A 57,311-nucleotide genomic window follows, 5' to 3' on the forward strand; every position below is an offset into this window, starting at 1 on the left:
GGCTATCGGCTGGTGCGGGTGATGCCGGTCGATCAGTTCCTGTGGTCGCGGCATGTGGAACTGGCGGCAGAATTCCGGCTTGACCCTGCGGCCGCATCGGCCCGCATCCAGACCGGACGCGACCGGGTGCGCGACGATCCGCATGCCCCGCCGCGCGGGCGCAGGCCTGGGGCTGCATCCGGCAACCGTCCGGCAGGACCGGCCAGCGGACCTGCGGGCAAAGCAAGAGGAACGCGATGAATTTCCACAGCGATCACGTCGTCGGCGCCCACCCCAGGATCATGGAGGCGGTGGTTGCCGCCAATCGCGGGGCGGTGCCGTCTTATGGCAATGATCCGGTGTCGGCGGCGCTGGTCGAAGACCTGTCGGTGCTGTTCGGCCGCGAGGTTCATGTCTTCATGACACCCACCGGCACGGCGGCCAATGCCCTGTCGCTGGCCGGGCTCACCCCGCGCTGGGGCAGCATCTATGCCCATGCCGAGGCGCATGTCGAACTGGATGAATGCGCGGCGCCCGAATTCTATACCGGCGGCGCCAAGCTGGCGCTGGTGCCGGGCGACCATGGCCGGATGGATCTGGATCTGCTGGAAGCCCGGCTTCAGGCAGCACCCCGCGGCTTCGTTCACGCGGCGCAGCCGGCGGTGATCACGCTGACCCAGGCGACCGAGGCCGGCACGGTCTACAGCCCCGATCAGGTGCGGCGCGCCGGTGCCATCGCCGCCGCGCAGGGCATGCGGCTGCATATGGATGGCGCGCGGTTCGCCAATGCCTGCGTGCATCTGGGCGTGGCGCCGGCCGAGATCACCTGGGATGCGGGGGTGGACATCCTCAGCTTCGGATCAGCCAAGAACGGCACCATGGGCGCCGAGGCGGTGGTGGTGTTCGATCCGGAACTGGCCGAGGCGATGGCCTATCTGCGCAAGCGCGCCGGATTGCTGATCCCCAAGATGCGGTTCCTGGCGGCCCAGTTCCGCGCTTATCTGGCGGGCGATCTGTGGCTGGCGCTGGCGGGGCATGCCAATGCCATGGCCACCCGGCTGGCCCATGGGCTGCAATCGCTGCCGGGGGTGAGCCTGGCCCATCCGGTCGAGGCGAACGAGCTGTTCGTCGATCTGCCCGAGGCGGCGGTTGCCTCGCTTGAGGCGGCCGGTGCCGGTTTCTATCGCTGGGCCGATCCGGAACCCGGCATGGTGCGGGTGCGGCTGGTGACATCCTGGGCGACCGATCCGGCCGAGGTCGACCGTTTTCTCGACCATGCCTCGATCGCCGCGGCCGCGGCCAGACATGGAGAGGGCCGGCGCTGAGGCCGGGGATGTCCTGTTTTCAGAGGCTTGGTGGCCGGCTTTCAAGCCCCTGAAATCTTCGTCATCCGATCTTCATTTTTTCGCTTGCGCAGCCGGTCGGGCTCTTGTAGATATCCGCCCACACCGATGACGCCCCCATCGTCTAGCGGTCCAGGACGCCGCCCTCTCACGGCGGAAACAGGGGTTCGATTCCCCTTGGGGGTACCAATCCTCAGGTGTCATCAGCGAAACGCCGCGCGGATCTTATGATCCAGCGCGGCGTTTCGCGTTTAGACCTGCGGCTGGTCTTGTCGTCATCTTGGGCAGGACAGCGGGTGCCGGGCGAAGACCCGAGCGGAACCGGCTTCGGGCACAGATCACAGTGCTTTGCCTTGTCTGCATCGCAGCCCGGTCCTATCGTGCGCACTCTGGCCCGCAATTGACGACGCATGAGGAGACAGCGCGGTGAGCGACAATCTCTACGCCCGCATCCGGGCACGGTTTCCGGCCGATCTTGCCCGGCCGATGCTGTACCGTCCCGATGGCAGCATGCTGACCTATGGCGATGCCGACCGGATTTCGGGTCAGGTGGCCGGGCTTCTGGATGCGCTGGGTGTGGGCGTGGGCGACCGGGTGGCCGTGCAGGTCGACAAGTCGCCGATGGCGCTGATGCTGTATCTGGGCTGCCTGCGGCGGGGCGCGGTCTATCTGCCGCTCAACACCGCCTATAAGCCGGCCGAGCTGGACTATTTCATCGACAATGCCGAGCCGCGGCTGGTGGTGTGCCGGCCCGAAGCCGAGGCGGCGGTGCGCGCGATCATCGGTCAGCGCGATATCGCGGTCGGCACGCTGGATGGCAGCGGCGATGGTGCCTTTGCCGACCGGGTTCGCGCCCAGCCGGGCGGGTTCGCGCCGGCGGCGCGCACGGGCGACGATCTGGCGGCGATCCTGTATTCGTCGGGCACCACCGGCCGCCCCAAGGGCGTGATGCTGTCGGGCGACAATCTGTGGAGCAACGCCGAAACCCTGGTCGATGCCTGGGGCTTCACCGACCGCGACGTGCTGCTGCACATGCTGCCGATCTTCCATACCCATGGCCTGTTCGTGGCCACGCATTGCGTGCTGCTGGCGGGGGCGGCCATGCTGTTCGAGCCGAAATTCGATGCGGCACGGGCGCTGGCGCTGATGCCGCGCGCCAGCGTGATGATGGGGGTGCCGACCTTCTATGTCCGCCTGCTGGCCGAGACCGGGCTGACGCGGGAGGCGACCCGCCATATGCGGCTGTTCGTCTCGGGCTCGGCACCGCTGCTGCCCGAGACGTTCCAGCGCTTCGAGGCCGTCACCGGCCATCGGATCCTTGAACGCTATGGCATGACTGAGACCAATATGAACACCTCGAACCCGCTGGATGGCGAACGCCGGCTGGGCACGGTGGGCCGGCCGCTGCCGGGGGTGGATCTGCGCGTCACCGGCGAGGATGGCCAGCCGGTGACGGCCGGCGCCGCCGGCATGATCGAGCTGCGCGGCCCAAACGTGTTCAAGGGCTATTGGCGGATGCCCGACAAGACCGCCGAGGATTTCACCGCCGACGGCTTCTTCCAGAGCGGCGATATCGGCCAGATCGACGGCGATGGCTATGTCTCGATCGTCGGCCGGGCCAAGGATCTGGTGATTTCGGGCGGGTTCAACGTCTATCCGAAGGAAGTCGAACTGGTCATCGACCGCATCCCGGGCGTGGCCGAAACGGCGGTGATCGGTGTGCCCCACGCCGATTTCGGCGAGGCGGTGGTGGCGATCGTGGTCCGCGAGCCGGGCGCCGATACCCCGGACGAGGCGGCCGTGCTGGCGGCGACGCATGAGGCGCTGGCCAATTTCAAACAGCCGAAGCGGGTGCTGTTCGCGGCCGATCTGCCCCGCAATGCGATGGGCAAGGTGCAGAAGAACCTGCTGCGCGATGCCCATCGCGACCTGTTCAAGGCCTGACCTACCGCGCCGAACAGCTTGCATCGCGGGGCGAAGCGGCGCATCAACCGGTTATGAAGGCCATCCGTGGTCCAGCCATATGTCAGCCAGAAAGGCACCGACGCCATGCGCATCGACGTGATTTCCGACACCGTCTGCCCCTGGTGCTTCATCGGCAAGCGCCGGCTGGAGGCGGCCCTTGAGATGTTCGCCGACCGCCCCGACGCGGTGCCGGTGGATGTGCGCTGGCACCCGTTCCAGTTGAACCCGGCGATGCCGCGCGAGGGCGCCGATCGGGCCGGCTATCTGGCCGCCAAATTCGGCGGGCCGGAGCGGGCGGCGCAGATCTATGGCCGCATCCGCGCGGCCGGTGCCGAGGTGGGCCTGGACCTGGACCCCGAACGCGCCAAAGTGATGCCCAACACGCTGGACAGTCACCGACTGCTGCACCGCATGCAGATGCGCGACGAGACCCTGAGCGATGGCGCCGGGCGCGGTGACCGCACCGCCGAGGCATTGTTCCGCGCCTTTTTCGGCCAGGGCCGCGATATCGGCGATCCGGCGGTTCTGGCCGAGATCGCCCGCGCGGTCGATCCGGCCGATAGCGGTGCCGCCGCCTATCTGGCAACGGATGAGGACCGCGACATGCTGGCGGCGGCCGATGCCCATGCCCGCGAGATCGGCATCGATGGCGTGCCCTGCTTCATCATCGATGGCCGCTGGGCGGTGATGGGGGCGCAGGCGCCGGAGCAGATGCTGGCGGCCCTGGTGCGGGCGGCAACGAACACCACGGCTGGTGGCGTCGACGACAGCGGCGACGACGCCATGTCGGAAGACGGCCAGAGCTGCTGACGCCGGACCCCGCGCACGCCATGACCACCGATCAGACCGGCCACGACCGGCGGACCGCCGGCCTGCGGCTGAAGGCGCCCCTGCTGCTGCTGTTGTTCGGCACCGTGATGGGCAGCGCCTATGCCCTGGCCCGTTTCACCACCGAGGCCGGCGTGCCGCCGCTGTCCTTCGTGTTCTGGCAATGCTTCGGCGGCTTCGTCGGCGTGTCGCTGACGGTCGCGCTGGCGCGCCGGCCGGTGGTTCTGGGGCGCCGGGCGCTGGGCTTCTATCTGGGCAACGGGCTGCTGGGGCTGACCCTGCCCTATATCGCGTCGATGCTGGCGGTGCCGCATATCGGCGCCGGCCTGCCGGCCGTGCTGATGGCCTTGTCGGCGGTGTTCACCTATCTGTTCGCGGTGCTGCTGGGCATGGAGCGGTTCCGCGCGCTGCGTGCGGCGGGGCTGGTGGCGGGGGTGGCCGGTGCGGCGCTGATCGTGATCGGCGGTCGCGGCATCGATGTCGGACCGGGGGGCGCCACCGGCATCGGTCTGGTGTTGTGGACGCTTGTGGCAACCCTGGCGCCGATGTGCACCGCCGGTGGCAACATCTTTCGCGCCCGGTTCTGGCCGGCGGGCATCGATGCCGCGGTGATGTCGGCGGGCATGCTGTTCATGGCATCGGTGACGCTGCTGCCGCTGGTTCTGATCGACGGCCTGGCCATCCCCGGCATCGGCGTGGCGGCGGGGCTGCCGGGCTGGATCCTGATCGGTCAGGGCGCGCTGACCGCCATCGCCTATCTGGCCTTCTTCGAATTGCAGCGGATCGCGGGGGTGATCTATTTCGCCCAGGTCGGCTTCATCATGACCGGCACCGGACTGGTCTGGGGCGTTCTGGTGTTCGGCGAACGCTATGGCGGCGTGGTCTGGCTGGGCGTGGGCCTGCTGGCGGCGGGCCTGCTGTTCTATAATCTGGGCCTGCGGCGGATCGCGGCCCGGGGTCGCTGATCCGCGGGCCTCAGCCGAGCGGGGCCATCAACCAAGCAGGGTCAGGGCCAGCGACACGGTTGCCACGGAACCGATCGTCGACAGCAGGATGGCGGCCGAGATCCGGCTGGTGTCCATCCGGTACTGATCGGCCAGCACGAACACCGACACCGCGATCGGCAGCGACGCCTCCAGCACCAGAACCTTGATCAGCAACGGATCCAGCCCCAGCAGCGGGCCGGCCAGCAGCAGCACCAGCAACGGATGGACCACGATCTTGAGCAGGGCCAGCGCGCCGACCTCGCTGATGCCCCGGCTGAGTGAGCAGCCGGCAAGATTGGCGCCCAGCGCGAACAGCGCGCAAGGCGCCGCCGCAAGCCCGACCAGCGTGCCATAGGCGGCCACCGGCTTGGGCAGCTCCAGGCCCGATGCGCCGAACAGGGCGCCGGCGATGATGGTCAGAATCAGCGGGTTGAACAGCAGGCCGCGACCGATCTTGACCAGAGCGCGTTTCAGGCCGCCGCCGGCTGCCCGTTCGCCTTCGATCAGCAGGACGCTCAACCCCATCATCAGCACGTGATCGAGCACGATGATGGTCATGGCTGGTGCTGCGGCATCGGGGCCGAAGGCGAAGATCACCAGCGGCAGGCCCATATAGCCGACATTCGAAAAGGTGGCCGCCAGCCCGCGGATGCCGGCCACGGCGCCGCCGCCGCCGAACAGCGCCCGGCCACCCAGGCTGGACAGGGCATAGACGATCAGCCCCGCGCCGTAATAGGCGGCGATCAGTTTCGGATCGAGCAACTGGCCGAGCGGGACATCCGCCACCTTCACGAACAGCAGCGGCGGCAGCGCCACCCAATAGGTGAACCGGTTCAGCCCGGCCAGCCCGGCCGCATCGATGAACCGTCGGCGGCCGACGAACCAGCCGGTCAGGATCACCGCGAAGAACGGCAGGCAAACGTCGATCAGGATCTGCATGCGGATGGACTCTGCCGGTGGCGGGGAGGAGAGGGGCGACGACTGGCGGGGCGATCCTGACCGGCGTCGAACGACTTGGCAAGCCCACCCACGCCGTGCGCGCGCCTGGCCGCCATGCACTCGCCGTGCAAGCGACTTGACAGGCCGGGCCCTGAGACCGGATAGTTGATCCAGGTTGAATGATCCTGGCGCCGGATCGATCGGGCCGTTCCGCGATGGGGGATTGCGGGCCGGTTTGCGCTTCCGGCACCTCTGGTGGTCCGTCTTCTGTACCGAGACGCGGGTTCGCGCATGGCCCGCTATCGGCCTTCCGTTCACGAGCACCTTTAACGGGCGGGCTTTGGCCCGCCCATTTTTTTGAATCGGGGCAGGGGGCGGCTTCGGCCCGCCGGCTTTTCTGGCATGCCTGCCGGCATCGGGGGGCGGGCATGCGCGCGCCGCGTCTCGCATGACGCCTGCGCCTGCGATATAGTGCGCGCCGCCGGTGGTGCGCCGCCGGCATCTCCAACTCTTGCAGGAGCGGCCCATCCCATGAGCGGCAAGCCCACCGTATTCATCGACGGCGAGGCCGGCACCACCGGTCTGCAGATCCGTGCGCGGCTTGAGGGGCGTGACGATCTCACGCTGGTCTCGATCGCCCCGGACCGTCGCAAGGATCCGGAGGAACGGCGACGGCTGCTGAACGAGGTGGATGTGGCGGTGCTGTGCCTGCCCGATGCCGCCGCGATCGAAAGCGTGTCGCTGATCCGCAATCCGGCCGTGAAGGTGCTGGACGCATCCACCGCGCACCGCACCGCACCGGATTGGGTGTATGGTTTTCCGGAATTGCTGCCGGCGCAGCGCGCTGCGGTCGCGGCCGCCAGCCGCGTCTCGAACCCCGGCTGCTACCCGACCGGCTTCACGGCCCTGGTGCGGCCGCTGGTCGATACGGGGCTGATCGCCGCCGATGCGGCCCTGACGGTGAACGCGGTCTCGGGCTTCTCGGGCGGTGGCCGGCAGATGGTCGAGGATTATGAGGCGGCGTCTCCCGTTGGCCGCGAGGCCGCCTATCCCTATGGCGATTATGCCCTGACCCTGGAACACAAGCACCTGCCCGAAATGGCGGTCTATGGCGGGCTGGATCAGTCGCCGCTGTTCGTTCCGGCGGTCGGTCATTTCAAGTGCGGCATGCTGGTGCATGTGCCGCTGACCGCATCGCTGTTGAAGCCCGGCACGACCGCGGCCGATGTTCATGCGGTGCTGGCCGCGCGTTATGCGGGCGAGGGCTTTGTCGGTGTCGCACCGCAGGATGGTGGCGATTTGTTGCGTGACGGCAAGTTCCTCGACCCCCGCGCCCTGAACGGCACCAACCGGATCGAGCTGTTCGTGTTCGGCCACCAGAGCCGTGGTCAGATCCTTCTGGCGGCACGGCTCGACAACCTGGGCAAGGGGGCCTCGGGCGCCGCGGTGCAGAACCTCAACCTGATGCTGGGCCTGCCTGAGACGGCGGGCCTGGAGACGCCGTTGCCGTTGACCGACACGATCATGACCTGAGATGCAGATCCCGATCAGGTGGGCCGCCTGATCGGGATTTTCTTTGACGGACGCAAGCCCGACCGCCCAGCCGCCAGGCCAGTCACCAGGACCACGATGGCGGGGGTGCATGACCGGTGATCCCGGTTATTTGAGCGACGTGCGGAAACGGCCGAGCGAGATGGCGAACAACACCGATCCGATCGCCATCAGCGACAGGAATTGCGGCCAGACCGTGCCGAGCCCGGCGCCGCGATAGAGGATCGATTGCGCCAGCATCACGAAATGGGTGTTGGGTGCTGCCAGCATCACAGTCTGAACGATATCGGGCATGCTCTCACGCGGGGTGGTGCCGCCTGACAAGATCTGGAGCGGCAGCAGCACCAGCATCAGCAACAGGCCGAATTGCGGCATGGACCCCGCCATAGTGGCTAGGAAGATGCCGAGCGACGTTGTGGCGAACAGGTGCAGGGCGGCCCCGGCCAGGAACAGGATGAGCGAACCTTCGATCGGCACCGCCAGCAGCCCCTGGACCACGAAGACCAGGGCAAAAGCCGAGGCCGCGAGAACCACCATCCCCATCGACCAGACCTTGCTGATCATGATTTCCGAGGGCGTCACCGGCATGACCAGCAGATGCTCGATCGTGCCGTGCTCGCGCTCGCGGATCAAGGCGGTGCCGGTCAGCACGATCGACAGCATGGTGACGTTGTCGATGACGCTCATGATGGCGCCGAACCAGCTTTTGTTGAGTTCAGGATTGAACCGTGCCCGCAATGCCAGATCGACCGGCGGTGTCGCATTCCCACGATAGCGCTGAAGAAATTCGGTGATTTCGGCCGACAGGATGGTTTGGATATAGCCGGCGCCATTGAAGGCCTGGGTCATGCGCGTGGCATCGACGTTGAGCTGGATCACCGGTGCCTTGCCAGCCAGAAGGTCGGCCTGGAATTCTGGTGGAATATCAATCGCGAAGGTGTCGGAGCCCGCATCCATCCGACGGTCCATCTCAGGCGGGGTGATCGGGGTGGGTGTGGTGAAGTAGGGGGGATAGAAGGCGCCGGCGAGCCGGGCGGACAGCGGTGAGACATCCTCATCGACGATCGCGATCGCCGCCCGGTTCAGGGTCTCGGGCATGGCGGTCGCCGATGTGTAGATGGCAAGGGTGAAGGCATAGACGATCAGCACCAGAAGCATCGGATCGCGCAGCAGGCCGCGCAACTCCTTGACGCCCAGATGGAAGATGGTGGCGACATGCATTGTCCTACCTCGCCTGCTTCTTCAGCAGCAGGACACAGAGCCCTGTCAGCACTGGGATCGCGAGGGCAAGTGGCATGAGGGATGCTTGAAGATCGCCAAAGCCCAGCGCCTTTGAAAAGGTGCCACGGGCAATGGTGATGAAATGGGCGGTGGGATAGACCTGCCCGATCAGCGCGCCGATGCCTTCCAGCGACGATACCGGATCGGTCATGCCTGAAAACTGCACGGCGGGCAGGATGGTCAGCACCGATGTTCCGAAGATCGCCGCGATCTGGCTGCGCATGAAGGTCGAGATCAGAAGCCCGATACCGGTGGCCGCGGTGACGTAGAGCAGGGCGCCTGCGGCCAGGGTCCAGAAGCTGCCGGTCAGGGGCACGCCGAAGATGAAGACGGCGAGCCCGGTCAGCAGCATGAAGTTGACCATCGCCAGCCCGATATAGGGCAGTTGCTTGCCGATCAGGAATTCGAACCGGGTGACCGGGGTCACGTACATGTTGACGATGGAGCCCAGTTCCTTCTCGCGCACGACGCTCAACGCCATCAGCATGGCGGGGATCATCATCAGCAGCAGCGGGATCACCGCCGGCACCATCGCGACGAGGCTGGCGACATCGGGGTTGTATCGGAAACGGGTTTCGATGCTGAAGGCGTCGGCCGTGGCGACGCCGCGCTCTCGGGCACGTGCTGCCAGCCAATGGGCATGCATGCCCTGGACATAGCCCCGGATGGTCTCGGCGCGTTGAGGCATGGCGCCGTCGAACCAGGCGCCGATCTCCACCGGCCGGCCACGGGCGACATCGCGCCCGAACCCTTGGGGGATCTCGATCGCGAGCGAAAGCGTTCCCGCCCGCATCCGCCGGTCCAGATCGGCATGATCCAGGATCGGCGCCTGCTCGATGAAATAGCGCGACCCGGCGATATCCCGGACATAGCTGCGGCTGGTGGTGGTCTGATCGCGATCGAGCACCGCGAAGGTCAGATTCTCGACATCCATGTTGATGCCATAGCCGATGATGAACATCAGCAGCATGCTGCCGACCAAGGCGAGCGTGGCGCGGATCGGATCCCGGCGCAGTTCCAGACTTTCACGGCGGGTGTAGCTGAACATGCGGCGCGGATCGAAGACGCGCCGCAGCCGGGATGGCGCCGGCGCGTCGGCGGCCCCCGCCGCGCCATCTCCGATCGTCCCGGCGATGGTCGCGTCCGCCGCGTCGTCCGTTGCCGCCCCGGCGCCGGCGTCTTCCAGGACGGCAACGAACGCCTCTTCCAGCGTGGCCGTGTTACGCATGCGCCGGATGTCCGCCGGCCGGTCGCTGACGAGAACCCGGCCGGCATGCATCAGCGAGATGCGGTCGCAGCGCTCGGCCTCGTTCATGAAGTGGGTCGAGATGAAGATCGTCACCCCGTCCTGCCGCGCCAGATCGACCAGGATCTGCCAGAAGCCGTCGCGCGCCACCGGATCGACGCCCGATGTCGGCTCGTCCAGGATCAGGATATCCGGGGCATGGATCATCGCCACCGCCAGCGACAGCCGCTGGCGTATACCCAGCGGCAGGCCCCCGGGCAGTGTTTCCATCACCGCATCCAGATCGAAGCGGGCCGCCATCTCGCTGACCCGCGCCGGAATGCCGTGCGGGTCCAGGCGGAACAGACGGGCGTGCAGTTCCAGATTCTGGCGGACGGTGAGTTCGGAATAGAGCGAAAAGGCCTGCGACATATAGCCGACCCTGCGGCGGATCTCGATGTCGCGCGGGTCGATATCGGCGCCGAACAGCCGTGCCCGGCCTTCCGTCGCCGGCAGCAGGCCGGCCAGCATCTTCATAGTCGTGGTCTTGCCGCAGCCATTCGATCCCAGAAAGCCGAAGATCTCACCACGGGGGATGCGGAAACTGACATGGTCGACAGCGGTGAAATCACCGAAACGCATCGTCAGCCCCTCGGCCTCGATCGCCATCTCGCCTTGGCCGGCCGCAGTTTGCGGCGGGATGTCGACTGGTCGGTAATCCTGGCGGACAGCCTCGGGCAGCAGCGCGATGAAGGCTGCGTCGAGCGTGTCGGCACCGGTTCGTTCCAGCAGCGCCGCGGGTGTGCCCGTTGCCAGCACACGGCCTCCATCCATCGCCACCAGCCAGTCGAAACGCGCGGCCTCCTCCATATAGGCGGTGGCGACGATCACGCTCATCCCCGGCCGTTCAGAGCGGATGCGGTCGATCAGATCCCAGAACTGACGGCGCGACAGCGGGTCGACGCCGGTGGTCGGCTCGTCCAGGATCAGCAGATCCGGGTCGTGGATCAGGGCACAGCAGAGCCCCAGCTTCTGCTTCATGCCCCCCGACAGCTTGCCGGCCGGCCGGTCGGCGAAGGGCGACAGGCCGGTGCTCTTCAGCAGCCGGCCGATGCGCCGGTCCCGCTCGGCCCGGTCATGGCCGAACAACCGGCCGAAAAAATCGACATTCTCGAACACGCTGAGCGTGGCATAGAGATTGCTGCCCAGCCCCTGGGGCATATAGGCGATGCGCGGGCAGGTTCTGCGCCGATGCCCGGCGTCGGCGATGTCACCACCCAGCACCTCCACCCGGCCCGACGGCACCGCGCGCCCGCCCGAGGTCAGCGCGAGCAGGCTGGACTTGCCGACACCATCAGGCCCGATCACGCCGACCATGCATCCCGACGGCACCTCCAGACACACGTCATCCAGTGCCCGCACCCGGCCAAAGGAGAGCGAAACCCGGTCGAGCCGGACGACGATCGGCTCCATGATCACTGCACCAGCGTGCCGCCGAGCGCCTTCGGCCAATCGGCATCAGGTGCTAGGCGGACATAGGCCATGCCCGGCAGACCGGTCTTTACCTGCCGGATGTATTTTTCAAGCAGGTCCGGTGCGATCCGTGCCCGGACCCGGAACATCAGCTTCTGCCGCTCGATCGCGGTCTCGACCGTTTTCGGGGTGAACTGGGCGACATCGGACACGAACGAGATTTCGGCCGGAATCACATATTGCGGTGCCGCATCCAGCACCAGCCGCACCTCGGTGCCCAATGCCACCTGTCCGACCTCGGATGTCGGCAGGAAGAAGGTCATGTAGACATCGGCCAGATCGACCATGTTGAGCACGTGGCCGCCGGCGGACAGAACCTCGCCCGGCTGGGCAACCCGGAACTGGATCCGACCGTCGCGCGGCGCCTTCAGCTCGGCATCGGCGATATCCGCGTCGATCCGCTCAAGCGTCGCGGCCGCGGCCTCCACCCCGGCTTCGGCATCGACGATGCCCGAGCGCGCGGCACCGATCGCCGCGTCGGCGGCGGCGGATTGCGCCCGTGCGGCAGCCACCGCCGCCACCATGCCCTGCAGCTTCGCCCGGTCGTCATCAAGAATCTGGTCCGAGACGCTGCCGCGTCGCGACAGCATTTCGGTGCGGCCCAGACGCTTGGCCGCAGCGTCACGTTCGGCGTTGCGCTGGGCGATCAGCGCTTCGGCCGCGGTCTTCTCGGCCTCGCGCTGAGTGACCAGGCTGCGGGCGGTCTCGACACCGATCCGCGCCCTCTGCAACTGGGCATCGGCCTCGCGGCGCTGGGCCATCAACTGGTCGGTGTCCATCAGGGCCACCGGTTGGCCGGCGACGACGAAATCGCCCTCACGCACCATGATATCCCGGATGCGGCCGGCAATGCGGGTCGAGATATCGATCTCCACCGCCTCGATCCGGCCATTGCCGGCGGCGATGCCGTCGGGCAGGCCCTCGGGCTGGAGCTGTGTCCAGGCGTACCAGCCGGCGGCGGCTGCCACCAGCCCGATCGCCACCAGGACGATCCGTGATCGCTTGGGCATGAACCTTCTCGCTTCTTTCGACGTCAGCGTGAAAAGAGGACAGATATCAGCTTCGGAGACCATGGTGCATGTCGCGCCATCGGAAATCACTGATCTTAGCCGGGTGCGACTATATGCCCCCCTCGCCAGCCCATTGGCCGCGGGGTTCGGGGCCGGCCGCGCCGATCTTCGGCGAACACGAAGACGGCTGTTCCGCCCGGGCGGAACAGCCGTCAGTTCTGTCGCGCCGGAACCGATCGGGCGCCCTGATCCGGGACCAGGGATCATAGGGGCGTGGATCGGTCGCCGACCGGGCAAGCGGCCCTGGACGGGCTGGCTCAGGTGCCGGTATCGGGGGACGATCCCGTCTTCGGGCCGGTTGCCGGTGCACGATCGACACCACGCAGCGTATTGTCCGGTGAATTCCGCGTCAATTCGTATAACGGCACGATGGTTTTATCGCAGGATATACGCTTGAGCCGCGCAGCCGTGCCTGAGCCGCGCAGCCGTGCCTGACCGGCAGGATCGGCTCAGAAACTGGGCGGGGTGCAGGCCGAGACGATCTCGGCCTCGTCGTCGCCGACATTGCGGAAGCGATGGGGCAGGCGGCTGTCGAAGTAATAGCCATCGCCGGCTTCCAGCACCGAGGTTTCGCCGCCGACGGTCAGCTCGATCCGGCCGCGCACCACGATGCCGCCTTCTTCCGAGTCGTGGCGCAGCATCTGCTTGCCGGTATCGGCGCCGGGGGCGTAACGCTCATGCAGGATCTGCATCCGCCGGCGGCTGAGATTCTCGCCGATCTGGGCATAGGCCACGTCGCCACGCGCGATCAGCGTCAGTTCGTTGGCGCGATAGAAGGCGCGCTGCGGCGCCGTCAGGTCCAGCGCGAAGAATTCCGACAGCGAAATCGGAATGCCTTCCAGCACCTTTCTCAACGATCCGACCGACGGGCTCACCTTGTCCTGCTCGATCAGCGAGATCGTGGCATTGGTGACCCCGGCGCGTTTGGCAAGCTCGCGCTGCGACAGGCCATAGATCTGACGGATGGTCTTGAGCCTGATGCCCAGATCGGTGCTCATCGGGCGGCCTCCGGCTGGTGTGTGTTTAATATATTTGACATTCTGTGCATCTCGCGACGCAATATCAACATGTTGTGCGTGGTGTGGAAATCACTTTGTCGAGTTTAATTGCCGGTGATAGGCTTGCATGCAGAACGACGACAGCAGGGGGCGGCCAGTGCGGCTGCCCGGTCGCGTTTTGCATAATTGCCGAGTGACAGGGAGCGACGCGGTCATGGCGCGCATCATGGTTCCGAACGATCTGGACGCGCATTGGATGCCGTTCACCGCCAACCGCCAGTTCAAGGCCAATCCGCGCCTGCTGGTCGGGGCGAAGGGCATGTACTACACCAGCCATGACGGCCGCGAGGTGCTCGACGGCTGCGCCGGCCTGTGGTGCGTGAATGCCGGCCATGGCCGCGACCGGATTTCGGAAGCCGTCGCCCGGCAGATCTCCGAGATGGATTATTCGCCATCCTTCCAGATGGGCCATCCGAAGGCGTTCGAGCTCGCGACCCGCCTGGTCGAACTGGCACCCGCCGGCATCGATCACGTGTTCTATTGCAATTCCGGCTCGGAAGCGGTGGACACCGCGCTGAAGATGGCGCTGGCCTATCACCGCATCCGGGGCGATGCCAGCCGCACCCGCCTGATCGGCCGCGAGCGCGGCTATCATGGCGTGGGCTTCGGCGGCATCTCGGTCGGCGGCATCGTGTCGAACCGCAAGCATTTCGGCACCATGCTGGGCGGCGTCGACCATCTGCGCCACACCCATGACCTGGATCGCAATGCCTTCTCGTGGGGCCAGCCCGAGCATGGCGCCGAGCTTGCCGATGATCTGGAGCGTCTGGTCGCGCTGCATGACGCATCGACCATCGCCGCCGTGATCGTCGAGCCGATCGCCGGATCGACCGGCGTGCTGATCCCGCCAAAGGGCTATCTGCAGCGCCTGCGCGAGATCTGCGACCGCCACGGCATTCTGCTGATCTTCGACGAGGTCATCTGCGGCTTCGGTCGGACCGGCCGGAATTTCGGCGCCGACAGCTTCGGCGTCACCCCCGATATGATGACCACCGCAAAGGGCATCACCAACGGCGCGGTGCCGATGGGGGCCGTGTTCGCCAAGAAGGAAATCTACGACGCCTTCATGACCGGGCCGGAACACCTGATCGAGTTCTTCCACGGCTATACCTATTCGGGCCATCCGCTGGCCTGTGCCGCGGCGCTCGCCACCCTCGACATCTATGCCGAGGAGACGCTGTTCGACCGCGCGGCGGCGATGGCCGACTATTTCGGCAAGGCGGCGCATGCGCTGCGCGATCTGCCGAACGTCATCGACATCCGCAATTACGGCATGGTCGCGGCGGTGGAACTGTCGTCGCGCGCCGGCGAGCCGACCAAGCGGGCCTATGAGGTGTTCGTGCGCGCCTATGAGCAGGGCGTGCTGCTGCGCTATACCGGCGACATCATCGCCATCTCGCCGCCGCTGATCATCAACGAGGCCGAGATCGACCGCTTGTTCGAGGTGCTGTCCGAGGCGATCAAGACCGTGGCATGACCATCAGACACCGCCCGGCACCCGCCGGGCGGTGACGACCGACGACTGCCGGTGTCACCCGATACTGCCTGTGATTGCGGTCCGTCCGCATGCGGGACACGCCCAAGCCGACACAGTGCGGCGGCCAAAGTGCGGCGGTATGAAAATCGGGGACACCGGCGGGCTTTTCCTGGGGAGGAAACCACCATGCGTCTGGGCGTGCCCAAAGAAATCAAGACCGACGAGCACCGTGTGGGCCTGACACCCGCCGCCGTGCGCGAGTTGGCCCGCCATGGCCACAGCGTGCTGGTGGAGCGGGGGGCCGGTATCGGTGCCGGTCTGGACGATGCCGCCTATGAACAGGCCGGCGCCCGGCTGGTGGCCGATGCCGATGCGGTATTCGCCGGGGCGGAGATGATCGTCAAGGTCAAGGAGCCGCAGCCCGAGGAATGCCGGCGCCTGCGGCCGGGCCAGATTCTGTTCACCTATCTTCATCTGGCCCCGGACCCTGAACAGACCCGGCTGCTGCTGGCCAGCGGCGCCACCGCCATCGCCTATGAAACCGTCACCGATGCCGCCGGCCGCCTGCCGTTGCTGGCGCCGATGAGCGAGGTCGCCGGGCGGATGTCGGTGCAGGCCGCGGCCCATGCGCTTGAGAAGGCGCAGGGTGGCCGCGGCATGCTGCTGGGCGGCGTGCCCGGTGTGCGGCCGGCGCGGGTGGTGGTTCTGGGCGGCGGGGTGGTCGGCACCAATGCCGCCCGGCTGGCCATCGGACTTGGCGCCGAGGTGGTGGTGATCGACCGGTCGCTGAACCGGCTGAAGGAGCTTGATGCGCTGTACGGGCCGGCGATGCGCACGCTCTATGCCACCACCGAAACCATCGAAGAGGCGGTGGTCACGGCCGATGCGGTGATCGGGGCGGTGCTGGTGCCGGGTGCGGCCGCGCCACGGCTGATCGACCGGGCACTGCTTGGCCGGATGCAGCCGGGTGCCGTGCTGGTCGATGTGGCGATCGACCAGGGCGGCTGCTTCGAGACCTCGCGTGCCACCACCCATCGCGCGCCGACCTATGAGGTCGACGGCATCGTGCATTACTGCGTCGCCAATATGCCGGGCGGCGTTGCCCGCACCTCCACCTTCGCCCTGACCAACGCCACCCTGCCATTCGTGCTGGCGCTGGCCGACAAGGGCGTGGCGCGGGCGCTGGGCGATGATCCGCATCTGTTGAATGGTCTGAACATCCATGCCGGACAGTTGACCATCGAAGCCGTGGCCGAGGTTCAGAACCTGACCGCCGTCACCCCCGCCGACGCGCTGCGGCATGTCGCCTGACGGTGCGGTTCAGGCATCTCCCGCCTGGACCCGGCCACAACGGCCCGACGCCCGCCGGTGAAAACCGGCGGGCGTCGGTGTTTCGCACCCCGGAAAGGCTCAGGTCAGAGAGGCCGAGCGGGCCGGGCCGCGCGCCAGCCTGAAGGCCGCGATCACGCCGACGAGCCCGATCGGCAGGAAGGCCGCGAACACCCAGAACCCCACGCGGGCGGCGGTTTCCGGATCGGGCAGCGCCCCGCCATGACCGCCACCCAGGCCTGAGAGGTTGGCGGCGATGCCGGCCGCCGCCGCACCCAGCGCATAGCCCAGGATCTGCATGGTCGGCACGGCCGATGAGGCGCTCTCTCGCGCGTCATCTGGCACCGCGCCGACGATGCGGCGGACGATGAATGCCCAGCACATGCCGAAGCCCGCGCCCTGCGCCGCCGCAAACGGGATCACCATCCACAGTGACCCATGCGGGATGACGATGGCGAAACCGGCAATGCCGCCCAGGATGACCACGGCGCCTGCACGGATCAGCCAGCGTTCGGCGCGGGGGCCGGCACCCGACAGCAGCACCGAGGCGATCGTCCAGGCAACCGCCTCGATCGCGACCAGGAAGCCCGCCGTCAGGGCATCGGTGCCGTGCAGCACCACGAACAGGATCGGGCCATAGACCGTGAACGGCACGGTCCCGGCCGACAGGGTCAGCACCATCATCAGCCCCATGCCCTGGCGATGGCGCAGGTTCAGCGCTGCCGGCGGGAACAGACCCCGGCCCAGCGGCTGGCGGCCGTCGACGCGGAAGAACACGGCCAGCAACGCCACACCGGCCAGCCCCAGAAGGGCCGCGGTGGTGATGGCGCCCGACACGCCCGCCGCCGCCACCGCCAGCACGGCGATGATCAGCAGCGCCAGCCGGCCGAACGGCACGCGGGCCGCCGGCATGCCATGCGCATCGCCGCGTTCCGCCGCATCCATGGCGGCAATGCCCACCCGGTTCAGCAGCAGCCCGCCGGCCACGGCCACCACCAGTGCCTGCGCACCGAAGGCCCAGAACGCGCCGCGCCAGAGGCCGGCATCGGCGAACAGCCCGCCGATCATCGGCCCGGCCAGGGCGGATGCGCCCCACAGGCCCGACATGATCGCATAGAGCCTTGGCCACAGTCGGGGTTCATAAAGTCTGGCCACCGAGACATGCGCCAGCGCCACCAGCGTGCCACCACCCACCCCCTGGACCAGCCGGCCAGCCAGCAAGGTGCCCATATCGGGGGCAAGGGCGCTGATCACGCAGCCCACCGCGAAGGCCGCCGCAGCCAGGGTCGTCGCCCGGCCCAGCCCGGCCGCCCGCACCGCCAGCCCGGTGCAGGCGCCGGCCACGATCGAGCCCAGTTCGTATAGCGCCAGCGCCCAGTTGACCCAGGCGATGCCGCCGATTTCGGCAGTCACCGCCGGCATCACCGTGGTGGTCAGCAGGCTGTCGGCCGCGTGCAGCCAGATCCCCAGGCACAGCACCATGAAGGCGCCGAACCGCCCGCCCCGGCGGATTTCCGCCCAATCGCCACCCGTGGTGGTCATGCCGGCCTCCTTTATAAAAAGCGATAGCCTGTTTAATTAGGTTTCGGTGGTTTAAACAAGGTATATTTTGTTAAATAGCAATCGGTCAGTGAGCATGGCCCATTCCGCGACGACCTCCGGCTGACGCGGGAGGGGGCTGCATGGAAGGTGAAGAACTGTCGGTGTCCAACAGGATGACGCCGCCCTATGTCATGTCCGGCCTGTGCCGGCAGAAGACCGGGCCGGCAGCCTGGTTCCCATATCAAAGATGTTGTCCATGCCCCTCGCGTCGTCACCCCATCACAACCTTTGGCTCTATACACGGCTTGATCGCGCATGGTTGCGGCGTTCCTATGTCGCCAAGATCATGGCGGTCAGTTTCGTCGGCGTGCATGTGCCGCTGATTTGCCTTGCCGCCTATCTTCTGGCGGCGTCACCACTCAGTCTGGAGGCGGTGATGCCGATCGCCCTGACCGTGCTGATCGCGACCCTGGCCGGGACGGCGGGCACGCTGGCGGCGCTGTATCTGCTGTTGAATCCGGTGCGCGCGGCCTCGGCCGCCATCCACGACTATATCCACAACCGGCACGTCGCGGCATTGCCGACCGGGTTCACCGACGAGGCCGGCCGGTTGATGGCGGATCTTCAGGAGGGGATCACCCGGCTGGACGGGGCGCTGGATGCGACGGGCGCCGAACGCCACCGGCTGATCGAGGAACGCGAGGCGCATTTCGAGATGCTCTCGAAGATGAGCCATGAATTGCGCACGCCCCTGAACGCCATTCTGGGCTTCGCCGAGGTGATCCAGACCGAGATGATGGGGCCGGTCGGCGCGCCCGCCTATTCGGAGTATGCGGGCTTTATCCGCAAGAGTGGCGCCGACCTGCTGCACATGGTCGAAGGGCTGTTGCAGATGGGTGACGCGAAGACCGGTGCCGCCCGCCAGGCCGTCACGGCGGTCAACCTGGATGACATGCTGATCGAGGTGGTGAACCTGCAGCGGCTGCATGCCGACCGAAGGCATGTCGGCATCGATCTGCATCGTGGCAATCGACCGGTCGTGGTGCACGAGGATCCGCGCGCCCTGAAGCAGTTGCTGATGTTCACCCTGAGTGGCGTGATTGCCGGCACCCAGGCCGGCGGCCTGGTTGCAGTGGCCCTGCGCCTGACGGATGATGGAGGAACAGGGGTGTCGGTGACGGCGCCCGGGGCATTCTCGCCGGCCGACCTGCCGCGCGTCATCACCCGTGTGGTCGATGCCTCGGGCGGCGGGTTTGCGGCGGCGCCCGCCGGGACGGATGATTTCGGTCATGTGTCGGTCCAGGGCTTCACATTCGCCGTCGCCCATGCCATTGCCTCGGCGGAGCATATCGCCATGGATGTGCGGCCACTGGACGGACAGCGGGCGGTGACGCTGACCTTCACCGCGGCCACGGCCGATAGTTGAGATCCGCCACCTGACAAGGACGACATGACCGATAGCGACGATCGCCTGCTCACCCGGATCAAGACACTGGCGCCCGTGACCGCGGCGGACCTCGCCGCCGCTCTTGGCGTGACGGCGCAGGCGGTGCGCGAGAAGCTGGCGCGGCTTGTGGATGACGGGCTGGTCGTCTTCGAGGACCGGGTTGAAGGTGTCGGCCGGCCGCGCCGCTTCTGGCGGCTGACGGCGGCCGGCCACGCCCATTTCCCAGACGGCCATGCCCGGCTGGCGGTGGACCTTCTGGAGGGCGTGCGCGCGATCATGGGGGAGGCGGGGATCGACCAGTTGATCGCCGGTCGCGAGGCCGCCCAGCGCCGCAGCTATGCGGCGGCGATGGCGGCGGCCGGCGATGATGGCGCGGCACGGCTGCGGGCGCTGGCGGCCACGCGCAGCACGGAAGGCTATATGGCCGAGGTCACGGCCGATCCCGACATGCCCGGCGGTTTCGTGCTGACCGAGCATCACTGCCCGATCTGTGCCGCCGCCACCATCTGTCAAGGGCTTTGCCGATCGGAACTGGCGCTGTTCCGCGAGGCCCTGGGGCCGGACGCGATGGTGGAGCGCATCGCCCACCAGCCATCGGGCGATGCGCGCTGCGCCTATCGGGTGTGGTTCAGAACCGGTCGATCGTAAGCCCGTCGATGTCGATATCAGGCTGGCGGCCCGATATCAGATCGGCGACCACCCGCGCTGATCCGGCGGCCATCGTCCAGCCCAGCGTGCCATGACCGGTGTTGAGATACAGGTTGCGGAAACGCGTGGGGCCCAGAACAGGCACGCCATCGGGGCTGGCGGGCCTGAGCCCGCACCAGAATTCAGCGCGGCTGGTGTCACCGATGTCGGGAAACAGCGTCTCGACCGCTGTCAGGATGGCACGGGAGCGGACCGGGTTCATCGACAGGTCATAGCCGGCGAGTTCCGCCGTGCCGGCGGCGCGCAGCCGGTTGCCCAACCGGCTGAACACGATCCGCCGGGCGTTGTCGGTGATGCTGCCGCGCAGCGCTGTGTTGCGTCCGTCGACCGGCACGGTGACGGAATAGCCCTTCAGCGGGTAGACCGGCAGGCGGATGCCGATCTGGCGCAGCAGCAGGGGGGTATAGCTGCCAAGAGCCGCCACCACCGCGTCTGCCTTGAGGCTGGTGCCGTCCGACAGGCGCACGGCGGTCACCCGGTCGCCATTCGTGTCCAGCGCCAGCACGCCGGTGCCATAGCGATAGAGAACGCCCATCTCCCGCGTGCGGGCGGCAAGGCGGGTGGTGAACAGATGCGCATCGCCGCTTTCGTCGGCGGGGCTGAGCACGCCGCCGGCCAGGCTGTCGCGGATGGCCGCCAGCGCCGGTTCATGGGCGACGCAGCCATCGGCGCCAAGGATGGTCTGTGGACAATCCAGGTCCCGCGCCAGATGGCGGGCGTGATCGGCGGCGCGGTTGAAGCCGGCATTGTCCTGATAGATATGCAGGATGCCGCGGGTTTGCTCATCATAGGAGAAGGCGTCGTCCCGCCCGCCCTCGTCTTGACGGATCTGTTGCAGCGTTTCCAGCGAATAGCGGCCGATGCGCCAGGCGCGTTCGGTGTTGCGGCGGGTGGGCGCCGCGCGGCAATTGGCCAGGAAGCGCAGGCCGAAGGCCCAGAGCTTCGGATCGGCGCGCCAGCGGATGATGACCGGCGCATCCTCGCGGAACAGCCATCGGGGCAGCAGCTTCAGGGTTTCGGGGTTCGCCCAGGGTTCGCAATGGCTGGGGCTGACTTGGCCGCCATTGGCGAAGCTGGTCTCAAGCCCCGATCCGGGCTGACGGTCGATGACCGTGACCTCGTGGCCCTGGCGCGCCAGAAAATAGGCGGTGGTGGTGCCGATGACACCACTGCCGAGAACGACGACCTGCACGGCAACCTGTCTCCGGATGGCGGGGTGGGTGAGTGATCGCATCGGCTCTGCGACCCCGCGCCGCCTTGTCCGGCGTGGGTGCGGCGAGATATAAGCCCCTGACGGCCGCGAACCAAGCGTTGCGCGCCGATCGGAACATGATGCGGACCGGGCGGCGCCATGCGCGCCGCCACTTGCAACATTGGAAGGGACGACGCCCATGCTGCGCACGATCTGGATCATCGGTGCGCTGAGCGCCCTGCTGGCGGTTGCCGCCGGTGCCTTCGCCACCCACGGGCTGCAACAGCTGGGGGACGTGCATGGCGCCGATATCGTGCGCACCGGCGCGCTGTACGGGCTGGTTCACGGGCTGGTGCTGCTGGTGCTGGGCATGGCGCACAGTCTGGCGGTGAAAGGCGTGCTGCCCTTCGGACAGAAGCGGCTGCTGGCCGGCGCCGGCGCCATCGCGCTTGGCGCCGTGCTGTTTCCGGGCAGTCTTTATCTTTATGTCGCAACCGGATGGCGGCCGCTGGTGTTCGTGACGCCGGTGGGCGGCACGGCGTTTCTGATCGGCTGGGTGTTCATCGGCCTGTCGGTGTTTCGCGCCCGCGCCAGGGTTTGACGGCGCCGTTGCCGGGGGATCGGCCCCGCCGCGACCCATGCGGACGCATCGACTTTCAGGCGTGCGCCGGCATGTTGGATACAACTTTCACGCGGTCGAACATCGCTTGAAATTATGCTTTATGGTTTAATGGCTTGAACCCGCCGGTCGCGATGCTACCCTCTGGCCAGAGATGAGGCTTTTCACGGGATCTTCATGGCCATGGACCAGACCACGCAGCCGGCCAAATTCACGGGCACCGACAGCTATGTCGCGACCGAGGATCTGATGATGGCGGTGAATGCCGCCCTGACCTTGGGACGACCACTGCTGATCAAGGGCGAGCCCGGGACCGGCAAGACCATGTTGGCGGAAGAAGTGGCGCGCGCCCTGGGCCGGCCACTGCATCAGTGGCATGTGAAGTCGACCAGCAAGGCCCAGCAGGGGCTTTACGAATATGACGCGGTGTCGCGGCTGCGCGACAGCCAGCTTGGCGATGACAAGGTCAAGAGCGTCGACAACTACATCATCCGCGGCGCGCTGTGGGATGCCTTCGCCAGCGAAGAGCCGACCGTGGTTCTGATCGACGAGATCGACAAGGCGGATATCGAATTCCCCAACGACCTGCTCCGCGAGCTGGACCGGATGGAATTCTATGTCTACGAGACCCGGGCGACGGTGCGCGCCATTCACCGGCCGCTGGTGATCATCACGTCCAACAATGAAAAGGAACTGCCCGACGCCTTCCTGCGCCGGTGCTTCTTCCATTTCATCGCCTTCCCCGATGCCGACACCATGCGGTCGATCGTGGATGTGCATTATCCGGGCATCAAGCAGGCGCTGGTGCGTGAGGCGCTGGAGATGTTCTTCGGTGTCCGCGAGATGCCGGGCCTGAAGAAGAAGCCCTCGACCTCGGAACTGCTCGACTGGCTGAAGCTGCTGCTGGCCGAGGATCTGGACGCCGAGACCCTGCGCGAGGCCAAGGACAAGGCCCTGCCGCCGCTGTATGGCGCCCTGATCAAGAACGAACAGGATGTGTCGCTGGCCCAGCGGCTGGTGTTCATGGCCAAGCGTCGCGCGGAAGGCCCCGGTCGCGGCTGACTTCTTGGCGATCCGCGGCCGGCCAAGGGCTGCGGATCGCTGCCGATGAACACTGATGATACCGGCCCTGACATGCTGCGCGCGCCGGCGGGGGAACCGCCCGCCGCGCCCCGCATGCCGGGTTCCAACCGCTGGTGAAGGTTGCGCGCTGATGCTGATCGACTTCTTCTTCAAGCTTCGCGAGGCGAAGCTGCCCGTGACGATCAAGGAATATCTGGTCCTGATCGAGGGCATGCAGGCGGGACTGGCCCAGTTCTCGCCCGAAGAATTCTATTACCTCGCGCGCACCTCGCTGGTGAAGAACGAGAAGCATTTCGATCGGTTCGATCAGGTCTTCGGCGCCTATTTCAACGGCGCCCAGGCCCATTTCGCGGCGATCGAGGGCGCCATTCCCGAGGAATGGCTGCGCAAGCTGGCCGAAAAGCACCTGACGCCCGAAGAGATGGCCGAGATCGAGGCACTGGGCGGTTGGGAAAAGCTGATGGAGACGCTGAAACAGCGTCTTGAGGAACAGAAAGGCCGTCATCAGGGCGGCAACAAATGGATCGGCACGGCCGGCACCAGCCCGTTCGGCGCCTATGGCTATAATCCGGAAGGTGTGCGCATCGGTCAGGACCGGTCGCGCAACCGCCGCGCGGTGAAGGTCTGGGACCAGCGCGCCTTCAAGAATTACGACGACGATGTCGAGCTTGGCACCCGCAACATCAAGGTGGCCCTGAAACGGCTGCGCGCCTTCGTGCGCGAAGGCTCGGATCTGGAACTGGACCTGCCTGACACGATCCGCTCCACCGCCCGCAATGCCGGCTATCTCGACATCAAGCTGGTGCCCGAGAAGCGGAACAAGGTGAAGGTGCTGCTGTTCCTCGATGTCGGCGGATCGATGGATGATCACGTCAAGCTGTGCGAAGAGCTGTTCAGCGCCGCCCGCACCGAATTGAAGCATCTGGAATATTATTACTTCCACAATTTCATCTATGAAAATGTGTGGAAGGACAATTACCGGCGCTTCTCGGAGCGGACGCCCACGCTCGACGTTCTGAACAAGTTCGGCCCCGACTATAAGGTGATCTTCGTGGGCGATGCCACGATGAGCGCCTATGAGATCGTGATGCCCGGCGGTTCGGTCGAGCACTGGAACGAGGAATCCGGTCAGGTCTGGATGCGCCGGTTCATCGATCATTTCCCCAAGATCGTCTGGCTGAACCCCGAGCCGAAGCAGCGCTGGCGCTATACAGAAAGCGTCAAGATCACCCAGAAGCTGATGGAGGAGCGGATGTATCCGCTGACCCTGCGCGGTCTGGACGAGGCGTTGCGCTATCTGAGCCGTTGAACCATCGGCCATGAGCGGCTCCGAGCCGGCAGACGATGCCGGGGCGGCATGAGGTGTTGCGTCATGCGGTTGTTTCTGTTGCAGGAAGCCGCTGTTTGCCGCTAATCTGTTGCTAACGGTTCGCACCCATGACGAACCGATATCGTGCCATGTTCTTGGATTGCGTGACGGCCCTCAAGGGCCGCAGGTGGTCGTTTGACTCCAACCGGTTGATCGGGTGGTGGCACGATGGTGTCGAATACATCGGACCGGGGGCCGGAACGGCTCCCAAGGCAACGGGTGGTGCCGTCGGCGTTGAGACATCCGCCGACGGCACCTCTGCCTTCATCTTTCCAGGCGACACGTCTTCCGCTTTCGGCATCGGCATCGGCCGCGGCCGCGGCCAATCTGTCTGCGGCCGCGCGTGCGGCATCGGACAGGCTGGCCTCGATGCGATCGGCAACGGCGCTTGCCGGTGCGGCGTTCTCGGCATCGGCACTGCTGTCGGAGATGGAGCCGGTTCCCGGGGCGGAGACGGATCACGACCTGTTCACCGACAGCCTGCGCGACTTGCGCAGCGCGCTCGCGGCGCTGTTCGCCCTGCTGGGCATGACGCCTGAAGAGGCGCGCGGTGCCGCCGACAAGGCGGTGGCGGGCGAAGACCTGCCCGACGGCCGAAGCGGTGCGTTCGGCACGGCATCGGCCGCGGCCAGGGGGCCTTCGGCCTTCGGCCTGGGCGGGCTGGATGTGCCCGACGGTGCCGCCCGCACGCTGGGCAAGGCCTTGAGCAAGGGCGCCCGGGCGCTGCACTGGGAAATGATCGCCCTGCTGCTGCGGCTGGGGATGGAGCCGGCGGCCGCACGGGTCGCGGCCTCGCGGCTGCTGGCTGGTGTTGCCGCATCCGGTGGCGGTGGCGACAGTCTGGCGCCGTCGCTGATTCTGGCCGACATCCGCCGGGGCGTTGCGCCGTCCGCGGGCACGGTCGGGCTGGCGCTGGCCGTGAAGTCGCTGAGCCTGGAGCGCGACGACACCCATGTCCGGCTGCATCTGGACCAACTGGTTCTGCGTGGCTTTCCGCTGGCATCCGATGGTGTCCGCCTTGTCCGGGGCGATGCCACCGGCCGACGCCTGACCGCCGATCTGGTGATTCCGACCGGCGTATTGCTGCCACCCGATCCGGTCACGGATGCGGCGGCTATTCGGCAGCCAGTGCGATGACCGGGTCCATACGCGCGGCTTTGCGGGCCGGCAGATAGCCGAAGACGACCCCGGTCAGGAAGGCGCAGCCGAAGGCAAGCAGGGCAGGTGCCGGGGTGATCAGCACGTCGAAGCCCGCGCGGGCGAGCAGAAGCGCCGCCGCCAGCCCGACACCGATGCCGACGACGCCGCCGATGCCGCAGACGACCACCGCTTCGACATTGAACTGCATCAGGATGCTGCGCATCCGCGCACCGGTCGCCATGCGGATGCCGATCTCGCGGGTGCGTTCGGTTACCGAGACCAGCATGATGTTCATAACCCCGATGCCGCCGACCAGCAGCGAAATCGCCGCGACCGAGCCCAGCAGCAGGGCGAAGCTGCGCTGGCTGTCGCTCATCGCCGCCTGAACCGCGGCGGTGTCGCGGATCTGGAAGTTGCGGACGCGGTGCCGGTCCAGCAACAGGCTGTCGATCTGGCGCGCGACCGGGGCGACCTGATCGGCGCTCTCGACCCGGACCGTGACCGAACTGACATGCGACCGGCCCAGGATGCGCAGAAAGCCGGTCGACAAGGGCATCAGCACCACATCGTCCTGATCGCTGCCGCTTTGTGTCGCCCCTTTCGCGGCCAGGACGCCGATCACCTCGAAGGGGATGTTCCTGACCAGGACATAGCCGCCGATCGGGTCGCTTCCGTCGGGGAACAGATTGCGGGCGACGGTATCGCCCAGCACCAGCACAGACCGGTAGTCGTAGACGTCGGCGGCGCTGATGAAATGGCCGCGCGCCATCTGCCAGTTCCTGACCAGCAGCGCATCCGGCCACACGCCCTGAGCCATGGTGGTGTAGTCGATGCCGCCGACCCTGAGCGTGGTGCGCAGATTGCGTTCGGGGGCGGTGGCGACGATTCCGTCGATCTGCCGGATTGCCTGCACGTCCTCGACCGTCAGCGAGGTGATGTCGCCAACCGCCCTGACGCCCGGCGCGCCGCCCCGCACCGTCAGCAGATTGGTGCCCATGGCGGCGATCCGCTCCAGCGTCACCGCCCGGCTGCCATCGCCGATCGCGAGCATGGCGATGACCGAAGCCACCCCGATCACCACCCCCAGCAGGGTGAGCAGCGAGCGGAACAGGTTGACCCGCAGGGCGTGCAGTGCCATCCGCACCGCCGCGCCGATATCGGTGATGCCCAACGATCGCCTGCGCTGCGCTGCCGGAGCGGTGGCGGGTGACGGATGGGCTGGTGGTGGACAGGTGGCCGATGGTGGACAGGTGACCGGTGCATCGGCGCCGCTGTCTGCGACGATGCGGCCATCGCGCATCCTGATCTGGCGACTGGCATGGGCCGCGACCGCCGCATCGTGGGTGATCAGGATGACGGTGCGGCCCTCGCGGTTGAGATCCTTCAGCAAGGCCAGCACCTCGGCGCCGCTTGCCTCGTCGAGCGCGCCCGTCGGCTCGTCGGCCAGGATGATCTCGGCATCATTGACCAGCGCCCGGGCGATCGAGACCCGCTGCTGCTGACCGCCCGACATCTGGTTCGGCCGATGTCCGGCACGGGCGCCGAGCCCCAGACGGTCGAGCAGGGCGGCGGCAGTGCGGTGACGGTCGCGCGCGGCACACCCCGCATAGACCGCCGGCATCTCGACATTTTCGCGCGCGGTCAGGCCGGGGAGCAGATTATAGCGCTGGAAGACGAAGCCGAAGCGACGGTTGCGCAGGCGGGCGAGCGCGTCGCCATCCAGCCTCGACACGTCCTGGCCGTCGACCAGATAGCGCCCGCCGTCCGGCCGGTCGAGACAGCCAAGGATGTTCATGAGCGTGGTCTTGCCCGATCCGGACGCGCCCATGATCGCGACCATCTCGCCAGCCTGAATGGTCAATGACACGCCGGTCAATGCCGTGACGCCGCCGGCGCCGCCGAAATGGCGCGAGACGGTGTCGAGCACCAGCAGAGGCGCGGAGGCGGGCCGATGGGCGATCATGGCGCCGGCGCGGCCGCGCGTGCCATGGCGGCAGCAGGCGGGCGCCCGCCACTGCGCCAACTGCCGACGGTGCCCGGCGCGCCCCCCGTGGCAGGCTCTGGCCCGATCCCCACGGCATCGCCCGGCTGAAGCCCCGCCAGCACCTGGGCATGGCCGCGATCGACCAGCCCGATCCGCACCGGCCGGGTTTCGGTCCGCCCGTCGGGCAGCCGGAGCGCGACCACCCGGCCATCGGCCCCGTCATGCAGCGCCGCCAGTGGCACCAGAGGCACATCGATCGCCTGATCCAGAATGAAGAACACCTGTGCGGTCATCGCGGTCATCAGCGCGCCGTCGGGGTTGGCGATGTCGATCAGCACGTCGTAGAGCACCACGTCGTTCAAGGTCTGCGGGGTCGGCAGGACCTGGCGCACCCGGCTTTCCCACACCCGGTCGGGCATGCCGAGGGTGGAGAACCGCACCGGCTGACCGGTCCGGATGCGCACGACATCGGCCTCGGTCACCTGCGCGCGCACAGTCATGGTGGCCAGATCGGCAATGCGCAGGATGATCGGCGAGGTCTGATTGGCGTTCAGGGTCTGGCCGACCACAGAGGTCTGCGAGACCACGGTGCCCGAGATCGGCGCCAGGATGCGGGTATAGCCAAGATTGGCCTGGTCGCCGTCGAGGGTGGAGCGGGCCTCGCTCACCTGGGCGAGCAGGGCATCGACCTTGGCGGTGGCGATCCGCAGATCGGCGGCGCTGGTGTCGGCCTCGTCGCGACTGAGCGCATTCGACCGGAACAGCCGCCGGGCGCGGTCGTCGCGCAGCCGTGCCAGATCCCGCTCGGCCCGGGCCTGAGCAAGCTGGGCCTCAAGATTGCGCAGCTTCGCCTCGTCGCCACGCACCCGTGTTTCATAGATCGCCGGGTCGATTTCGGCCAGCAGCGCGCCTTCGGCAACCATGTCGCCGATCGCCACATACACGCGGTCCAATTGCCCTGAGACCTGGGTACCGACATCGACGAAGGTTCGTGGTTCCAGCAGACCCAGCGCCGTTACCCTGTGCTCGATGCTGCCGGTGGTCACCAGCCTGACATCGGCATCGGCGTCGGTGGTGGCGTTGGCCGGCATGCCCCGATCGGCCCACATCCAGCCGCCGGCGCCGATCGCGGCCAGAACGGCCAGAATGGCGGCGATGCGCATGCCCCGGTAGCGATTGGGTGATACGGGCGATGATGTCATGCGATCCTGGTCTGGAACAATGCGCGGGGTGGCGATGTGATGCCGATGGCGTCTGGAAGGCGGTGCGAGTGAAATCCTACGCGGCGGTGCGAGACGACGCCATCATTGATCCGTGGGCGCGGTGGCAGTTGAATGGAGCCACACCGGCCGCGCCGGAAACCCCTCATCCAAGGATGTCGCCGTCATGGGCAAGAAGGATCGCAAGCAGGCCAAGGCGGAGCGCAAGGCCAAGGCCGCCGAATGGCGGGCCGAGGCACCAGAGGCCGTGGCCGAACTTCTGCCCGGCGAGGACACCGACCGGGCGCTGAAGCGCCTGCAGGATCAGCTTGTCATGCTTCAGCATGCCTATGTCATCCATGGCCATCGCGGCATCGTGGTGCTGGAGGGCTGGGATGCCGCCGGCAAGGGCGGGCTGATCCGGCGGGTCGGCTGGTGCCTTGATCCGCGCCATCTGCGGGTGCATTCGATCGGCGCCCCCAATCAGGCGGAAAAGCGCCAGCACTGGATGCAGCGCTTCTGGACCCGGGTGCCGGAAAACGGCCGGATGGCGATCTTCGACCGGTCCTGGTACGGCCGGGTGCTGGTGGAACGGATCGAGGGCTTTGCCAGCGAAACCGAATGGCGGCGCGCCTATGACGAGATCCGTGCCTTCGAGACGACCCTGCTGGACGAAGGCATCCATATCGTCAAGTTGCTGCTCGACATCACGCCGGAGGTGCAACTGGACCGGCTTCAGGCCCGGTACGACAATCCCGAGAAGCGCTGGAAGCTGACAGAAGACGATCTGCGTAACCGCGCGCGCTGGCGCGATTACGAGGAGGCCTATGGCGAGATGGTCGAGCGCACCTCGCTCGACCGCGCGCCCTGGCAGCGGATCAATGCCAATGATAAGGACACCGCCCGCATCGCTGCCTTCGAAGCGATCATCCGTGGCCTGGGGGATGGCGTCGACGTCAGCGAGCCGGTGGTGCCGCCGCTGATCCGGGCGTTCTTCGGCGATCCGTCCTGAGCCCGCGCCGGGTTCGCGGGGAGGGTGATTGATGCCTGATATCGCCATGCCGACGCCCTATCTGGATCTGGCAAGCGCGCTCGCCATCGGCGCGCTGATCGGCTTCGAGCGCGAGAAGCACAAGGCCGATCAGCATCTGCGCGGCGCCATGGGACTGCGCAGCTTCATCATCGCGGCGCTGGCCGGTGCCGCCGGTGCGCTCGTCACCACGGCGCTGGACAGCCCCTGGCCGCTGGTCGCGGTGCTGATCGGCGTGGCCGCCGTGGTCGTGGCCTCGCATGTCGAGGCGGCGGTCCATGATCCGCGCAAGCTGGGCGCCACCACCGAACTCGCCGCTATCGCCACCACGGCCCTGGCGGCACTGGCGGTGCTTGGCCATCGCGACATGGCGGTGCCGCTGGCGGTTGCCTGTGCGGCGGCGCTGGCGTTCAAGGCGCCGCTGAAGCGGATGGTGGCCGGCTTTGGTCGGGACGACATCCACGGCATGATGAAGCTGCTGATCGCCAGCTTCATCGTGCTGCCATTGCTCCCCGACCGCGCCCTGGACCCTTGGGACGCGATCAATCCCTATCGGTTGTGGCTGCTTGTCATCCTGATCACCGCGCTCAGCCTGGTCGGCTATGTCGCGGTCCGGCGTTATGGCGCCCGCACGGGAACCCTGATGACCGCGCTGGCCGGCGCGCTGGTGTCGTCGACGGCGGTGACACTGTCGCTGGCCCGTCACGCCCGCACCGGTGATATCGCCACCCGTCGCGCGGCGGCCGGCGGCATCCTGGCCGGATGGACCGTGATGGCATTGCGGGTCGCGGTGCTGCTCGCGGCCGTGAATTCCACGATCCTGCTGCTGCTGTGGCCGGTTCTTGCGGCCCTGATCGCCCCGTCCCTGGCCGGCGCGCTGTGGCTGCTGGTGCTGCGGCAGGTGCCGTCCGTGGCGCCGGTGGTGCCGGCTGAAGGCGACGGCGCCCCGCCCGCTGATCAGGCGCCGGCGCCGGCGGCGCCGGCGGCAGGGGTGCGGACATCGGTCGACAACCCGTTCAGCCTGGGCCCCGCCATCCGCTTCGCGGTTCTGATGGCGGCAATCATGCTGGTCTCGGCCCTGGCGGAACGGTATCTGGCGCCGACGGCGCTGGTGGCCGTGGGGGCATTGTCGGGGCTGGCCGACGTCGATGCGATCACCGTGTCGATGGCCGAACGCAGCATCGGCGATGCCAGCCGCATCGACCTTGCGGCGGCGGCGATCATGGCTGCCGCCGTGGTCAATACGGCGGTCAAATATGGCCTGGCGCTCACCGCCGGTGGCCGCGGTCTGGCATGGCTGCTGGCCCCGGCGACGGCCGTTTCGCTACTGGCGGCGATTGTCGCGGCGGTTCTGCGGCTCTGATCAGCCAGCGCCGGTCAGGTTTATCACTCCTCGCGCGCGGCGCCCTCGATGCTGTGCAGCAGCGGTTCGATCAGGTAATCGAGGGCGGTGCGTTCCCGCAACGGCACCATCACTTCCGCCGGCATGCCGGCGGTCAGCGTCGCATCGGGCAGACGGGCCAGTTCTGACGGTGGCACCTCGACGCGCAGATCGTAATAGCCGGCACCTGTGCGTTCGTCCGTCAGCCGGTCGGCGGATACTTGCGACACGCTGCCATCCAGCACCGGCGTGGTCCGATAGGGATAGGCTGTCAGCCGCACCTCGGCCTTCATGCCATGGCGCACGTCATCGACCTGATCGGGACGCAACTGGGCACGAACGATCAGTGGCGCGTCGCTGGGCACGATCTCCATGATGGTCTCGCCCGCGCGGATCACGCCACCGACGGTGAAGGCGGTCAGCCCCACGACCGCGCCCGATGCCGGAGCCTTCACATCGGTGCGGCCCAACTGGGCGCGCACCGCTTCCAGGCGCGGGGTCAGGTCGAACAACTGTTCCTGGGTCTGGCGCAGTTGCTCCGCCACCTCGGTCTGACGCTCGCGCTCGATCTGGTCGATCTGAAGCCGGGCCTCGCCGATGGCCTGGGCCGCACGCGCGGCATTGGCCTCGTTCTCGCCCCGCTCGCCATCCAGGGATGCCGCGGCACGTTCCAGGGCCAGCAGCCGGGTTCTCGGCGTCAGTCCCTTTTCGTACAGCGACCGGGTGCCCTTCAACTCGTCGCGGATCAGCGCAAGCTGGCGGCGATTGGCGTCGGCCTGGGCCGTGAAGCCGGAAATCTGGGCTTCGAGCTGAACGATGCGCTGGCTCAGGATATCCACCTGATTGCCGCGCGAACGGGTGCGGGTCGCGAACACCCGTTCCTGGCCATGCACCAACTGGTCGATCTCGCCGTCCTGGCCCAGCCGGGCCACGATGTCGGGCGGAAACATGATCGCCTCCAGCCCGTCGCGCTCCGCCACCAGCCGTGCCTCCAGGATGGTCAGGGCATCGGTCTGCTTCGACAGCACGCTTTCCTGGGCACGCAATTCGGTGCTGTCCAGACGTAACAGCATCTGCCCGGCGGAGACCCGGTCGCCTTCGCGCACCGGCAGTTCGGCGACGATGCCGCCATCGCGGTGCTGCACCGCCTGGCGGTTGCCTTCCACGATCACCACGCCGGGGGCGATGGCGGCGCTGTTCAGCGGCGCCATCGCCGCCCAGCCTCCCAGCACGCCAAAGAACAGCACGCCCACGATGATGCCGGTGCGCATCGGCCGTCCGGCGCCGTCATCGACCCGTCCCGGCGCGCCGGTGGGGCGGGCGGCGGCGCCTGCCGGTGCCGATTGCATGCTCATGCGTCGCCTCCGCGCCGATCGCCGGGATCATGGCCCCCGTCCCTGCGATTGTTGTCGGTACCGCCATTGCCACGCGGCGTCGGCCGCCCCTGTGGCTGCGGCGCATTGGGATGGGGGGCATTGGGATGGGTCGGCGCCGGCGGGCGCCCGCCCTCGGCGCGGGGCGTGCTCAACGCCTTCACCACCTCGGCCGTCGGTCCATACATGTGAACCCGGCCTTCGCGCAGCACCAGCAACCGGTCCGACAGGCCCAGAATGCCGGTGCGGTGCGCCACGATCAACACGGTGCGGCCTTCGGTCCGCAGATGCTTCAGCGCGATGACCAGCGCCTGCTCGCCATCATTGTCCAGGCTGGAATTCGGTTCGTCGAGCGCGATGATCGCGGGGTCGCCATAGAGCGCGCGGGCAAAGCCGATCCGCTGACGCTGGCCGCCCGACAGGCCGATGCCGCCATCGCCGACCCGGGTATCATAGCCCTGCGGCAGGGCCAGGATCATGTCGTGGGCACCGGCGCGTTCGGCCGCCTGGATGACCAGGGCATCGTCGGCATCGCCGAAGCGGGCGATGTTGTCGCGCACGGAACCCGCCAGCAGCACGACATCCTGCGGCAGATAACCGATCGCCGGCCCCAGCCGTTCCCGCGGCCAGCGCGCCGCGTCGGCTCCATCCAGCCGCACCGATCCCGACAGCGGCACCCACAAGCCGATCATCAGCCTGAGCAGGGTCGATTTGCCTGCCGCCGATGGCCCCAGTATGCCGATGGTTTCACCGGCGCGCACATCCAGGTCGACCCCACCGATCGCCGGCCGTTCGGCGCCGGCCATGCGGAACACCACGCGGTCCAGGGTGATGGCGCCCTTCGGGCGAGGCAATTCGGTCTGCCCGGGCCGCGGCGGCGGGGTGGCGGCAAGGGCGGTCTTCACCCGGCCATAGGCCTCACGCGCCGAGGTCATCTGCCGCCACATGCCGACGATCTGTTCGATCGGCGCCAGTGCCCGCCCGATGAGGATCGAGCCTGCGAACATCGCCCCGGGTGTGACCTCGCGTTCGATGGCGAGCCAGGCGCCGATTGCCAGCACCAGGATCTGCAACGACAGCCGCACGCCCTTGGTCGCGGCCGACCAGAAGGCGCCGCGTTCGGCCGACCGGGCATGTCCGGCCAGACCTTCCATCCGAGCGTCGTGCCAGCGGCCGATAAGCGCCGGCGCCAGGCCCATCGCCTCGATCGGCTCGGCCTCGCGGATCAGGGCATCACCGGCCGCATGGGCGCGCAACTGCGCCTGCCCGGCGGCGGCGGCGGCTTTGCGCATGCTGTATTCGCCGGCGATCGCCAGCGTCAGCAACAGCACCGATCCACCCAGGGCCAGCATGCCCAACCAGGGATGGATGATCCACATGATCGCCACATAGACCGGCATCCAGGGCAGATCGAACATCGCCCCCGGCGCCGGCCCCGACAGGAACATCCGCAGGGTTTCAAGATCGCGCAAGGGCTGTGCCGCCGGCGGCTGGCCGGGCAGGGCGGACTGGCGGATCAGCCGCGCGAGTAACGGCCCCGCCAGCACCCGGTCGACGCGCAGGCCCGCGCGGCTCATCAGAATGCCGCGCACCCGGTCGAGCGATGCCATGGTCAGCAGGGCCACCAGCGCTATGACGGTCACGAACATCAGGGTTTCGCCGCTACCGCTGGACAGCACCCGGTCATAGACCTGCAGCATGTATAGCGACGGGGTCAGATACAGCAGGTTCACCCCGGCGCTGAACACCGCCGTTGCCCCGAGATGCCGACGAATGGCGGCGCGCGCCCGGGCGATCAGGCGGGCGCCATCGACGTCGTCGCCGGGAACCGGCGCCACCGGCCGTATGGCGGATGGCCGGGCCATGGCGGGGATATCGGGTGGGCTGACGGTCATCGGGCCAGAGATCCGGCGGCTGTTGACTGATGTGTATCAGGGCGCACAGGCAGGCCGCATGTCGGCGCGGACGACCATCATATATCAAGCGATATGACGCGTGTGTAACCGCCTATCAATATCGACGATCAGGGCACATGTCATCCGGCTTCCGGTTGCATGGCAAAGAACGCAGCGCCATGCAGGGGCAAGGCCAGGCCCGTGGTTGTCACGACCGGGCGCGGCGCTGCTTGAAAAACACCGGGGCGAACATGATGACATAGATGACGCGCATCACATGGAACACCGCGACCACGGCGGCATCCAGGCCCAACGACAGCGCGATCAACCCCATTTCGGTGAACCCGCCTGGCACCAGGCTGAGCAGCATCGCCAGCCTGGGCGCACCGGTCACCGCGGTGAATACCGGCGTGAACAGAATTGCCGTCACCAGCATCATCAGCGCCGAAATGACCGCCAGAATGACGATCCGGGCCAGTTTGCGCATCGACAGCCCGGCAAAGCGGGCGCCCATCATGGCGCCGGCCAGCAACTGGGCAAGGGCGATCGCCGCGGCCGGCAGTTGCAGGGTCACCAACCCCGACAGATGCAGGGCGCCCGAGACCAGCAGCGAACCGATGAAGGTGGCGCCTGGAATGCCGGCGCGGCTGGCCAGCCGATAGCCCAGGATGCCGCCGGCCACCAGCATGACATAGCTCGCGATCATGCCCGCCATGCCGCCGCCGGCCCAGATGGCGATCAGCCCGTCCTGTGTCGCGTGCCGCGGGGTGATCGTGGCGGCGACGCCGTAGCCTTCGACATAGGCGAGGTATAGCGGCACGGTGAACACCACCGCATAGATCCGCACCGCATGGGTCAGCGCCACGGTCGCGATGTCCGCGTGGTGGTCTTCGGCCACGCGGGTCATCTCGTTGATGCCACCGGGCATGGCGGCGAAGAAGGCGGTCGCCCGGTCGACGCGGCCGAAGGCGATCATCAGCCAGTAGCCCATCGAGAACAGCAGCAGGATATAGGCGGCCAATGCCGCCAGCCCCAGCGGCCAGCCGGCGGCATGGGCGAAGACGTCCGGGCTGAAGCTGCCGCCCAGCACCATGCCGAGCGCGACCACGGTCCAGTTCCGCAGCCGCCGGTTGGCGATCAGCGGCGCCCCCAGAATGCCGGTGAGCGCGGTCAGGCTCATGGCACCCAGCATCCAGGCCAGCGGCAGATGCCACCAGGCGAACAGCCCGCCACCGGCGGCACCGATCAGCAGGGTCAGACACAGACGCGCGGCGTTGTGCCGGTCGGTGCCACCGGTTGTCATCATGGACGGCGGCTGTGGCTGATGTCGATCGGCGGACACGGGGGGGATGGTCCTTGCAAACGCGATGATTGAAGTGGCAGGCTGGTCGCATATGGTATACCAAAGCCGTGCCGGCCTGCCTATCCACCGGTGCCGTCAAGGCTGCGCAGACGATGCTTGCGCGCCGCAGGCCCGCGCGGGAGAGTAGGGCCAGAACCAGGATGACCCGCAGGATCGGGCGACGCCGCAGGCCAACGACCGGCTGGCGGCCAACGCCGGGCCGGATTGCCTTTGAGGAAACGCTGAACCTGATGTCGGTGCTGTTGCTGACCCACCCGGCCTGTCTCGATCACGAGACAGGATCGTGGCACCCGGAATCGCCTGCGCGCCTGCGCGCCGTTCTGAAGGCGCTGGAGGCGCCGGAATTCAGCCGTCTGGTGCGCGAGGACGCGCCAGCCGCGACAGAAGAGACGCTGTCTCTGGCCCATGACCCGGCCTATGTCCGCGCCGTGCTGGCGGCGATCCCGGCCCAGGGTGCGGAGGCGGTGCATCTGGATGCCGATACTGTGGTGTCGCCCGGATCGGGCGAGGCGGCGCTGCGGGCGGCCGGGGCGGTGGTGGCCGCGGTCGACGCGGTGATGACCGGGCGCTTCGACCGGGCGTTCTGCGCGATCCGCCCACCCGGCCATCATGCCGAACCGGGCCGGCCGATGGGGTTCTGCCTGTTCAACAACGTGGCGGTGGGCGCGCTGCATGCCCGTGCCGCCCATAAGGTGAACAGGATCGCGGTGGTGGATTTCGATGTCCATCACGGCAACGGCACCCAGGCGATGTTCCAGAACGACCCTGACCTGTTCTATGGCTCGATCCATCAGGCGCCGTTCTATCCCGGCACCGGCAAGATGTCGGAGCGCGGGGTCGCCGGCAACATCCTGAACATTCCCTTCGGCGCCGGATCGGGCGGCATCATGGTGCGGCGCGCCTTTGTCGAGCGGTTGATCCCCGCGCTGGACGAATTCATGCCCGATCTGCTGCTGGTCTCGGCCGGGTTCGACGCGCATCACCGCGATCCGGTGGGCGGCATGGACCTGGGCACCGAGGATTTCGCCTGGATGACCAAGGAGCTGATCGAGGTCGCCCGTCGCCATTCCGGCGGCCGGATCATCTCCACATTGGAAGGCGGCTATGACCTGCGGGCGCTGGCCGATGCCGCGGCGTCGCATGTCCATGTCCTGATGACGGCGCCATAGCGGCAGGCAGCGGCCGGGAAGCCGGCCTTGCCGCGGCGATGTGGGCCGGCTTACACTCCCGGCCTCATTCCGTCACGCCCATCACTCCTTCACGCCTATGGAGATGCCGACATCATGGCTGCCGACGAGACCCTGCCGCCCGAGATCGCCGGCCTCAGTTTCGAGGATGCGCTCAAGGAACTGGAGCAGATCGTGCGCAAGCTCGAAAGCGGCGAAGCCCGTCTGGAAGAGGCGATCGAGGATTACGAGCGCGGGGCCCTGCTCAGGCGTCATTGCGAGCGCAAGCTGGCTGAGGCCAAGGCCAAGGTGGAACGCATCGTGCTGGGTGGCGACGGCCGCCCGACCGGGCTCGATCCGGTCGACCTGCCGTGACGACGCCGGTTGATGACGGGCCAGGCGCCATGAATGGCAGCGGACCGCTTCCGGGCGACGATCAGGCGGGTCTGCTGCCGATTTTCGATGCGCGCGCGCGCGCGGCGCTCGCCGCCCGCCTGGAGACGGTGTCGGCCGGTGTCGAGACGGCCATGGACCGCTTGCTGCCCCCCCAAGGGGGCGGCGCCTCGCCACGACTGACCGAGGCGCTGCGCTATGCGGTGTTCGCCGGTGGCAAGCGGCTGCGGCCGTTTCTGATCGCAGCCTCAGGGCAGTTGTTCGACGTGCCCGCGGACCGGTCGTTCCGCGCCGGGGCCGCGGTGGAGTTCCTGCACACCTATTCTCTGGTCCATGACGACCTGCCGGCCATGGATGACGATGACCTGCGTCGCGGCCGGCCGACCACCCACAAGCAGTATGACGAGGCGACCGCCATTCTGGTCGGCGATGCGCTGCTGACGCTGGCCTTCCAGGTGCTGGCCGAACCCGCCACCCATCCCGATGGCGATGTGCGGGCCGATCTGGTGCTGGCGCTGGCGGAAGCCGGCGGTGCCGGCGGTATGGTCGGCGGCCAGATGCTCGATATCGAGGCCGAGGCCGCGGGCGGCATGACCGAGCTTGGCGCCATCGGCCGGATGCAGCGGCTGAAGACCGGCGCTTTGATCGAATTCAGTTGCCGGGCCGGTGCCATTCTGGGCGGTGCCGGCATGGAGGCCCGCACGGCGCTGCGCGATTATGCCCGGGCCCTGGGTCTTGCCTATCAGATTGCCGATGACCTGATCGACGCCACCGGCGATGCGACGGCGGCCGGCAAGGCGGTCGGCAAGGATGCCGCGCGCGGCAAGGCCACCTTCGTGGCGCTGATGGGCGTCGACGGCGCCCGGGCCGAGGCCGCGCGGCTGATGGATATGGCGATTGCGGCACTTGGTGCGTTCGATGATCGCGCGGATGATCTGCGCCGTCTGGCGATCCATGTGGTGACCCGCGACCGGTGACGGCAATCGCCGGCGCCGCATCGCCCGGCCCGTCTCTGTCATTGCTCACATCTGCCATCGAATGCGTCTGAGTCGCAGAATTCAGCCACGTCTGGTGGTATGGGGACCAGACGGTGGCAGCGCCGCTTGATGCTGTGCAAGCTTAGCGGGCAAGGCTATATTGGCCGGATTTCCGACCGGTGGGCGGGTTTGACGGTTACATTGCCGTGACGCCCGCGCCATATCTTTCGGATCGAATGTGCATTTCGGCCTGAAACCGCAGGCAGGGGTGTTGCGTACAGAGACCAAGACCCCTATGAAACGGGGCCGTCATCCTGAAGACTTTCGCCGTGAGCGAGGAGAGGCTGCCAGTGTCCGATCGCCCGTCCACCCCGCTGCTGGACACCGTGCAGGTGCCGGCGGATCTGCGCGGTCTGACCCGCGACCAGCTTCGCCAGCTTGCCGATGAACTGCGCGCGGAAACCATCTCGGCGGTCTCCGTGACCGGCGGCCATCTGGGCGCGGGGCTTGGCGTCGTCGAGTTGAGTGTCGCGATCCATCATGTGTTCGACACACCCCGTGACCGGCTGATCTGGGATGTTGGCCACCAGTGCTATCCCCACAAGATCCTGACCGGCCGGCGCGAGCGGATCCGCACCCTGCGCCAGCGAGACGGCCTGTCGGGCTTCACCAAGCGGGATGAAAGCGACTACGACCCGTTCGGAGCCGCCCACAGCTCGACCTCGATTTCGGCGGGGCTGGGCATGGCGGTGGCCAGTCGACTGAAGGGCGAGGCCGACCGGCGGGTGATCGCGGTGATCGGCGACGGCGCGATGAGCGCCGGCATGGCTTATGAGGCGATGAACAACGCCGGCGCCATGCCCGACCGGCTGATCGTGATCCTGAACGACAACGACATGTCGATCGCCCCACCGACCGGCGCGATGAGCGCCTATCTGTCGCGGCTGATCTCGTCGCGGTCCTATCGGTCGTTGCGCGACATCGCCAAGCACATGGCCCGGGCCTTCCCCAAGCCCCTGGAAAAAGCCGCGAAACGCGCCGAGGAATTCGCCCGCGGTCTGGTGACCGGCGGCACGCTGTTCGAAGAACTGGGCTTCTATTACGTCGGCCCGATCGATGGCCACAACCTGGACCATCTGTTGCCGGTGTTGCTGAATGTCCGCGACGCCCAGCAGGACGGCCCGGTGCTGATCCATATCGTCACCCAGAAGGGCAAGGGCTATCCGCCGGCCGAGAAGGCGGCGGACAAGTATCATGGCGTAGCGAAGTTCGATGTCGTCACCGGCGCCCAGGTCAAGCCCGCCGCCGGCGCGCCCAGCTATACCAATGTGTTCGCCGACGCGCTGATCGCCGAGGCGGAGCATGACGACCGCATCCTGGCGGTGACGGCGGCGATGCCGACCGGCACCGGACTCGACCGGTTCAGCCGGCGGTTCCCTGACAAGGTGTTCGACGTCGGCATCGCCGAACAGCACGCCGTCACCTTCGCGGCCGGCCTTGCCGCCGAGGGCATGAAGCCGTTCGCCACCATCTATTCCACCTTCCTGCAGCGCGCCTATGATCAGGTGGTGCATGACGTGGCGATCCAGCGTCTGCCGGTCAGGTTCGCGATCGACCGCGCCGGGCTGGTCGGCGCCGACGGCGCCACCCATATGGGCTCATTCGATCTGACCTATCTGTGCTGCCTGCCCGGTTTCGTGGTGATGGCGCCGGCCGACGAGGCCGAATTGATGCATATGGTGGCAACCGCGGCCATGATCGACGACCGGCCGAGCGCCGTGCGCTATCCGCGCGGCGAGGGCACCGGCATTGCCCTGCCGCCACGCGGCGTCCCGCTTGAAATCGGTCGTGGCCGCGTGCTGCGGGAAGGCACCAAGGTGGCGATCCTGGCGCTGGGCAGCCGGGTCGCGGATGCGCTGAAGGCGGGTGAGGAACTGACCGCCCGCGGCTATTCGACCACCGTGGCCGATGCCCGCTTCGCCAAGCCGATCGATGCCGATCTGGTCCGCAGGCTGGCGGCGGAACACGAGGTGCTGATCACGATCGAGGAGAATGCGATCGGCGGCTTCGCCACCCAGGTGACGCAGTTGCTGTGCGACGGCGCCCTGATCGAACGCGGCCTGAAGCTGCGCCCGATGATGCTGCCCGACCTGTTCCTCGACCAGATGAGCCCGCGCGATCAGGTGGAGGTTGCCGGCATCGGGGTCGGCGCCATCGTCGCCAAGGCACTTGAGGCCCTGGGCCATAACGATGTCGACGTGGTGTTGAGCAACAGCCGCGCCTGACCGACGGACAGGGACGTTTCCTATGGCTGGCGATGCATCACGTCTCGATCAGGCCCTGGTCGACCGGGGGCTGGTGGAGACCCGCAGCCGCGCTCAGGCGCTGGTGATGGCCGGGCTGGTCTATGTCGGCGACCGCAAGGAAACCAAGCCGGGCACGCGGGTCAAGGCGGATGCCGCCCTGACCGTGCGGGGCAGCGACCACCCCTGGGTGTCGCGGGGCGGACTGAAGCTCGCCGGCGCGATCGACCATTTCGGCCTGAGCCCCGCCGGCGCCGTCGCGATCGATGTCGGCGCATCCACCGGCGGCTTCACCGATGTGCTGCTGGCGCATGATGCAGCCAAGGTCTATGCGGTCGATGTCGGGCATGGCCAGTTGGCGTGGAAGCTGCGTCAGGATCCGCGCGTCGTGGTGCTGGAAAAGCAGAATGCCCGCCATCTGACCGAGGCGCAGATCCCTGAACGGGTCGACTGGGTGGTCTGTGACGCCAGTTTCATCGGCCTGCGCACCGTGCTGCCGGCGGCCCTGTCGCGTCTGAAGCCGGGGGGGCTTGCCGTCGCCCTGATCAAGCCGCAATTCGAGGTCGGACGGGGCCGGGTCGGCAAGGGCGGGGTGGTCCGTGAACCCGAACTGCATGCCGAGGTGGTGGACACCATCAGCGACTGGTTCGCGGCACAGCCCGGGGTGACCGTGCTGGGTGTGACACCCAGCCCGATCAAGGGCCCTGAGGGCAATGTCGAATTCCTGATCGCGGCACGATTTGCCGATGGCGGCACCCCGTCGGCGGCCGTGGATGCATCCCGGCCGGAGGACTGATTGCCGGAGACGGTGCAACCGCCTCCGGCAATCAGGTGGCGCCGACCGTCAGTTCACCCGACGATCGGTCTTGTTCCAATAGGGCTGGCGCAGATCGCGCTTCATGATCTTGCCGGCGCCCGACATCGGCAGCGGCTCGTCGCGGATCTCCACGCTGCGCGGGCATTTGTAGCCGGCGATATACTGTTTACAGAAGTCGATGATCTCCTGCGCGGTCGGCCGGGCATCGGCGTGGGGCACGACGACCGCGTGGACCAGCTCCCCCCAATGGGCGTCAGGGATGCCGATCACGGCGCATTGCGCGACAGCCGGATGGCGGGCGACGATGTTCTCGACCTCGACCGAATAGACGTTCTCGCCGCCCGAGATGATCATGTCCTTCATGCGGTCGACGATATAGACATAGCCGTCGGCATCCATCCGGGCACCGTCGCCGGTGTGCATCCAGCCATCGACGATGGCCTTCTCGGTTTCCTCCGGCCGGTTCCAATAGCCCTGCATCACATTGGCGCCACGCACCGCGACTTCACCGACCGTGCCTTCGGGCACCGGGCGGCCATCGGCGTCGACGATGCGCACCTCGCAGCCGATCACCGGCCGCCCGGCCGACCGGTGACGGCCCTTGGCGCGGGCGTCGCCGATATGATCCTGCGGATGCAGCAGGGTCGCGATCGGCGACAGTTCGGTCATGCCGTAGGCCTGCATGAACTCGACGCCCGGCAGCTTTGCCGAGGCCCGGTCCAGCACGGCTTCGGTGATCGGGGCCGCGCCATAGATGATCCGTTTCAGCGATGACAGGTCGTAATTGCCGATCGCCGGATGATCGACCAGCATCTGGATCATGGTCGGCACCAGCAGCACCGAGGTGACCCGATGGTCCTGGATCACCTTCATCACCCCTTCGGGCGTGAAGGATGGCACCACCACATGGGTTTCCCCCTTCAGCAGCAGCGAGAAGGTCGCGGCACCATCGGCCAGATGGAACATCGGCGCCGCGTGCAGATACACCGTGTCGTTCGGGAACAGGCCCTCGGCCAGGGCATGCAGGCTGTTGGCGATGATGTTGTCGTGCGACAGCATCACGCCCTTGGACCGGCCGGTGGTGCCGCCGGTATAGAAGATGCCGAACAGATCATCGCCGCCACGGTCGGCGTCGGCGACCGGCTCGTGGTTGCGGATCAGGTCTTCCATAGCGGGCATGTCTTCAGGCGCCGCGCCGCTGCCGGCATAGATCAACGCTAGCTGTGCGCCCGAGGCGGCGGCGATCGACCGGCCCATCTCGGCGAAGGCGTCGTCGACGATCAGCAGGCTGGCGCCGCAATCCTCGACCGCGTCGGCATTCTCCTGCCGGCTCCACCGGATGTTCAGCGGCACGATCACGGCACCGGCCCAGGGTGCCGCGACATAAGCCTCAAGGTAGACGTCCGAATTCAGGGTCAGCACGGCGATGCGGTCGCCATCCTCGATCCCCAGCGCGCGGAAGGCGCCGGCCATGCGGGCGACGCGTTCAGCGGTTTCCCCCCAGCTACGCCGCCTGTCGGCGCAGATCGTCGATGTCCGGTCGCGCGCGACCACGACCGCTCTTCTCAAGCCCGACGTCAGTCCCATCTGTCCTCCCAGTCCGTTGGCGTTTCCTGAAGATCCCCGTCCTGGCCTCTTGGGCGGGCGGATCGGGGTGATGTACGGACGGCTGACGGGACGGAGGCGATCGCCGCCTCAACCCCGCGCCGTCAGTGCCTGCCGGGCCATGTCTGCCATGGCATCGGCAATATCCTCGGCCGAAGACGGCCCGCTTTCCCTGAACCATTGCCCGACCCAGTTGACCGAGCCCGCCAGCAAAAAGGCGGCGATCCGCGGATCGACCGGCCGCACCGAGCCGTCGCTGATCCCCTCGGCGATGCAACTGCGCAGGCGGCTGTCGATCGACCGTTTCCAGGTCCGCACCTTGCGCCGGCTGTCGGTGGCCAGATCGCGATCGTCGACCGTCACCAGACACATGCCGAAATCGGTGGTCATGTTCAGCGTATAGGCCTTCAGGAACGCCACCGCCCGGTCGAGCCCGGTGCTGTTGTTCAGTTCCACCTCGGCCAGCAGGCTCTCGATCATCTCGCTGCCCAGCATGTAGCAGGCATAGAGGATGTCTTCCTTGTTGCGGAAATAGTGATAGAGCGCAGGCTTGGTGATGTGCAGGTGCTCCGCCACATCCGCCATCTTGGTCCGATGGAAGCCGTTTTCGACGAACAGCCGTGCCGCCGTCCGCAGCACGGCGTCGCGCTTGGCGTCGCGGTCGCGCTGGCGTTCGGCGGCGGGCTTCCAGGGCGACGTCGGAATCTCGATCTGCACGTGTCGTGATCTCTCTGTGGTTCCTGTGGGCCGGCGCGCATGAACAGCACCCCTTGGCGCCCGATCATTGCACGGCTCGGCCCAGATCGGAACGAGCGCTATCCCCAAGGCAGAGATTGACGGCTCGACTTGATATTCGATATCTTACCCACGGGTAAAGAATAAGTCCAGCCGCGGCGGTGCGTCCGTCTGCGGGTTATCTCCTCCCCCTGAAGGCGTGAAGGAAACCAGAGATGGTCGAGAGCGTGAGAATCGCGGGCGTCGGCATGATCCCGTTCAAGAAGCCGGGCACCAGCGCACCGTATCGTGACATGGGTGCCGAGGCGGCGCGGCTCGCGCTCGCGGATGCCGGCATCGATTATGCCGAGGTTCAGCAGGCTTATGTCGGGTATGTCTATGGCGACAGCACCTGCGGTCAGGCGGCGCTGTATGAAGTGGGCATGACCGGGATTCCGGTGGTCAACGTCAACAACAACTGCTCGACCGGTTCGTCGGCGCTGTTTCTGGCCCGCCAGGCGGTGGCATCGGGCATGGCCGACTGCGTGCTGGCGCTGGGCTTCGAGCAGATGGTGCCGGGCGCGCTCGCCGACGTCTATCAGGACCGGCCGAGCCCGCTTGAGAAGTTCATCGAGGTCGCGACCGAGGTCGACCCGACAGCGGACGCGCCGATGGCGATCCGCCTGTTCGGTGGCGCCGGCAAGGAATATCAGGAGAAATACGGCGCCAGCAACGAGGCCTTCGCGATGATCGCGGTCAAGGCCCGCCGCCATGCCGAGCACAATGAACGGGCGATCTTCCGCACGCCGACCACGGTCGAGGAAGTGCTTGCCTCGAAGCATATGTACGGCCCGCTGACCCGCCTGCAGTGCTGCCCGCCGACCTGCGGCGCCGCCGCGGCACTGGTGGTCTCGGAAGCCTTCGCCCGCAAGCATGGCCTGACCGATGCCATCCGCATGCGCGCCCAGGCGATGACCACCGATTACACGTCCAGCTTCGACGAGAAGAGCATGATGAAGGCGGTGGGCTTCGACATGGCCCGCGCCGCCGCCGATGCGGTGTATGAGGCGGCCGGCGTCGACCCGATGGATGTCGGCGTGGTCGAGATGCATGACTGCTTCACCGCCAACGAGCTGATCTCGTATGAGGCGCTGCGCCTGACGCCTGAGGGCACGGCCGAGAAGTTCATCATGGATGGCGACAACACCTATGGCGGGCGTGTCGTCACCAACCCCTCGGGCGGGCTGATCTCGAAGGGCCATCCGCTGGGCGCCACCGGTCTTGCGCAATGCGCGGAACTGGTCTGGCAACTGCGCGGCCAGGCCGGCCCCCGTCAGGTCGAGGGCGTGAAGCTGGCACTTCAGCACAATCTGGGCCTTGGCGGCGCCTGCGTGATCTCGCTCTACGAGCGCGCCTGACATTATCGAGCGAAGAGGTTTTTCCCATGCTCGACAGAGCGGCGATCGGGCGGGTTCTCCCGCCCGTCACCGCGACGGTTGAACGCGGCCGTCTGCGGTTTTTCCTGAATGCGATTGGCGAGACCAATCCGATCCACCATGACGCGGCGGCGGCGCGGGCCGCCGGCTATCGCGATTGTCCGATCCCGCCGACCTATCTGTTCTGCCTGCGGATGCTGGATGCGCCCGACCCTTATGCCCTGCTCGACGATCTGGGCATCGATCTGGGCACGGTGCTGCATGGCGAACAGGGCTTCACCTATCACCAGCCGGTGGTGGCCGGCGACGAGATCCGCTTCACGGCCCGCATCGCCGACATCTTCGACCGCAAGGGCGGCGCCCTTGAATTTCTGGTCGAGGAGATCAGGGTCGAGCGGGTGTCGGATGGTGCCCATATGGCGGATATCCGGCAGGTGACGGTGATCCGGAACCCGATCCCGGGAGGTGCGGCATGACCGCTGATGCCATTCATGTGACGGTGGAGCTGCCGCCGATCACCCGCACCCAGTTGGCGCTGTATGGCGGCGCATCCGGCGACCATAACCCGATCCATATCGACATCGACTTCGCGAAGAAGGCCGGTTTTCCCGACGTCTTCGCCCACGGGATGTTGGTGATGGGCCTGGCCGGCCGGGTGGTGACGCAGGCGGTGCCGCTGGCACGGCTGAAATCCTGTGCCGTGCGCTTCGCCGCCATCACCCAGGTTCACGACCGGCTGACGGTTGAGGCAAAGGATGTGGGCGCGGTTGACGGCGGCGACGGCGACCGGCGCCTTGAGGTGATCGTGCGTGACCAGAACGGTCAGGTGAAGGTCCAGGGCGAGGCGGTGATTTCCGTCGGATGACCAGGGTTCGGCTGACCGGCATGGCAGCCGATCGCGGGACACGGATTCCAAGAAAACGTGATCGGGAGAGACGCAACGATGGGTAAGCTCGACGGCAAGGTCGCGCTGGTATCAGGATCTGGACGCGGCATCGGCCGGTCGATCGCATTGAAGCTTGCGAGCGAGGGCGCCCGGGTGGTGATCAACGACCTGGACGAGGCCCCGGCGGAATCGGTCGCGGCCGAGATCCGCGACATGGGCGGTGAGGCACTGGTCTGTGCCGGCAGCGTGACGGCGGAAGATTTTGGCACGCGGTTCGTGAATACGGCGGTCGAGGGCTTCGGCGGCCTGGACATCATCGTCAACAACGCCGGCTACACCTGGGATTCGACAATCCAGAAGATGGGCGACGACCAGTTCCAGGCGATGATCGACGTTCATCTGACGGCGCCGTTCCGCATTCTGCGCGCCGCTTCGGAACCGATCCGGATCTTTTCCAAGCGCGAGGCGCAGGAGGGCCGCGAGGTCTTCCGCAAGGTGGTCAACATTTCGTCGATCGCCGGCCTTTACGGCAATGCCGGACAGGTCAGCTATTCGTCGGCCAAGGCGGCATTGGTCGGTATGACCCGTACCTTGTGCAAGGAATGGGGTCGCTACAAGGTCAACGTGAACTGTGTGGCTTTCGGCCTGATCGCCACCCGGCTGACCCAGGCGATCGACAAGGAGCAGGCGACGATCGACGTCGAGGGGCGCGCGATCAAGGTGGGCATCCAGCCGCAGTTGCTGGAGACCATGGGCCACATCATCCCGCTGGGGCGTCCGGGCAAGCCGGAAGAGGCGGCGGGGGCGGTGTATATGTTCTGCGCGCCTGAAAGCGACTATGTCAGCGGACAGGTTCTGGTCTGTGGCGGCGGTCTGCTGCTCTGATACCGGGCTGGAATGACGAGGCCGGCCCGCAGGGTGCTTGCGGGCCGGTTTCGCCATGGTGGCCATCAACCGTGGATTGATGGCCCGACAGGACGATCGGCAGGGAGGCCGAGATCATGCTGAACACGCAATCACCCTGGATGACAGCCGAATATGAGGGGCTGCGCGACCAGTTCCGTCGGTTTCTGGACGCCGAGTTGAAACCCCATGCGGCCCGCTGGCGCGACCAGCGCATGGTCGACCGCTCCGCCTGGACGGCGATCGCCGGCATGGGCGCGCTCTGCCCGGCCGTGCCCGAGGAATTCGGTGGCAGCGGCGCCGATATCTATCAGGAAATCCTGCTGCTGGACGAGATGTGCCGGCGGGTGCCGGAGGCGGCGAGCGGCTATAGCGTCCACAGCGGCATCGTCGGCCATTATGTGTTGAACTATGGCACCGAAGACCAGAAGCGCCGCTGGCTGCCCAAGCTGTGTTCCGGCGAATGGGTCGGCGCCATCGCGATGACCGAGCCCGGCGGCGGATCGGACCTTCAGGCGCTGATCACGCGCGGCCGGCGTGATGGCGACGATTATGTCATCGACGGCCAGAAGACCTATATCACCAACGGCATCGCCGCCGATCTGGTGCTGACGGCGGTTCGGGTCGATGGTACGCCCGGCGCCAAGGGCATTTCGTTGATCGGCGTGGAAACCGGCGCCTCCGAGGGCTTCCGGCGCGGCCGGTCGCTTGAGAAGATCGGCCTGCATGCCTCGGACACCGCCGAGCTGTTCTATGACGGCGCCCGCGCGCCGGTCGCCAACCTGCTGGGCGGGGTCGAAGGGCAGGGCTTCTATCAGATGATGGAGCAACTGCCGCGCGAACGCCTGCTGCTGGCGGTGAGCGCGGTTGCGGCCATGGAACATGCGATCGACATCACCACGGCCTGGGTGCGTGACCGGCGCGCCTTCGGCAAGACGCTGTTCGATTTCCAGACCATCTCATTCCGTCTGGCCGAACTGGCGACAGAGGCCCGGATCGGGCGGGTGTTCCTGGACGATTGCATCGTCAAGCTGGCCGAGAACCGCCTGGACACGGTGACAGCCTCGATGGCCAAGTGGTGGTGCAGTGAGCATCAGGTTCAAACCATCGATGCCTGCCTGCAGATGTGGGGCGGGCTTGGCTATATGGCCGAAAGCGAGATCGGCCGCATGTATATGGACGCCCGGATCCAGAAGATCTATGGCGGGCCGAACGAGATCATGAAGCTGCTGATCACCCGCGCCCTGTGACACATGGATGGCCTGCCCGGGCGGGGCGCACGGTATCCGCCCGGTTCAGCCGCTCGTCGCTGTCAGGCGACCGCTGTCAGATGGCCGGCGGCCGCTGATATATCGGCCGGCGACAAGGCGATGGTGCCTTCGGAATAGTCGATCACCCGGCCGGTCAGGGCGACATGGCTGGCGCCTGGTTCGGCCCAGACGCGGCCCCGGCGGGCGGATAGCTGCAATCCTTCCACCCGCGCGCGGCCAAGGGCATCGGCCATCAGCGGCGCAATGCCGGCATGGGCGATGCCGGTGACCGGATCCTCGTCGACCCCCAGCCGTGGCGCGAAGAACCGGCAGACATAATCGGCGCCCTGGGCGACCCCGGCGCCATGGGCCAGACTGGCGATGGCAATGGCCCGTGGCGGCAACGCCGCCAGGGCCGCCGGATCGGGCCGGCAGGTCGCGACCGCATCGGCGCTGCTGGCCAGAACGTACCAGTCGTGAGTGCCGGTCAGCACGCGTGCGGGCGTCAGCCCGCCAAGGGCCGCGCAGAGCCGGGCCGTCTCGTCGCTGCCCGTATGCCGCGGGGTCAGTGTCTCGTGCGGCAGGTCCAGGCGCAGATACTGGCCGCCGCTGCCGGCTTTGCCGTCGCCGTGGACCGGCGCCGGTTGGCGACGCACCTTCAATGTTCCCCCCATGGTCTTGAAGATCACCTGATCGGCGCCCGGTTCCAGGCGGGTCAGGATGACATGCGCGGCCGCCAGGGTGGCATGGCCGCACATCGGCATTTCGGTGGTGGGCGTGAACCAGCGCAACAGATAGGGGCCGGTACCGGCAGGGTCGCCTGCGACCGGAGTGTCGCGCACGACGAACGCGGTTTCCGACAACCGGTTTTCGGCGGCAATCGACTGCATGACGGGGACCGGCAACCAGGCGGTGAGCAGGCAGACGGCGGCCGGATTGCCGGCGAACAGCCGGTCGGCGAAGGCATCAAGGTGGAACATCCGGATTGTCTGCACCGCCGCATATCCCCCTTTTACTTAACTAAAAGTTGTGTAGCGCGGATCATCATCGCGTCCTGGCACTGGTTTTGGCAACCGGAAATGATTTGGGGGCGCAAATGCGCCCCCATTTCCGTTCCCATGCGAAACGCCGGATTTCCGCGTTTCGTGGCGCAGGAAAACCGATGTCAGCGGTTCATATCGTGATACTCGTCATTCGGCATCATCTCGATCGCGCTCGCGACCCGGTTCGACATGTTGTAGAAACCGATCACATTGGCCAGATCGAAGATGTCTTCGGTTGAGAAGCCGGCCTCCCGCAGCCGGGCGCGGTCGGCCTCGTCGACCAGATTTGGCGTACCGGTGACCTTCCAGGCGAAATCCAGCATGGCGCGCTGGCGCAGGGTCAGGGGAGCCACGCGATAATTCATCACCAGGGCCTCGCCCAGCTTCGGGTCGCCAGACAGCGCGCGCACCGCCTGCCCATGGGCAACCAGGCAGTAATAGCAGCGGTTATAGGACGAGACGACGACCGCGACCATTTCGCGTTCCAGCTTGCTGAGGCCGCTGTCGCCCAGCATCAATTCGTTATAGAAGCGGCTGAAGGTGCGGAACTTCTCAGGGCGGAGCGTATAGGCCTGCAAGACATTCGGCACCATGCCCAGCTTTTCGCGACATTTGGCGTAATAGGCCTGGATATCGTCGTCATTCCCGGCCTCGTCGGGAATGGGCAGCGCCATCACACCGGTGTCGAGATGCAGGGGCCGCTCTTCCGTTGACGTGGGGGCTTCGGCTGACATGGGGGCGTCTCCTCGTTTCTCATTGGATCCGGGGAGTATGCCTGCGCCGTGGCGCGCTGTCTTCAGGCGGTGGCGTTCTGTCTGCCGCTCAGCCGCCGCATTGGCCGCGATGGCGCAGCAGATGATCGGCCAGAACAACGGCCATCATGGCTTCGCCCACCGGCACCGCGCGGATGCCCACGCAAGGGTCGTGGCGGCCCTTGGTCACCACCTCGGTGTCCTCGCCATCGCGGGTGACGCTCAATCGGGGCGTGAGGATCGAACTGGTCGGCTTCACCGCGAACCGCACCACAACTGGCTCGCCATTGGCGATGCCGCCCAGAATGCCGCCGGCCCGGTTGCCCAGAAAGCTCGGGCGCCCGCTGGCCATGCGCATTTCATCGGCGTTCTGCGAACCGGTCAGCCGGGCGGTTTCGAAGCCGTCGCCGATCTCGACCGCCTTGACCGCGTTGATGCTCATCATCGCCTTGGCCAGATCGGCATCCAGTTTGTCGTAAAGCGGATCGCCGAGCCCCACCGGCACGCCTTCGGCCACGACCTCGATGATCGCGCCGCAACTGTCGCCGGTCTTGCGCAGACCATCGAGATAGTCGGCCCATCGTGCGGCGGTGCCGGCATCGGGGCAGAAGAAGTCATTGCGGCCGCATTCCGCCCAGTCCCAGGCGCTGCGGTCCACGGCGATGCCGCCCATTTCGACCAGCGCGCCGCGGATCGCGATACCGCTGCCCAGCACCTTGCGGGCCACGGCGCCCGCCGCCACCCGCACCGCGGTTTCGCGGGCGCTGGACCGGCCGCCGCCGCGATAGTCGCGGATGCCGTATTTGGCCTGATAGGTGAAATCGGCGTGGCCCGGACGGAACTTGTCCTTGATGTCGCCGTAATCCTTGGACCGCTGGTCGGTATTGCGGATCAGCAGGCTGACCGGCGTGCCGGTGGTCTGGCCTTCGAACGTGCCCGACAGGATCTCCACCTGATCGGGCTCGCGGCGCTGGGTGGTATAGCGCGACTGGCCGGGGCGGCGCTGGTCCAGATAGGGCTGAATATCGGCCTCGGTCAGCGCGAGACGCGGCGGCACACCGTCGACGACGCAGCCGATCGCGGGTCCGTGGCTTTCTCCCCAACTGGTGAAGCGGAAAAGCGCACCGAAACTGTTACCCGCCATCGTCTGCCGGTCCTTGCATTGTATGGGCGTTGATCAGGTGGGTGCTACGGCCCGCAATCGTCACTCGGACAGATCGATATCCGGCGCGTCTTCCGCCTTCATGCCGATGACATGATAGCCGGCGTCGACATGCAGGATCTCGCCGGTCACGCCCGTGCCCAGATCGGACAGCAGCATGACCGAGGCATTGCCGACCTCGTCGATGGTGACGGTGCGACGCAGGGGCGAATTCAGCTCGTTCCAGCGGATGATATAACGCAGATCGCCGATACCCGATGCCGCCAGCGTCTTGATCGGGCTGGCGGAGATCGCGTTGACCCGGATGTTCTCGGTGCCGAGATCGGCCGCCAGGTAACGCACGCTGGCCTCAAGCGCCGCCTTGGCCACGCCCATCACGTTGTAGTGGGGGATGACCTTTTCGGCGCCGATATAGGACAGCGTCAGGATGCTGCCGCCACCCGTCATCAGCGGGCGGGCATACTGGGCCATCTGCACCAGCGAGAAAGCCGAAATCTGCATGGTGCGCAGGAAATTGTCGAGCGTGGTGTCGACGAACTTGCCGCGCAACTGGGTCTTGTCGGAATACGCCACGGCGTGGACGAGGAAATCGAGCTTTCCCCATTTGTCGCCGATTTCATCGAAGAGAGCCTTCAGGCTGGCTTCGTCGGTCACGTCGCAGGGCGCCACGATCGTGGCGCCGGCTTCCTGCGCCAGCGGCCGGACGCGGCGTTCCAGCGCCTCACCCTGATAGGTCAACGCCACTTCGGCGCCGTTCTGCGTCACCGCCTTGGCGATGCCCCAGGCAATCGAGCGATCGTTTGCGACGCCGACGATCAGACCACGCTTGCCGGCCATCACGTTCGATTGAACGATCATGCGGTCCCCTCGCTCTTTCACACGCCCGATCCAGAGACGGACCGGGGGCTCGGCCGGCCCTGGCGGACCCTTTTAAAAAAATCCAGTCGACGCACCGTATGCGCGACCAACGGGCGCGCTGTCCAGGCACGGGTGCGGCGCATCCTACACGAAACCGGCGTCTGGTCAAATCAGCCGCGGTGGTGGCTAAAACGCCGGCAATGCCGGGCAAGTCACCGCGCCCGTGCCTTCAGCATATGCCGTCGTGCCAGCCTGCGCATCGCCGCATGACGGCGCCGGTGACGATCGATACGGGCTCTGACCGCTGCCCAGTATCCGCCCAGCAGGAAGATATAGGCTGCCAGATACAGCAGAAGCAGGGTCGCGATCATGCTGCCCAGGCTGCCATAGACCGCATTCATCCCACCGGTCTGGTGCAGATAAACTGAAAATCCGATCAGCAGCGCCGTCCAGCCGAGCACGATAACGGCGGCCGGCGGCAGCAGGGCCCGGCGCCGCGGCGGCAGGGCGTCGGGCAGCAGCCGCAGCAGCCCCCAGACGACTGCGATCGTGCCCAGCAGCAACAGGGGCGGACGCAGCGTATGGACCAGCCAGATCCAGCTTTCCGACAGGCCGAAGAAATCCACCGCCGGGCCGATCGCGATCGGCAACAGCACGAACAGGGCCAGCGCCACCGGCAGGATCAGCGCGCCCAGCACGACCAGGATCAGGCTCTGCCCGCGACGCTTCCAGAAAGGGCGCACCATCCGGACCCGAAAGGCCCGGTTCAGCGCGTTGCGCATGCTTTCGAGCGCGTTCGAGGCCGACCATAGCGCGGTCAGGATACCGAAGGTGAGCAGGCCGCCCTTCGGCCCGAAGATGATGGTGTCGATCGGCCCGCGCAAAGCCTCTGCCACATCGGGCGGCAGATAGTCCAGCAGAGTCAGGATCAGCGTGTGAACCTCGTCCGCCTGACCGACCGTGCCGGCCAGAACCACCAGCACGATCAGGAAGGGGAACATCGAGAACAGCATCGCGAAGGCGATATGGCCCGAGATCTGGTCGGCGCCGTCCTTGACGAAACGCCCATAGGCCACGGTCAGTTCCCGCACACGGCGCATGCCGCGCAGACGGGACAGCACTGTCTTGAGAGGAGCGAGGCGATCGGTCATTCAATCCCGGCACGCCGCCGGACCTGATCGTAATCCTGAGGCGGCTTCCACCGCTTCACGAATTCGGTCAGCGCGGGGTCGTCGCGATCGGGCAGCACGAGCCTGAGGACGACGAACATGTCGCCGCGATCGCCGGAATCCGCACCCATGCCACGGCCCTTCAGGCGCAGCCGCCGTCCGCCGCTCGATCCGGGCGGCACGGCGACCCGGACCGGGCCGTCGAGGGTGGGAACGATGATGCCGGCACCCAGCACAGCTTCGGGAAGCGTGACAGGCACGTCGATCAGAATGTCGCGCCCGTCGGCGCGAAACAGCGGATGCGGCCGGACATTCACCTCGACCAGCGCATCGCCGGCCTCGGCATTGCCGAATCCGGGCATGCCCTGGCCGGACAGGCGCAGCTTCTGCCCGTCGCGGATACCGGCCGGCACCGTGACCTCTAGCTCGCGGCCCTCGGGCAGGCGGATGCGCTTGCGGGTGCCGCGCGCCGCCTCGATGAACTCGACCAGCAGCGTATAGGTGACGTCGACGCCCCGGCGGTGAATGCCGGTCCGCCCGGCCGCGGTACTACCGGTGCCGGCGGCACTGCCACCCCCGATGCCGCTGCCTGCACCACCACCTGTTGTACCGGGGCCACCACCGGCTGCACGCGGGCGCCGGGTCCGGCCGGGTTCGGTGAAGATGTCGGAGAAGAAATCGGCGAAGCCGCCGCCATCGCCGCGCGGACGGCCCTGAGGGCGGGGGCGGGATGCGCCGTTTGCATCGGTGTCGCCGCGATCGAACGCCGCGCGGCGCGTGGGATCGGAGAGCACGGCATAGGCCGCGGACACGTCTTTGAACCGGCGCTCCACGGCATCATCGCCCGGGTGCAGATCCGGGTGGTAAGCCTTGGCGAGACGGCGATAGGCCGCTTTGATGGTATCGGGCGTGGCGTCACGAGCCACGCCCAGGGTCTGGTACGGATCGGCAGTCACGCGGTCCCCCGTGGGCGAACACTGTCCGGCTGTCTACAGGCCGGCCCTGTCCCCCGGGGACACGGCCGCGCAGCCAGAAGCGAACCGCCGCCTGCGAGCGGGCGGCGGTCCGTGCCCAAGGGTCGTGGGACGCGGGCTCCGCGTCAAGAGTTCACGATACGCCAACTGCCATCGGGCTGCCGACAGGCGGTGCCATAGGCCTCTTCGGTCTTGCCGCCGACATTCACGCGCTGGGTGAATTCGCGGCAATATTCGCCATTCGGGTTCTGATAAGTCTTCACCGGGGTGATCGTGCCGGAATGGCCGCTGTCGGGATTGCTCCAACTGGTGGTCTGTCCGGTGGGGTTGCTTTCCAGCGCGCGCTGGCTGGCGGCCTGGGCCTCGACGCGGTCGGCGCGATCCAGCGACTTGCCGACCTCGTTGCCCAGATAGGCGCCGACCAGCGTGCCGACGGCGGCGGCGGCGATCTGCCCGGTGCCCTTGCCGAACTGCGCGCCGGCGACGGCGCCGCCCACGGCGCCGAGGACGGAGCCGACGCCTTCCTTGGTGCCCATGTCGCTGCTGGAGCAGGCGCCCAGAGCGAGGGCGGCGGCGACGATGACGGGAATAAACGGCTTCATGGGAGCTTCCGGTGATGATGTGGGGTGCGATCTTCTACGCCGACGACGACCGATATCCTATGGACAAGTATCCTGTGGACAAGGGGGCGATATCCTGTGGACCAGATGGCCGATGCTCGTCAGGTGCGGATCATATCACGCGGCCGGCCGGCCAGAAGCGGCAGGCATCGGATTTGCCGTGTCAAATTTCAGGCCCATGGTCACAGGTTGCGGGTCGTGGTTGCCACCTCGAAATGTCGGTGCGCATCGACATCGCGACAAGAGGCCGTCTTAGGGCATTCGGTCGCACCCGTCTGGTCCCACCCGTTCTGGCCCGCCATCCCGGACTTGCCCCCGTCTGGTGGCTGTGCATCTATTGGGCACCGATCCTGTCCCTGAAGACCCGCCTTCCGCCGGAGCCTGTGATCTGATGTCGATCCGCGAGCTTGAAGATCCGTTCGAACAGTTTGGCGGCTGGTACGCCGATGTGCGCGCCGAGCCCGCGATCACCGAGCCCACGGCCGTGTGCGTGGCCACCGCCGGCACCGATGGCCTGCCTGCGGCGCGTATGGTGCTGCTGAAGGCATGGGACCGCGATGGCTTCGTCTTCTATACCAATTACGAGAGCGACAAGGGCCGCGACCTGCTGGGCAATCCGCAGGCGGCGCTTTTGTTCTACTGGATGCCGCTGGGCCGTCAGGTCCGCGTTCAGGGACAGGTCGAGCAGGTGACGGCGGACGAGGCCGATGCCTATTTCGCCAGCCGAGCCCGCGACAGCCAGATCGGCGCCTGGGCCTCGCGGCAGTCGCGGCCGATGAAGGGCCGCTATGAGCTTGAGAAGCGGGCGGCCGAATTCGCCCTGAAATTCAATGTCGGCCGGGTGCCGCGGCCCGATCACTGGTCGGGCTTCCGGGTGGTGCCGCAGCGCATGGAGTTCTGGCAGGAAGGCCGTTTCCGGCTGCATCAGCGGCTGGTCTATCTGCGCGACGGTGCCGGCTGGACCCGGCAATGGCTGTTTCCCTGATCCGGCGACGATGATGTCTCCCGCCCGCGATCCGGCCCCCACGGGTGTTCTGGCACCACCCGATCCGGCGCTGGCCCGGCTGAAGCGCCGGGTGACGATGGCGTCGCTGTGCGTGGCGCTGGCCCTGGTGGCGCTGAAGATCGCGGCTTCGATCATGACCGGGTCGGTCAGCATTCTGTCCAGCCTGGTCGACAGCGTGTCGGATGCCGGTGCCAGTCTGGTGACGCTGCTGGCGGTGCGCCAGGCGATGCGGCCGGCGGATGCCGGGCATCGCTTCGGCCATGGCAAGGCCGAACCGCTGGCCGCCATGGGGCAGGCATTGTTTGTCGCAGGGTCGGCGCTGCTGCTGACGGTGGAGGCCGTGCGCCGCCTGTTCCAGCCGGAACCGGTGGGCGAGGGCACGATCGGCATCGCCGTGATGGTGATCGCCATCATTGTGACGCTGGTGCTGGTGCGCTATCAGACCCATGTGCTGGCAAAGACCGGATCGATGGCGGTTGGCGCCGACCGGCTGCACTATACCGGCGATCTGCTGATCAATCTTGGCGTGATCACCTCGATCGTGCTCAGCCAGTATCTGGGCATCACCGAGGCCGATCCGGTGATCGCGGTGCTGATCGCGCTGCATCTGCTGCGCGGCGCCTGGGGCATCGGGCGCAGTGCCCTGGACGCGCTGATGGATCATGAACTTCCGGCAGAGGATCGCGCACGCATCCGGGCGATCATTCTGGCGGTGCCGGGCGTCAAAGGCATGCATGATCTGCGCACCCGGTCGTCCAGCGTGCACACCTTCATTCAGATGCATCTGGAACTGCTGCCGGAACAGAGCCTGACCCAGGCCCATACCATTGCCGACGAGGCCGAGCGGCGGCTGCGGGTGCATTATCCCGACGCCGAGATCATCACCCATCTGGACCCGATGGGTCACGACGAGGCCGTGCCACGGTTTCGATAGCCGTTGATGCCGTGGCCGATATCGATCGCCAGAAGAACATCGATCGTCAGAGGAACATCGATCGTCAGAGGAACTCTGGCCGGAAAATATCTCCACTACAGGTTGTCGTTTTGCTAGGCTCGACGGGTGGCGGATCTGCCCCGGTCATGGTGGCCGCGCGGCACCCCCTCCAGCCGACCTCCAGAAGGACCAGCGTCGCCATGGATCTTGCGAGCCATATCCGCCACGTTCCGGATTTTCCGAAGCCGGGCATTCTGTTCTATGACATCTCGACGCTTCTGGCGCATTCCGACGCCTGGCGCGAGACCATCGACCGGATGGCCGAGGCAATCCGCCCGATGCAGCCCGACCTGCTGGCCGGGATCGAATCGCGCGGCTTTCTGGCGGCGGCCCCCCTGGCACTGGCGCTGGGCAAGGGCTTCGTGATGGTGCGCAAGCGCGGCAAGCTGCCGGG

The 57,311-nt window shown here is 67.0% G+C and carries 50 protein-coding genes and 1 tRNA gene (2 of these 51 only partly in view); 30 read left to right on the forward strand and 21 right to left on the reverse strand.

The features are described from left to right. From WG924_RS17805 to WG924_RS17830, 6 genes are all read left to right on the forward strand, one after another. Positions 1-240, forward strand: partial view of a class I SAM-dependent RNA methyltransferase gene (locus WG924_RS17805; RefSeq protein ID WP_345934441.1) — the 3' portion only. 1,437 nt of this gene lie to the left of the window's left edge; 240 of the gene's 1,677 nt are visible here — the last part of the coding sequence; its start codon lies beyond the left edge, outside the window; the stop codon is at positions 238-240. Beyond that, positions 237-1,304, forward strand: a complete 1,068-nt coding sequence (locus tag WG924_RS17810) for a threonine aldolase family protein (protein ID WP_345934442.1) — start codon at positions 237-239, stop codon at positions 1,302-1,304. The genes WG924_RS17805 and WG924_RS17810 overlap by 4 nt, the downstream gene beginning before the upstream one ends. A gap of 131 nt (positions 1,305-1,435) precedes the next feature. Next, a tRNA-Glu gene (locus tag WG924_RS17815) sits at positions 1,436-1,511 on the forward strand. Positions 1,512-1,748: 237 nt separating this feature from the next. After that, the gene (locus WG924_RS17820; protein WP_345934443.1) at positions 1,749-3,266 is read left to right on the forward strand and encodes a malonate--CoA ligase; all 1,518 of its coding nucleotides are present in this window, start codon (positions 1,749-1,751) and stop codon (positions 3,264-3,266) included. Between the two features lie 66 nt (positions 3,267-3,332). Beyond that, positions 3,333-4,097 carry a DsbA family oxidoreductase gene (locus WG924_RS17825; RefSeq protein WP_345934444.1) on the forward strand — a complete coding sequence of 255 codons (765 nt, stop codon included), beginning with the start codon at positions 3,333-3,335 and terminating at the stop codon, positions 4,095-4,097. A 20-nt stretch (positions 4,098-4,117) separates the two neighbouring features. Continuing rightward, positions 4,118-5,080, forward strand: coding sequence for a DMT family transporter (locus WG924_RS17830; protein WP_345934445.1), 963 nt, complete (start codon positions 4,118-4,120; stop codon positions 5,078-5,080). Between the two features lie 27 nt (positions 5,081-5,107). On the opposite strand, the gene WG924_RS17835 is transcribed toward WG924_RS17830, so the two are convergent. Then, on the reverse strand, positions 5,108-6,040 hold the full coding sequence (locus WG924_RS17835; RefSeq protein WP_345934447.1) for an AEC family transporter: 933 nt from the start codon (positions 6,038-6,040) through the stop codon (positions 5,108-5,110). A gap of 531 nt (positions 6,041-6,571) precedes the next feature. Between WG924_RS17835 and argC the strand changes: the two genes are divergently transcribed. After that, positions 6,572-7,573, forward strand: a complete 1,002-nt coding sequence (gene argC / locus WG924_RS17840) for an N-acetyl-gamma-glutamyl-phosphate reductase (RefSeq protein WP_345934448.1) — start codon at positions 6,572-6,574, stop codon at positions 7,571-7,573. A gap of 126 nt (positions 7,574-7,699) precedes the next feature. On the opposite strand, the gene WG924_RS17845 is transcribed toward argC, so the two are convergent. The 4 genes from WG924_RS17845 to WG924_RS17860 all read right to left on the reverse strand — a co-directional run bounded on the left by WG924_RS17845 (position 7,700) and on the right by WG924_RS17860 (position 13,698). Continuing rightward, entirely contained in the window at positions 7,700-8,812 is a 1,113-nt protein-coding gene (locus WG924_RS17845) for an ABC transporter permease (RefSeq protein ID WP_345934449.1), read from the reverse strand. A gap of 4 nt (positions 8,813-8,816) precedes the next feature. Then, positions 8,817-11,570 (reverse strand): ribosome-associated ATPase/putative transporter RbbA, encoded by a 2,754-nt coding sequence (gene rbbA / locus WG924_RS17850; protein ID WP_345934450.1) that lies wholly within the window; start codon positions 11,568-11,570, stop codon positions 8,817-8,819. A 2-nt stretch (positions 11,571-11,572) separates the two neighbouring features. Next, entirely contained in the window at positions 11,573-12,640 is a 1,068-nt protein-coding gene (locus WG924_RS17855) for an HlyD family secretion protein (protein ID WP_345934451.1), read from the reverse strand. Positions 12,641-13,149: 509 nt separating this feature from the next. Further along, complete coding sequence (locus WG924_RS17860) at positions 13,150-13,698, reverse strand: cupin domain-containing protein (RefSeq protein WP_345934452.1); 549 nt, start codon at positions 13,696-13,698, stop codon at positions 13,150-13,152. A 214-nt stretch (positions 13,699-13,912) separates the two neighbouring features. Between WG924_RS17860 and aptA the strand changes: the two genes are divergently transcribed. Both aptA and ald read left to right on the forward strand, forming a co-directional pair. Beyond that, on the forward strand, positions 13,913-15,235 hold the full coding sequence (aptA, locus tag WG924_RS17865; RefSeq protein ID WP_345934453.1) for an omega-aminotransferase AptA: 1,323 nt from the start codon (positions 13,913-13,915) through the stop codon (positions 15,233-15,235). Positions 15,236-15,421: 186 nt separating this feature from the next. Further along, on the forward strand, positions 15,422-16,546 hold the full coding sequence (gene ald, locus WG924_RS17870) for an alanine dehydrogenase (RefSeq protein WP_345934454.1): 1,125 nt from the start codon (positions 15,422-15,424) through the stop codon (positions 16,544-16,546). Between the two features lie 99 nt (positions 16,547-16,645). Here ald and WG924_RS17875 read toward each other — a convergent pair whose 3' ends face one another. Then, positions 16,646-18,106: an MFS transporter gene (locus WG924_RS17875; protein WP_345934455.1), complete on the reverse strand. Its 1,461-nt coding sequence runs from the start codon at positions 18,104-18,106 to the stop codon at positions 16,646-16,648. A 319-nt stretch (positions 18,107-18,425) separates the two neighbouring features. Here WG924_RS17875 and WG924_RS17880 point away from each other — a divergent pair, with 319 nt between their 5' ends. Together WG924_RS17880 and WG924_RS17885 are read left to right on the forward strand one after the other, a co-directional pair. Continuing rightward, positions 18,426-19,532, forward strand: coding sequence for a sensor histidine kinase (locus tag WG924_RS17880; protein ID WP_345934456.1), 1,107 nt, complete (start codon positions 18,426-18,428; stop codon positions 19,530-19,532). Positions 19,533-19,556: 24 nt separating this feature from the next. Next, positions 19,557-20,201: a helix-turn-helix transcriptional regulator gene (locus WG924_RS17885; protein ID WP_345934457.1), complete on the forward strand. Its 645-nt coding sequence runs from the start codon at positions 19,557-19,559 to the stop codon at positions 20,199-20,201. Here WG924_RS17885 and WG924_RS17890 read toward each other — a convergent pair. After that, positions 20,182-21,453: a D-amino acid dehydrogenase gene (locus tag WG924_RS17890; protein ID WP_345934458.1), complete on the reverse strand. Its 1,272-nt coding sequence runs from the start codon at positions 21,451-21,453 to the stop codon at positions 20,182-20,184. The two genes, WG924_RS17885 and WG924_RS17890, sit on opposite strands and share 20 nt — an antisense overlap. Before the next feature lie 199 nt (positions 21,454-21,652). On the opposite strand from WG924_RS17890, the gene WG924_RS17895 reads away from it, so the two are divergent. From WG924_RS17895 to WG924_RS17910, 4 genes are all read left to right on the forward strand, one after another. Continuing rightward, positions 21,653-22,054 carry a DUF423 domain-containing protein gene (locus tag WG924_RS17895; RefSeq protein ID WP_345934459.1) on the forward strand — a complete coding sequence of 134 codons (402 nt, stop codon included), beginning with the start codon at positions 21,653-21,655 and terminating at the stop codon, positions 22,052-22,054. 201 nt (positions 22,055-22,255) lie between these two features. After that, on the forward strand, positions 22,256-23,134 hold the full coding sequence (locus WG924_RS17900) for an AAA family ATPase (protein ID WP_372045099.1): 879 nt from the start codon (positions 22,256-22,258) through the stop codon (positions 23,132-23,134). Between the two features lie 151 nt (positions 23,135-23,285). Continuing rightward, positions 23,286-24,464 (forward strand): vWA domain-containing protein, encoded by a 1,179-nt coding sequence (locus WG924_RS17905; RefSeq protein ID WP_345934461.1) that lies wholly within the window; start codon positions 23,286-23,288, stop codon positions 24,462-24,464. 429 nt (positions 24,465-24,893) lie between these two features. Then, positions 24,894-25,661 carry a hypothetical protein gene (locus tag WG924_RS17910; RefSeq protein WP_345934462.1) on the forward strand — a complete coding sequence of 256 codons (768 nt, stop codon included), beginning with the start codon at positions 24,894-24,896 and terminating at the stop codon, positions 25,659-25,661. Here WG924_RS17910 and WG924_RS17915 read toward each other — a convergent pair. Further along, positions 25,639-27,627, reverse strand: coding sequence for a MacB family efflux pump subunit (locus WG924_RS17915; protein WP_345934463.1), 1,989 nt, complete (start codon positions 27,625-27,627; stop codon positions 25,639-25,641). The genes WG924_RS17910 and WG924_RS17915 overlap by 23 nt on opposite strands. Further along, positions 27,624-28,850: an efflux RND transporter periplasmic adaptor subunit gene (locus tag WG924_RS17920; protein WP_345934464.1), complete on the reverse strand. Its 1,227-nt coding sequence runs from the start codon at positions 28,848-28,850 to the stop codon at positions 27,624-27,626. Before WG924_RS17920 ends, WG924_RS17915 begins: the two co-directional genes overlap by 4 nt. A gap of 184 nt (positions 28,851-29,034) precedes the next feature. Between WG924_RS17920 and WG924_RS17925 the strand changes: the two genes are divergently transcribed. Next, positions 29,035-29,859, forward strand: coding sequence for a polyphosphate kinase 2 family protein (locus tag WG924_RS17925; RefSeq protein ID WP_345934465.1), 825 nt, complete (start codon positions 29,035-29,037; stop codon positions 29,857-29,859). Positions 29,860-29,890: 31 nt separating this feature from the next. After that, positions 29,891-31,240 carry an MgtC/SapB family protein gene (locus tag WG924_RS17930; protein ID WP_345934466.1) on the forward strand — a complete coding sequence of 450 codons (1,350 nt, stop codon included), beginning with the start codon at positions 29,891-29,893 and terminating at the stop codon, positions 31,238-31,240. A 23-nt stretch (positions 31,241-31,263) separates the two neighbouring features. On the opposite strand, the gene WG924_RS17935 is transcribed toward WG924_RS17930, so the two are convergent. From WG924_RS17935 to WG924_RS17945, 3 genes are all read right to left on the reverse strand, one after another. Continuing rightward, a complete protein-coding gene (locus tag WG924_RS17935) occupies positions 31,264-32,613 on the reverse strand; it encodes an HlyD family type I secretion periplasmic adaptor subunit (protein ID WP_345934467.1) in 1,350 nt (449 codons plus the stop codon). Continuing rightward, positions 32,610-34,526 carry a type I secretion system permease/ATPase gene (locus WG924_RS17940; RefSeq protein ID WP_345934468.1) on the reverse strand — a complete coding sequence of 639 codons (1,917 nt, stop codon included), beginning with the start codon at positions 34,524-34,526 and terminating at the stop codon, positions 32,610-32,612. The genes WG924_RS17935 and WG924_RS17940 overlap by 4 nt, the downstream gene beginning before the upstream one ends. Positions 34,527-34,734: 208 nt before the next feature. Beyond that, positions 34,735-35,832, reverse strand: a complete 1,098-nt coding sequence (locus WG924_RS17945; RefSeq protein WP_345934469.1) for an AbrB family transcriptional regulator — start codon at positions 35,830-35,832, stop codon at positions 34,735-34,737. 287 nt (positions 35,833-36,119) lie between these two features. Here WG924_RS17945 and WG924_RS17950 point away from each other — a divergent pair, with 287 nt between their 5' ends. The 5 genes from WG924_RS17950 to WG924_RS17970 all read left to right on the forward strand — a co-directional run bounded on the left by WG924_RS17950 (position 36,120) and on the right by WG924_RS17970 (position 41,524). Further along, complete coding sequence (locus WG924_RS17950; protein WP_345934470.1) at positions 36,120-37,058, forward strand: histone deacetylase family protein; 939 nt, start codon at positions 36,120-36,122, stop codon at positions 37,056-37,058. Between the two features lie 114 nt (positions 37,059-37,172). Continuing rightward, on the forward strand, positions 37,173-37,430 hold the full coding sequence (locus tag WG924_RS17955) for an exodeoxyribonuclease VII small subunit (protein WP_345934471.1): 258 nt from the start codon (positions 37,173-37,175) through the stop codon (positions 37,428-37,430). A gap of 29 nt (positions 37,431-37,459) precedes the next feature. Then, complete coding sequence (locus tag WG924_RS17960; protein ID WP_345934472.1) at positions 37,460-38,425, forward strand: polyprenyl synthetase family protein; 966 nt, start codon at positions 37,460-37,462, stop codon at positions 38,423-38,425. A gap of 350 nt (positions 38,426-38,775) precedes the next feature. After that, positions 38,776-40,710, forward strand: a complete 1,935-nt coding sequence (dxs, locus tag WG924_RS17965; protein ID WP_345934473.1) for a 1-deoxy-D-xylulose-5-phosphate synthase — start codon at positions 38,776-38,778, stop codon at positions 40,708-40,710. 22 nt (positions 40,711-40,732) lie between these two features. Next, positions 40,733-41,524, forward strand: a complete 792-nt coding sequence (locus WG924_RS17970) for a TlyA family RNA methyltransferase (RefSeq protein WP_345934474.1) — start codon at positions 40,733-40,735, stop codon at positions 41,522-41,524. A gap of 48 nt (positions 41,525-41,572) precedes the next feature. Here WG924_RS17970 and WG924_RS17975 read toward each other — a convergent pair whose 3' ends face one another. Further along, complete coding sequence (locus tag WG924_RS17975) at positions 41,573-43,132, reverse strand: acyl-CoA synthetase (protein WP_345934475.1); 1,560 nt, start codon at positions 43,130-43,132, stop codon at positions 41,573-41,575. 108 nt (positions 43,133-43,240) lie between these two features. Continuing rightward, entirely contained in the window at positions 43,241-43,867 is a 627-nt protein-coding gene (locus WG924_RS17980; protein WP_345934476.1) for a TetR/AcrR family transcriptional regulator, read from the reverse strand. Between the two features lie 233 nt (positions 43,868-44,100). On the opposite strand from WG924_RS17980, the gene WG924_RS17985 reads away from it, so the two are divergent. The 5 genes from WG924_RS17985 (at position 44,101) to WG924_RS18005 (ending at position 48,339) form a co-directional block, all read left to right on the forward strand. Beyond that, positions 44,101-45,282: a lipid-transfer protein gene (locus WG924_RS17985; protein WP_345934477.1), complete on the forward strand. Its 1,182-nt coding sequence runs from the start codon at positions 44,101-44,103 to the stop codon at positions 45,280-45,282. A 26-nt stretch (positions 45,283-45,308) separates the two neighbouring features. Continuing rightward, the gene (locus tag WG924_RS17990; protein WP_345934478.1) at positions 45,309-45,776 is read left to right on the forward strand and encodes a MaoC family dehydratase N-terminal domain-containing protein; all 468 of its coding nucleotides are present in this window, start codon (positions 45,309-45,311) and stop codon (positions 45,774-45,776) included. Beyond that, positions 45,773-46,165: a MaoC/PaaZ C-terminal domain-containing protein gene (locus WG924_RS17995; RefSeq protein WP_345934479.1), complete on the forward strand. Its 393-nt coding sequence runs from the start codon at positions 45,773-45,775 to the stop codon at positions 46,163-46,165. Before WG924_RS17990 ends, WG924_RS17995 begins: the two co-directional genes overlap by 4 nt. Before the next feature lie 78 nt (positions 46,166-46,243). Further along, positions 46,244-47,071 carry an SDR family NAD(P)-dependent oxidoreductase gene (locus WG924_RS18000; RefSeq protein ID WP_345934480.1) on the forward strand — a complete coding sequence of 276 codons (828 nt, stop codon included), beginning with the start codon at positions 46,244-46,246 and terminating at the stop codon, positions 47,069-47,071. 119 nt (positions 47,072-47,190) lie between these two features. Then, positions 47,191-48,339 carry an acyl-CoA dehydrogenase family protein gene (locus WG924_RS18005; RefSeq protein ID WP_345934555.1) on the forward strand — a complete coding sequence of 383 codons (1,149 nt, stop codon included), beginning with the start codon at positions 47,191-47,193 and terminating at the stop codon, positions 48,337-48,339. A 62-nt stretch (positions 48,340-48,401) separates the two neighbouring features. Here the strand turns inward: WG924_RS18005 and WG924_RS18010 are convergent, their stop codons facing one another. From WG924_RS18010 to WG924_RS18040, 7 genes are all read right to left on the reverse strand, one after another. Next, positions 48,402-49,319 (reverse strand): PhzF family phenazine biosynthesis protein, encoded by a 918-nt coding sequence (locus WG924_RS18010; RefSeq protein ID WP_345934481.1) that lies wholly within the window; start codon positions 49,317-49,319, stop codon positions 48,402-48,404. Between the two features lie 185 nt (positions 49,320-49,504). Beyond that, on the reverse strand, positions 49,505-50,056 hold the full coding sequence (locus WG924_RS18015; RefSeq protein ID WP_372045138.1) for a peroxidase-related enzyme: 552 nt from the start codon (positions 50,054-50,056) through the stop codon (positions 49,505-49,507). 148 nt (positions 50,057-50,204) lie between these two features. Continuing rightward, positions 50,205-51,278, reverse strand: a complete 1,074-nt coding sequence (gene aroC, locus WG924_RS18020; protein WP_345934483.1) for a chorismate synthase — start codon at positions 51,276-51,278, stop codon at positions 50,205-50,207. A 60-nt stretch (positions 51,279-51,338) separates the two neighbouring features. Beyond that, complete coding sequence (fabI, locus tag WG924_RS18025; protein WP_345934484.1) at positions 51,339-52,154, reverse strand: enoyl-ACP reductase FabI; 816 nt, start codon at positions 52,152-52,154, stop codon at positions 51,339-51,341. 212 nt (positions 52,155-52,366) lie between these two features. Further along, on the reverse strand, positions 52,367-53,305 hold the full coding sequence (locus WG924_RS18030) for a YihY/virulence factor BrkB family protein (protein ID WP_345934485.1): 939 nt from the start codon (positions 53,303-53,305) through the stop codon (positions 52,367-52,369). Beyond that, complete coding sequence (locus tag WG924_RS18035) at positions 53,302-54,279, reverse strand: DnaJ C-terminal domain-containing protein (RefSeq protein WP_345934486.1); 978 nt, start codon at positions 54,277-54,279, stop codon at positions 53,302-53,304. Before WG924_RS18035 ends, WG924_RS18030 begins: the two co-directional genes overlap by 4 nt. A gap of 143 nt (positions 54,280-54,422) precedes the next feature. Further along, the gene (locus WG924_RS18040) at positions 54,423-54,899 is read right to left on the reverse strand and encodes an RT0821/Lpp0805 family surface protein (protein WP_345934487.1); all 477 of its coding nucleotides are present in this window, start codon (positions 54,897-54,899) and stop codon (positions 54,423-54,425) included. 409 nt (positions 54,900-55,308) lie between these two features. Between WG924_RS18040 and pdxH the strand changes: the two genes are divergently transcribed. The 3 genes from pdxH to WG924_RS18055 all read left to right on the forward strand — a co-directional run. After that, positions 55,309-55,902, forward strand: a complete 594-nt coding sequence (pdxH, locus tag WG924_RS18045) for a pyridoxamine 5'-phosphate oxidase (RefSeq protein WP_345934488.1) — start codon at positions 55,309-55,311, stop codon at positions 55,900-55,902. Between the two features lie 10 nt (positions 55,903-55,912). Then, the gene (locus WG924_RS18050; RefSeq protein WP_345934489.1) at positions 55,913-56,857 is read left to right on the forward strand and encodes a cation diffusion facilitator family transporter; all 945 of its coding nucleotides are present in this window, start codon (positions 55,913-55,915) and stop codon (positions 56,855-56,857) included. A 200-nt stretch (positions 56,858-57,057) separates the two neighbouring features. Next, a protein-coding gene (locus tag WG924_RS18055; protein ID WP_188582435.1) for an adenine phosphoribosyltransferase crosses the window boundary here: on the forward strand, positions 57,058-57,311 show its start. 262 nt of this gene lie beyond the right edge of the window; the window shows 254 of its 516 coding nt (coding positions 1-254); it begins with the start codon at positions 57,058-57,060; its stop codon lies off the right edge, out of view.

Origin of the sequence: Tistrella arctica (genome assembly GCF_039630945.1) — a bacterium.
In the GTDB taxonomy this organism is placed as follows: Bacteria; Pseudomonadota; Alphaproteobacteria; order Tistrellales; family Tistrellaceae; genus Tistrella; species Tistrella bauzanensis.

What these genes read in the sequence shown, in the direction of transcription:
- WG924_RS17810 (WP_345934442.1), top strand. Translation starts at nt 237, where the DNA reads ATGAATTTCCACAGCGATCACGTCGTCGGCGCCCACCCCAGGATCATG.
- WG924_RS17830 (WP_345934445.1), top strand. Translation starts at nt 4,118, where the DNA reads ATGACCACCGATCAGACCGGCCACGACCGGCGGACCGCCGGCCTGCGG.
- WG924_RS17835 (WP_345934447.1), bottom strand. Translation starts at nt 6,040, where the DNA reads ATGCAGATCCTGATCGACGTTTGCCTGCCGTTCTTCGCGGTGATCCTG.
- argC (WP_345934448.1), top strand. Translation starts at nt 6,572, where the DNA reads ATGAGCGGCAAGCCCACCGTATTCATCGACGGCGAGGCCGGCACCACC.
- WG924_RS17845 (WP_345934449.1), bottom strand. Translation starts at nt 8,812, where the DNA reads ATGCATGTCGCCACCATCTTCCATCTGGGCGTCAAGGAGTTGCGCGGC.
- rbbA (WP_345934450.1), bottom strand. Translation starts at nt 11,570, where the DNA reads ATGGAGCCGATCGTCGTCCGGCTCGACCGGGTTTCGCTCTCCTTTGGC.
- WG924_RS17855 (WP_345934451.1), bottom strand. Translation starts at nt 12,640, where the DNA reads ATGCCCAAGCGATCACGGATCGTCCTGGTGGCGATCGGGCTGGTGGCA.
- WG924_RS17860 (WP_345934452.1), bottom strand. Translation starts at nt 13,698, where the DNA reads ATGAGCACCGATCTGGGCATCAGGCTCAAGACCATCCGTCAGATCTAT.
- aptA (WP_345934453.1), top strand. Translation starts at nt 13,913, where the DNA reads ATGGCGCGCATCATGGTTCCGAACGATCTGGACGCGCATTGGATGCCG.
- ald (WP_345934454.1), top strand. Translation starts at nt 15,422, where the DNA reads ATGCGTCTGGGCGTGCCCAAAGAAATCAAGACCGACGAGCACCGTGTG.
- WG924_RS17875 (WP_345934455.1), bottom strand. Translation starts at nt 18,106, where the DNA reads ATGACCACCACGGGTGGCGATTGGGCGGAAATCCGCCGGGGCGGGCGG.
- WG924_RS17885 (WP_345934457.1), top strand. Translation starts at nt 19,557, where the DNA reads ATGACCGATAGCGACGATCGCCTGCTCACCCGGATCAAGACACTGGCG.
- WG924_RS17895 (WP_345934459.1), top strand. Translation starts at nt 21,653, where the DNA reads ATGCTGCGCACGATCTGGATCATCGGTGCGCTGAGCGCCCTGCTGGCG.
- WG924_RS17900 (WP_372045099.1), top strand. Translation starts at nt 22,256, where the DNA reads ATGGACCAGACCACGCAGCCGGCCAAATTCACGGGCACCGACAGCTAT.
- WG924_RS17905 (WP_345934461.1), top strand. Translation starts at nt 23,286, where the DNA reads ATGCTGATCGACTTCTTCTTCAAGCTTCGCGAGGCGAAGCTGCCCGTG.
- WG924_RS17910 (WP_345934462.1), top strand. Translation starts at nt 24,894, where the DNA reads ATGCGATCGGCAACGGCGCTTGCCGGTGCGGCGTTCTCGGCATCGGCA.
- WG924_RS17915 (WP_345934463.1), bottom strand. Translation starts at nt 27,627, where the DNA reads ATGATCGCCCATCGGCCCGCCTCCGCGCCTCTGCTGGTGCTCGACACC.
- WG924_RS17920 (WP_345934464.1), bottom strand. Translation starts at nt 28,850, where the DNA reads ATGACATCATCGCCCGTATCACCCAATCGCTACCGGGGCATGCGCATC.
- WG924_RS17925 (WP_345934465.1), top strand. Translation starts at nt 29,035, where the DNA reads ATGGGCAAGAAGGATCGCAAGCAGGCCAAGGCGGAGCGCAAGGCCAAG.
- WG924_RS17930 (WP_345934466.1), top strand. Translation starts at nt 29,891, where the DNA reads ATGCCTGATATCGCCATGCCGACGCCCTATCTGGATCTGGCAAGCGCG.
- WG924_RS17935 (WP_345934467.1), bottom strand. Translation starts at nt 32,613, where the DNA reads ATGAGCATGCAATCGGCACCGGCAGGCGCCGCCGCCCGCCCCACCGGC.
- WG924_RS17940 (WP_345934468.1), bottom strand. Translation starts at nt 34,526, where the DNA reads ATGACCGTCAGCCCACCCGATATCCCCGCCATGGCCCGGCCATCCGCC.
- WG924_RS17945 (WP_345934469.1), bottom strand. Translation starts at nt 35,832, where the DNA reads ATGATGACAACCGGTGGCACCGACCGGCACAACGCCGCGCGTCTGTGT.
- WG924_RS17950 (WP_345934470.1), top strand. Translation starts at nt 36,120, where the DNA reads ATGTCGGTGCTGTTGCTGACCCACCCGGCCTGTCTCGATCACGAGACA.
- WG924_RS17955 (WP_345934471.1), top strand. Translation starts at nt 37,173, where the DNA reads ATGGCTGCCGACGAGACCCTGCCGCCCGAGATCGCCGGCCTCAGTTTC.
- WG924_RS17960 (WP_345934472.1), top strand. Translation starts at nt 37,460, where the DNA reads ATGAATGGCAGCGGACCGCTTCCGGGCGACGATCAGGCGGGTCTGCTG.
- WG924_RS17970 (WP_345934474.1), top strand. Translation starts at nt 40,733, where the DNA reads ATGGCTGGCGATGCATCACGTCTCGATCAGGCCCTGGTCGACCGGGGG.
- WG924_RS17975 (WP_345934475.1), bottom strand. Translation starts at nt 43,132, where the DNA reads ATGGGACTGACGTCGGGCTTGAGAAGAGCGGTCGTGGTCGCGCGCGAC.
- WG924_RS17985 (WP_345934477.1), top strand. Translation starts at nt 44,101, where the DNA reads ATGGTCGAGAGCGTGAGAATCGCGGGCGTCGGCATGATCCCGTTCAAG.
- WG924_RS17990 (WP_345934478.1), top strand. Translation starts at nt 45,309, where the DNA reads ATGCTCGACAGAGCGGCGATCGGGCGGGTTCTCCCGCCCGTCACCGCG.
- WG924_RS17995 (WP_345934479.1), top strand. Translation starts at nt 45,773, where the DNA reads ATGACCGCTGATGCCATTCATGTGACGGTGGAGCTGCCGCCGATCACC.
- WG924_RS18000 (WP_345934480.1), top strand. Translation starts at nt 46,244, where the DNA reads ATGGGTAAGCTCGACGGCAAGGTCGCGCTGGTATCAGGATCTGGACGC.
- WG924_RS18010 (WP_345934481.1), bottom strand. Translation starts at nt 49,319, where the DNA reads ATGTTCCACCTTGATGCCTTCGCCGACCGGCTGTTCGCCGGCAATCCG.
- WG924_RS18015 (WP_372045138.1), bottom strand. Translation starts at nt 50,056, where the DNA reads ATGGCGCTGCCCATTCCCGACGAGGCCGGGAATGACGACGATATCCAG.
- aroC (WP_345934483.1), bottom strand. Translation starts at nt 51,278, where the DNA reads ATGGCGGGTAACAGTTTCGGTGCGCTTTTCCGCTTCACCAGTTGGGGA.
- fabI (WP_345934484.1), bottom strand. Translation starts at nt 52,154, where the DNA reads ATGATCGTTCAATCGAACGTGATGGCCGGCAAGCGTGGTCTGATCGTC.
- WG924_RS18030 (WP_345934485.1), bottom strand. Translation starts at nt 53,305, where the DNA reads ATGACCGATCGCCTCGCTCCTCTCAAGACAGTGCTGTCCCGTCTGCGC.
- WG924_RS18040 (WP_345934487.1), bottom strand. Translation starts at nt 54,899, where the DNA reads ATGAAGCCGTTTATTCCCGTCATCGTCGCCGCCGCCCTCGCTCTGGGC.
- pdxH (WP_345934488.1), top strand. Translation starts at nt 55,309, where the DNA reads ATGTCGATCCGCGAGCTTGAAGATCCGTTCGAACAGTTTGGCGGCTGG.
- WG924_RS18050 (WP_345934489.1), top strand. Translation starts at nt 55,913, where the DNA reads ATGATGTCTCCCGCCCGCGATCCGGCCCCCACGGGTGTTCTGGCACCA.